We start from the raw sequence: 57,196 nt of genomic DNA, 5'->3' as shown, positions 1-57,196 counted from the left end.
TGGTGTAAGGTCGGCCGGTTCAGCCGCTGCAGCGGTCACGAGTAGTCCGAGCGCCCAGATCGCGCCGCGATGTGTGTTCACGCCACGCGTTGCGTCAAGCATGCGCGCTTCGCCGTCGCGTCCGATTGCGCCGATGTGCTCACGCAGCGCCGGCATCGACTGCATTTCGAGGCCTGCGCGCGCCAGTTCCGTGAAGGTCGGCTGCAACGCAAGCGCCGACGCGCACATCAGTTCCCAGTCGAGATCGTGATGTGCGCCGCGGCTGCGGATGTCGACGAGTCCGGGCTTCGGCGCGAGCGTGACTTCCTCGATCAGCGCCGCGACCACCTGCTCGCCCAAACGCTCGGCGAGATCGGGTGGCGCGCGTCGCGGTTGCGCCGCTTTCATTGCGAGGTTGTCGCGCATCACCAGCTCCGAAAACGCGCGGGCGGCTCATACAGGCCGTCCGACCAGTCGACCAGATCCGCCATGCTCTTGGCGGCCAGCAGCGATCGGGTGGCTTCGCTGCGATGAATGCCGAGGTCTTCGGGCAACGCGACGAAACCATCGCGGCGCAGCGTCGCGAGCTTGTCCGCACTGCTCGTGAGGCCGATGGGCGTCACGCCCGCGACCGCCGCGATCATCTCTTTCCGATGTTCGAGCGAGTGCGCTTTGTACAGATAGGCGATACCTTCCTCGGTCAGCACGTGCGTGACGTCGTCGCCGTAGATCATGACCGGCGCGAGCGGCATGCCGGACTCGCGGCCGACGTCGACCGCATCGAGCGGTTCGACGATGGTCGGCTGCCCGCCCGCCTGGAACGTTTCGACCATCTGCACGACGAGCTTGCGGCCAGGTTCGAGCGGGCTGTCCGTCTGCAGCAGATCGAGCCACGCGGGTGTGGCATGGCGGCGGCCGTGCGGATCGTGGCCCATGTTGGGCGCGCCGCCGAAGCCGGTGAGGCGCCCGTGCGTGACTGTCGACGAGTTGCCGGCGCCGTCCATCTGCAGGGTCGAGCCGATGAACATATCGACCGCGTATTGCCCCGCCAGCTGGCACATCGCGCGATTTGAGCGCATCGAACCGTCGCGGCCGGTGAAGAAGATGTCCGGCCGTTGCGCGACGTAGGCTTCCATGCCCAGTTCGCCGCCGAAGCAGTGCACGCTGTCGACCCAGCCGGTTTCGATCGCGGGGATCAGCGTCGGATGCGGGTTCAAGGTCCAGTGCCGGCAGATCTTTCCCTTGAGGCCGAGCTTCTCGCCGTAGGTCGGCAGGATCAGTTCGATCGCGGCCGTGTTGAAACCGATGCCGTGATTGAGCGACTGCACCTGATGCCGCTCGTAGATGCCGCGAATCGCCATCATCGCCATCAGCACCTGAACCGGTGTGATGAGGCGCGGATCGCGCGTGAAGAGCGGCTCGATGAAGAACGGTTTGTCTGACTTCACCACGAAGTCGATCCACGAGCCTGGGATATCGACGCGCGGCAGGTCCTTCGGGTCGTCGACGATCTCATTGACCTGCGCGATCACGATGCCGTCGCGAAACGCGGCGGCTTCGACGAGCGCAGGCGTATCTTCGGTGCTCGGGCCGGTGTAGAGATTGCCTTGTCGGTCGGCCTTGTAGCCTGCCACGAGTACGACGTTGGGTGTCAGATCAACGTAGAGCCGCGCGTACAGTTCGATGTAGGTATGGATCGCGCCGATCTCGAGGATGCCGTCCTGCAGAAACTGCGAGATGCGCAGGCTTTGGGCGCCGGCAAAGGCGAAATCGAGTTTTCTTGCGATGCCGCGCTCGAAGAGATCCAGATGCTCGGCGCGGCTCACGCTCGGGATGATGAGATGCAGGTCGTGGACGATTTCCGGATCGACACGGGCGAGCGAGCGTGACAGGAAATCAGCCTGCTTCTGGTTGTTGCCCTCGACGACCACACGGTCTCCGGGGGCGATCAGGGCTTGCAGGACTTCGACGATACGATCGGCGGGTAGAACCACGCCGTCCGCGATCGATGCGACGCGCGCGAGCCGGCGATGCTTTTCCGCGCGGCGCGTGGCCCAGCGGGATCGGGACTGACTTTGACCGGACATGTACGCTCTCGCTCAGGACATGAGGCGAGTCTAGGGAACGAGAGATTCCGGTTCAATCACGCTCGGAGTGCGTCTGTTATCTCAAGGGTAACGATCTTGAGAGCCGAAGGCTGAAAACGTGACAGGACGGGCAGGCGGGGTTGACGTCGTTGCCCTAGGGGTTTTCCCAAGCTTGTCGGACCATATATGTCGAATCAAGGGAGATCTGGCGGCAGAGCGCCGCTTGATCCGTCGCTCGACGGCTCAACGCCGCCGCATTTGCCGACCGATGGCCGAGGTCATCTCGCCCACGCCCGCGCGGTTCGCGATTTCTTCGACTACTTTCTGACGACGCAAAACGAAGTCCCGGCAGCCAGGCTCGACGCGTTAGTGCGCCGCCAGATTGCCGCGCAACTCGACGGCACGCCGGCCGCCGACGAAGCGCTGGCCGTCTGGCAGCGCTACAACGCTTACAACGCCGCACTCGCGCAGTTGCCGCAAGCGCCAACGCAAAGCGGCGCAAAGATGGACCTGAACGCACTGCAACTCGCGCTCGATCAGCGCGATGCATTGGGCACCCGGTTGATGGGCGACTGGAACGAGCCGTTCTTCGGCGGGCAATCGCAGCAGCAACACACCGATCTGGCGCGCTTGCGCATCGCGTCCGATACATCGTTGAACGACACGCAGAAAGCCGCGCGTGTTGCCGCGCTAGACGCAGCATTGCCGCCGGAAACGCGCGCGGCGCGTGAGCGTGTGCGGCAACAGCAGGCGTCGATCGACGCAATCAGTCAGGCACAAACGCAGGCGCAAAAGCAGGGCGCGTCACTTGACACGCTGCGCGCGCAGATCACGCAGACGCTCGGCCCCGAAGCGGCGGAGCGCGTCGTGCAGATGCAGCGGGCCGACGACGCCTGGCAGGCCCGCTATGCAGACTATGCAAGCCAGCGCGCTCAAATCGACAAACAGGATTTGCCGCCGCAACAGCGTGACGCGCAGATCGCGCAATTGCGCCAGCAATTCTTCACGAACCCGAGCGACGCGATGCGCGCGGCGTCGCTCGATCGCGGCCACGGTTCCGGAAGCTGACGCGCAGCAGCGAATCAACCCGGCGCTGCACCGGTCAACTGCGAATACACGTCATGCGACAGTTGCAGCAGCACCTTGCGGTCGATGCCGCCCGACACCGCGTAACCGAAATCGCCGTCCACCCAGTAGAACACGTTCACCGGCCCGTCCTGATACAGCTTGAACGCGGTGGTGTTCGCATTCGCCTCACGGCGCGAGATGCACAGCGTCACGCGCTCGCCGTTCGGGCCGCGATACATGAACTGCGCGGTCGGTCCGTCAGCGCTTGGCAACAGGCGGCCACCCGACAGGTTGAAGCCGCTCTTCGACAGCATCGGCGGATGCACGTTCGTGCCCAGCCGGTCGGACAGCCACTGCACGAAATCCTGTTCGCGATCGGCGCCGAGCTCGGCTGGCCGGTCGACGGCGGGCATGTAGACCACATGCGCCAGCGCGGCTTGCCGCGCGAGTCCTTCGGCGCCGTCCGCACTGACGGTGCGCGTGTCCGAGTGACTTGCGAGCGGCGTCATGACGTCCTGCCCCCTATGCGTGCCCACGCCAATGCCGATTCCCAGCACCAAAGCCGCGGCCATGCCGGCGAACTGCGGCCAGTTGGCAGCGATACGCCGGCGGCGCCCACCGGCCGAAGGCGCTTGCAGGCGCTTGGGCACGGGCTCGCTCAGCACGCGGTCATAGCGTTCATGGAACATGTTATTCAGCGAGAAATAATCGCTGACGCGCGTGGCCAACTCGGGACTCTGTTCGAGCGCGCGCTCCACCTCGACGCGGCGTTCGTCGGACAACGTGCCATCCACGTACGCGTGCAGGTCTTCTTCGCCGATCGGCATGTGTCGGTCGCTCATCGCACCACCTGTAATTTCGCACCGGGCTGCGTGCCCGCCATCAACGCCCGAAGCCGCTCACGCCCACGCGAAAGCCGCGACATCACCGTGCCGATCGGAATGTTCAGCGCGAGTGCCACGTCGGCGTAGCTCATTTCTTCGAGTCCGACCAGCAGCACGACTTCGCGCTGCTCCATGGGCAGGCGCTGCAACGCATAGTCGAGATCGCGCATTTCCAGCGAGCGGGTCTGATCGGATGGCACGGCGAATTCGCTTTCGTGGACGCTTTCATCGTCGACGGGGACATGCACTGCGCGCACTGAAGCCTTGCGCGCCTGATTGGCGAACACGTTATGCATGATCGTGAATAACCACGCGCGCAGATCGGTGCCTTGCTGGAACTGGCCGGTGCGGCCAAGCGCGCGTTCGAGGGTATCCTGCACCAGATCGTCGGCCAGATCCCGGTTATTGATCAGCGCTCGCGCATAGCGCCGCAAGCGCGGCACATGCTCCATCAACTCGTCACGGACATCCATTTTTCATCCCAATCGTGGGGCTTCCCGACGGGCGCCGGATTGGCGGCCATCGGCTGGGCTGCCACGCGCATCCCAAGTGTAAACACGTGTGAGCGCATTTTATTCCCTTGCTGGTTAGGCGGTCGTCGAGCGTCGGCGGGGTTCATCGCATGGTCATCAAGTCGGCGGCGCGCATCAGGCCGTGGGTGGGGGCGTTGCCGGCGACCACGAAACGCTGCCGCTGCGCCGTCCAGGTCAGCAGGCGGATATCGCCGATCCGGCGCGCGGCCCATTGCGGCTGCGACGGCCCCAGCAGCGCCAGCGAGGAAATCAGCACCACGGGCCGTCCGTCCGCATTCAGATAGACGAATTCGCTGGCCCGCTGGAACGGCCCGAGCGCCAAGGTTCTTTGTTCCACGAGCCGCAAGCCGGCCGCCGCGAGGTCGGGCGCCGACAGGCTGGTTCGCGTCGCCGACGCAGCGGAGAACTGCCCGGCAGCGGTTTCCGCGAGCGCCATGACGGCGGCGTTGCTGAGCGCCTGTGCGGGTGCCTGGGTCGCGGCGAGCCAACCGCTCGCGGATGCCAATACCAGAGCGAGCACCGCTATCGTCTTCACGGCTTTGCTGTCGCGCAGCGCAGTCGTCAACCGATGGAGTGAACCGCGCCGGTCTGCAGCGCAATCCGTCACCAGTTCGTCGGTTGTTTGAAAAGCCTGCTGAATCTGCACATTCAGTCTGCCGTAGAACGCCACGCGGCGCGCTTCCGCCGGATCCTTTCCCAGATAGTCCCTCAGGTATGCGGCGCGTTCCGGTGTCAGCGTGCCGTCGGCGTACGCCTGAATGTCTGCTTCGGAAAGCGGCGAATCGGGGCGGGAGTCGATTGGATTCATGGTGCCTGCATGTATCGAATTTCAGCTATCGAGTGGCAAACACGCGCACACATGGGTTTATTCCATGCTCTCGACAGACTATTTTCGACACCGCCGCGATACCGCCGAACAGCAGGCAAACCCGTTTTCGCGACGCTTTATTCCACGCTCGACATATGTTTTTTCATGCGTGCCAAAGCAGGAATAAAAACCGGAAACGTTGGGTTCTCCCTCATGCAAACCCGCACAAAACTCACTGGAGTTCATCATGAAGAAGATCACATTTGCCGCGTTGTCCATCGTCGTGCTCGCGGCTTCGTCGAGTGCATTTGCCGAAGGTAAGACACGTGCTCAGGTGTACCAGGAATTGATCGAAGCGCAACAGAACGGTCTTAACTACGTCACCGATGCCTCGTATCCGGACGTCAGCCCGGTTTTCGCGCAACAGGTCGAGCATCACAAGGAAGCGCTCGCCGCTCAAGCGGCCGCTGCCGGCCGCGTCGCGAGCGGCAGCGCGCCGGCCGGCAGTGCGAACTGAAGGTGTCGATAGCCGGCACGTCAGCTTTTCACCCGCTCCGAACGCGGATCATAAGGCGCTTTCAGGTGCACGGTCGCCGGCAGCAAGTCGCCGGCGACATCGATCGTGTATTGCCCGCTGTTCAGATACGCCGCATCGGCAACGCCGTCCGGATTGTTGATATAGCCCATCGCCACCGGACAACCGAGCGTGTGCCCGAACGCCGCCGAGCTGACGAAGCCGACCGGTTTGCCGTCGCGCAATGGCAATCGCGTGTTCATCGCCGGCGGCGAGTTGCGAGCGGACGATGCCGCCGCCTTCGGCGACAGCGTGCTCGCCTTTCTCCGCCAGTTCCATGTGCGCTATGCGATCGTCTCGGTCACCGCCATCGATATGCAAGGGCGTTTTATGGATGCGCTGCCCGCCGACGTCGCGTTTTCGCTCGCAGCCTTCGCGCAGGCGGATCGGCGCGTGGTCGCCGCGGATCACGCGAAGTTCGGCCACAGCGCACTGGTGCACGCCTTTGGTCCTGACGCGGTCGATCTGCTGGTCACCGACGAAGCGCCGGCGCCCGCGTTAGTCCAGGTGTTCGCCGCGGCAGGGCTGGAGGTCAGTGTCGGCGCGCCGGAGCGCGGCGGCTCCGAACCTGCCCATCTCGAAGCAGGCCCGGCAACCGGGTCCGCCCTTTAAGCTGTCCGTTCTGCGGCTCGCTCGGCCTTCACAGCCAATTCCGTCCAACGCGTAAAATGGCCGGTTACCACAGGCAATCGAGGCTGGGCAGCAACACGCCGGCAGGCGGGATTCAACGCTTTCCGCGCTGGATCCCGGTCCGCACACGATTGCCATTGCCGGCCCGAATACGGATGGAACACGCTGATGTCGTCGTTTTTTTTTGATCGAGACCAGATTGCGGACTGGATGGGTGCGCACACGTTGGCCAAAGCCCGTTCGGTCGGCGCCGTCACGAATCTGCAATGGGATGGCGACACGCTCCGCGGCGACGTACAGGGCACGCAAAGCCGCCCGTATCACACGCGGGTGCGCTTCCATCACGGGAAGCGTTCGATTTGGGCCGATGGGGAGTGCACCTGTCCGGTCGGAATCAACTGCAAGCATGCGGCCGCCTTACTGCTGGCCGAACTTGAGTATCACGAAGAGATGGACCATGTGACCCACGTCGACATGGACGAGCACTGGCCGCCCGAGCATCCGCCGGCTGCGCGAACCGGGAAACAACCGGAACCGCGCCCCGGCGTGCGCCCCGAACTGGTCAGCTGGCTCGAACGTTTTCGCGCGCGCGCCGAGGCCGATGCTGCCGTCGCCCAGAAGGCGGGCTCCGCGCGTACCCAGACGCTGGCGTATCTGCTCAACTGGTCCGACTTCCACATGCGCCATGAGGTCGTGCTGTACAAGGCACGCTGCAAGCCGGACGGCGCGATCTTCGCGGTCGACGAGCCGTGGGGCAACGTGGAAGCGGCGCTGCTGAAACAACCGAAGTTTGTCTCCGACGAGGATCTGTCGATCCTGCGCGGCCTGTGGCTGGGCCGCTCGCGTGAAGATTTCGGTCAGTTCATTCTGCGCGGCGCGAGCGGCGCCGAAATGCTGCAAAAACTGATCGCGACGGGGCGTCTGTTCTTCGAATTCAAACCCGAACCCGGCCGTCAAGGGCCGACACCGTTGTCGCGCGGCGCCGACCGGCCCGGGCGGATCGAATGGGAGCCGCTTGCGGACGAGCGGCTGCGGCCCGCGCTGTGCACCGAGCCGCGCGCCAGCATGGTGCTGCCCACCGAACCGGTCTGGTACGTGGATGGCGTCTCGAATGAGGCCGGCATCGTCGAGTTGTCGTTGCCGTTCCAGCAGTTGCCCGACTACCTCGCGATGCCGCCGATCTCGCTCGCCGAAGCGCCGCTGGTCGCCGCGGTGCTGCGCGAGATCGCGCCCGATTTGCCGCTGCCCCCCGCGCACGACGCGTCGGCGATCCGCGTGATCGACGTCGATCCGGTGCCGGTGCTGACGCTCAATAGCCACGCGCTGCCGTCCGGCGGCAAAACCGGCCAGCGCAAGCCCGAGGCGATGGAACTCGCCGGCGTCAGCTTCGACTATGAGGGCATCAGTATCAACGTGGACAGCAGCGTCACGCTGGTGCCGGTGCCGGGCGGCGACGTGATTCATATCCGGCGTCGCTACGAGGTCGAAAAGAAACGCCTGCTCGAATTGCGCAAGACCGGTTTGCAAAGAGTCCCGACCAGCCGCGGCTACGCGTCGCGGTTATTGCCAGACACGATGCTCGGCCTGCCGGACGCCGACGCGTGGTCCGCCTTCGTCAACGACGCCGTGCCGGACCTCGTGAGCAAAGGCTGGCGCGTCACCATGGCGCCGGCGTTCCGCTACAACGTCATCGAGATCGACGCGATCGACGGCACCGCGCATCAGGCCGGCGACGGCTGGTTCGATCTGGAGATGGGCATTCGGATCGGCGAGCGCAACGTGCGGCTAGAGCCGCTTCTGGCCGATCTGTTCCGGCGCGACCGGCGCTGGCTGGGCGGCGCGCTGGAAGCGATCGCCGACGACGAGCCGATCGAGCTGAAGACCGAAGAGAACAAGCGTCTGCGGCTGCGCGCCGACCGGCTGAAACCGGTGGTGCGCGTGCTGGTCGACCTGTTCGACGCGTTGGGCGGCTCGCTTGCCGACGGCGCCGCGCTGCGCGTGCCCGCCGTCGATGCAGGCCGGCTGGAAGCGCTGAACAGCACCGGCCGTTGGCAATTTCAGGGCGAAGATTCGATACGCCAGCTGGCGCAGCGCCTGCAGGCCGGGCCGGGTTTGCACGAGGTGCCGGTGCCGCGTGGCCTGCGGGCTGAATTGCGCGCGTATCAGCAGCAGGGGCTGAACTGGATGCAGTTTCTGCGCGAACACGACCTGGCCGGCGTGCTGGCCGACGACATGGGGCTTGGCAAGACCGTGCAGACGCTGGCGCACATCCTCGCCGAGAAGGAAGCCGGGCGGCTCGGGCGTCCCGCACTGATCGTGGTGCCGACCACGCTCGTGCACAACTGGCGCGAGGAAGCGCGCCGCTTTGCACCCGCACTGAAAGTGCTGGTGCTGAACGGTCCGCAGCGCAAGGAGCGCTTCGAGCAGATCGGCGAACACGAACTGATTCTGACGACGTACGCGCTGCTATGGCGCGATCAGAAAGTGCTTGCCGAGCACGACTATCACTTGCTGATTCTCGACGAGGCGCAATACGTCAAGAACGCGGCCACCAAAGCCGCGCAGGCAATCCGCGGGTTGCGCGCGCGGCATCGGCTGTGTCTGACCGGCACGCCGCTGGAAAATCACCTCGGCGAATTGTGGTCGCAGTTCGACTTCCTGCTGCCGGGCTTTCTCGGCAGCCAGAAAGACTTCACCAAACGCTGGCGCAACCCGATCGAGAAAAACGGCGACGGCGTGCGCCGCGCATTGCTGGCGCGCCGTATCCGGCCGTTCATGCTGCGCCGTCGCAAGGACGAGGTCGCGAAGGAATTGCCCGCCAAGACCACCATCGTGTGCTCGGTCGATCTGGAAGGCGCGCAGCGCGATCTCTATGAAACCGTGCGCACGGCAATGCAGGAAAGAGTGCGCGCGGCGGTCAGCGCGCAAGGCCTTGCGCGCAGTCACATCATCGTGCTCGATGCGTTGCTGAAACTGCGCCAGGTATGCTGCGATCCGCGCCTCGTCAAGGCGATCAAGGCTGATAAGGAGGCGGGCGAGAGCAGTGAGAAGGTAAAACAGGTCGGGAAGGGCGTGCGCGTCACGCGTTCGGCCAAGCTCGATCTGCTGTTGTCGATGCTCCCGGAGCTGATCGAGGAAGGGCGGCGCGTGCTGCTGTTCTCGCAGTTCACCGGCATGTTGTCGCTGATTGCCGAGGCGCTCGAGGAAGCCGCGATTCCCTATGTGATGCTGACCGGCGACACCGCCGACCGCATCACGCCGGTCGAGCGGTTCCAGCAGGGCGAGGTGCCGTTGTTCCTGATCAGCCTGAAGGCGGGTGGGGTGGGCCTGAACCTGACCGCCGCCGACACGGTGATTCACTACGACCCGTGGTGGAACCCTGCCGCCGAGAATCAGGCGACCGACCGCGCGCATCGGCTGGGGCAGGACAAGCCAGTGTTCGTCTACAAGCTGATTGCGGCGGGCAGCATCGAAGAGAAGATCGTCGAGTTGCAGGAGCAGAAGGCGGGACTGGCCGACAGCATTCTGTCCGAAGATGCCGCCGGCGCCACCAAGTTCTCGGACGACGATCTCGATGCACTGTTCGCGCCGATGCCGGAGATTGAAGAGGGGAGATAGACGCGCCGTTGCGCGCAGGTGCTGGCTTCTCAGGCGTGCGCTGCGCGCGCGAGCACCTCGTCGACCCACTGATTGATGCTCTTGCCGGCGGCCGCTGCTGCGATGCCTACCGCAGCATGCACTTCGGGTCGAATCCGCAGCATCAGTTTTCCGGATGCCGGCTTTTGCGGATCGCGTCCGGTTTTTGCGCAGTCTTCCAGATAGTGATCGACCGCTTGATGAAAATCTTCAGTCAGTTCAGAAACGGTTTCACCATGGAAGCTGATCCGATCTGAAACGCCGAGTACACGCCCGACAAAAATGTTCTCACGCGGATCGAATTCGACCCGCGCGAAATAGCCTTTGTATGTCATCGAGTTCATCACGGCTTGACTCCCAGTTCGATAAACCACTTGCGCAACTCTTCCACCTGATACTTTCTGGCCTCTTTGCCGGGATGCGGACGATGCAAATATCGGCGGCTGCCGCGCAATTCGAAGGCGACGCGAGACCCAGCGCCGTCTCGTACTTCCCCGCCGAGTGTAGTGATCAACGCCTCAATTTCTGTGAACACGATACCGCCGTGTGTTGGCCTTCTGAACAGTGCATGTAGCGTGTTGAGATGTTTAGATCGCATGTGTATGCTAGCAAAAAGTGATATCAATCGCAAACATACTGAAGTACTGGACGAGACGCGATTGCGACCATCCCGTTTTCATGCTGCGCGCCGTTGCCGCGTGTCTATTCGGACCATGCGGAACCACTTTGACGCTCGACTAAAAGCGCTGAGTTCCCAGCCGATCGGCTAACGGTTTTTGTTTTTCTTCAGCACCCATCTAACAATCTTTAAACCATTTATTTTGAGACTGTTCTTATACTGTCTCGCAAATTGTCAAATTGTGGTTTCCGGAATGCGGGAGACAGCGTGATACGACAAGGCAGACGGGGCCATTCACCGTGCGGGCGAGACCAGCTAACCCGAAGTACGACCTCCAGAGGTCGATATTTGAATATAAAGGCGTGCCCGAGCGAGAGCCTGAGAGAGCTTGGGGACAATCAGGGAGCGGCTCGCGATGCACCGAGCCGGGCCGGATAGCCGCTTAATGGCATCCGGGAAAAAGCACGGCCATTTTCGATTATGATGATTCGCCTCCTCGGCTATTGACGCGACAAAGCAAAAATACGCGCCAATTTCGAGACAAAGCGGCGACGGATGTAAACCAGGCGCGGGGGCGAGGCGTCCGATAATCGGAATAGAGCGAAGTCGGGGATGAAACGAGAAACCGGTTCGGCGGTGTTGCAGCCGCCATCCCGGCCATCGACCGGCCTACCAGCCACCAGATACGAAGGACGATGTCGCGTTGCGGGGTTCTATGAGAATTGCAGTCCTTGATGACGATCCGGCTCAGGCCGATCTTGTATGCCAAACGCTGTCGACGGCCGGCCATATCTGTCACGCCTTCGGCGCGGGCCGTGAACTGGTGCGGCAGTTGCGGCGCCAGACGTTCGATCTGCTGGTGCTCGACTGGAACGTGCCCGACATGTCCGGCGAGGAGGTGTTGCGTTGGGTGCGCGAAAGCCTGTCCGAGCGTTTGCCGGTGCTGTTCATGACGAGCCGCGGCCGCGAAACCGACATTACATCGATCCTCAACACCGGCGCGGACGATTACGTCGTCAAACCGGTTTCGGGGGCGGTGCTGCTGGCGCGCGTCGGTTCGCTGCTGCGCCGCGCGTATCATCTGAAGCCGGCCGCGGCGAAGGAAGTCTTCGGCGAATTCGAGTTCGATCTGGGCGCGAAGCACGTGGTGGTGCGCGGCACGACGGTGACCGTGACGCAGAAGGAATTCGAACTCGCACTGCTGCTGTTCCAGCATCTGAGCCGGCCGCTGTCGCGTGCACACATTCTCGATGTGATCTGGAAGCAGGCGACCGACATCCCCTCGCGCACCATGGACACCCACGTATCGATGCTGCGCAGCAAGCTGGGATTGCGTCCGGAGCACGGCTATCGTCTGACACCGATCTATGGCTATGGCTACCGGCTCGAACGGATCGAGTCCGGCGCGTCCGTCGCGGGCGACGAAGAACGCTCCGAAGTGGGGGGCGCGTGACGGTTTCCTTCGACGCGGCAGCGCGCGGCCTCGCGCGCTCGCCGGGCCGCCGGGTCTGCGCGGTGCTGGGCTCGGGTCTGATCGCCATCACGTGCTTCGCGCCGGCGTTGGCCGAGGCCCAATCGTCCCGCCCGCCGAAGCCACGTGCAAAGGCCGCCGCGCCAGTCTATGTTTCGTACGTCACCCACGATGGCGACACGCTGTACGACATTGCGGGCCACTACATGCGCGATCCGCATGATTGGGCGCTCCTGAGCCGTCTGAATCAGGTGCCCGCGCCACGCCGCATGCCAGCAGGAATCGCGTTGCGGCTGCCGGTCAGCCAGCTCAGGCAGGATCCGGAAGCGGCGCGCGTGATCGCGACGAGCGGTCCAGCCGAGCACGCGTTCGGCAAGAATCCGTACACACCGCTGATAATCGGCGCAACGCTCGGCGAAGGCGATCACGTCCGCACCGGCCATAACGGCTTCGTCACGCTGGAGTTGCCGGACGGCTCGCACGTGTCGGTGTCGCAGAATGCCATGCTCGAGATCGACACGCTCCGGAGCACTGCACTCACCGGCGCGGCCAACCGGGTCCTCGATCTGCATCGTGGCGAAGTCGACAGCCAGGTCACGCATGCGACCAGGAAGGACGACCGCTTCCAGATTCGTTCGCCCTCGGTAGTCGCGGGCGTGCGCGGCACGCATTTCAAGGTTGCCTACGACGGCGACGCGCGCACCACCGCGGTGGAAGTGCAGGAAGGCGCGGTCGGTGTCGATCCCGCCGGCGCCGACGGCTACGCGAAGGCACCGCCGCCGGGCGTGCCGTTGCAGGCGTCCACGCAACTCGTCAAGGCGCGCTTTGGCAGCATCACGCGCACCGGCGGCGAAATCGGCGCGCCGATCGAGTTGCTGCCCGCGCCGGCGCTTACCGATCCGGCCAAAGTGCAGGACGGCAAGACGGTCGGCTTCGACCTCGTGCCGGCCGCGCGCGCGGTGGCCTACCGCGTGCAGATCGCGCGCGATGCCGATCAGCTCGACCTGATCCGCGATCTGCGCGTGAGCGTGCCGCATGCGGACTTCGGCGATCTGGCCGATGGCACCTATTTCGTGCGCATCGCCGCAATCGACGACCATGGGCTCGAAGGGTTGCCGCAGGTGTACGGCTTCGACCGGCGCCAGCTTGGGCTGGATGCGTCGGCGGGGCCGCGCGCCGGCAGTCGCGACTATGTATTCCGCTGGTTCGTCAGCCGCTCCGATGTCGAGACGCGCTTCCGTTTCGTGCTGGCGACGTCCGACGATCTGCGTCATCCGATCATCGATCGCACCGATCTGACGAGCGGACAACTGGTCGTGAGCGATCTGCCGCGCGGCGTTTACTATTGGACCGTCATCGCCGAACAGTTCGAAAATGGCCGCTTCTATGAGAAGAGCAGTTCGATCCGCTCGTTCACACTTGCGCGCTGATGCCGATAGAATCGCAGACTGAGTCCCCAACAAAACCTGTTGCACGCCTCGGGAACGAACCACAGTCTTGCCGACCCCATCCCCGCGCCTGAGCCTCGACCCGCGCGCGCGCCTCGGAAGGCGCGCCGGCCGCCGCTTCCTGTTCGAATGGGTGGGCATCGGTTGCCTCGGCATCGTGGTGATTCTGCTCGGCTCACTTGGCCGGCTGACCGCGAGCGTCGATCATCTGGTCTACGACCACTTCCTGCGCCTGCGCGCACAGCCGGTGTCGCCCGATATCGTGGTGGTCGAAATCGACAACGCCAGCGTCGCGCAGCTCGGCCGCTGGCCATGGCCGCGCAGCGTGCACGCGCGGCTGCTCGAACAGATCGCCAGGGCGAAACCCGCTGCGGTGATCTACGACGTGCTGTTCACCGAAGCCAATCCGGACGACGCCCAACTGGCACGGGCCATCGCGCTGAGCCCGACTTATCTGCCGCTGCTGCTCAGTCCGCTCGACGACGCCGACCGGCGCGTCGCGGTCGACCCGGTGCCGCCGCTCGCGCATGCCGCCGCCGGTCTCGGCCATATCAATCTTGAAGTCGACAGCGACGGTATCGTGCGCAGCGTCGCGCAATTCGAAGACGACGCGGCGTCGCGCTGGCCGCAATTGATGGTGCCGGTTGCGCGGGCCGTCGAGCGCGGCGCGCTGCAGCTGAGGGCGCGCCCGCAAAAGCTTTCCGCCAACCACGCGGCGGCTACGGCGTCTCAGGGCGAAGCCCGCTTTCTGATCCCGTTCGGTCCGAACGCGCAGAACTACTCGAAACTGAGCTTCGCGAGCGTCCTCGCGGGCGACGTGCCGCCGGACAAGCTGCGCGGACGCATCGTGCTGATCGGGGTGACCGCATCCGGTTTGTACGACCGCTTTGCCACGCCGGTGTCCGGCGAATTGGGCCCGCTGCCCGGCATCTATATTCATGCGAACGTGCTCGACACGCTGCTGACCGGCCGTGCGATCGAGCCCGCCGAGCCGTGGCTGCTGTTCGCCGCGTCGCTGGTGCCGCTCGCCGCGCTGTTGGCGGGTTTCCTCGTGTTGTCGCCGCGCCGTTCGTTGCTATTGACCGGCGCGCTGTGCCTGCTTGCCGCGGCCGGCAGCGCGGCCCTGCTGTACGGCGTGCGGCTGTGGATGTCGCCGGTGCCGGCGATTGTCGGCGTGATCGTCGTGTATCCGATCTGGAACTGGCGGCGCCTCGAAATGACGATGGCCTATCTGCGCGAAGAGCTGCAGCGCCTCGCCGACGAACCGCATCTGTTGCCCGAAACGCCGCAGCGCCGCCGTGAATTCAGCGGCGATGTGCTGGAGCAGCATATGGCGCTGATGGCGCGGGCCGCGCAGCGCGTGCAGGACATGAAGCGTTTCGTGTGGGACAGCCTCGATAGCGTGCCGGAGCCGATCCTCGTCAGCGACGTGCACGGCATCGTGCTGATCGCGAACCACGCGGCTAAGGCGCATTTCGCGCGTCTGGGCCAGGCAACGCCGGAAGGCCAGCCGATGCAGACGGTGCTGGGTGGCCTGACACTGGTGAAAACCATCCACAACGGCGCTTCATCCGATGCCGAAACCAATCTGTTCGCGCACGCTCATTGGCCCGCGCTGCTCGATCCGGCGCGCGGCGAATTTGCCGCGCTGATGGCGCAGGGCGTCGAGGTGCGCGATGCCGACGAACGCGATCATTTGCTGCGTTATGCGAACTGCACCAATGAACAAGGCGAGACGACCAGCTGGATTGCGGGCCTGGTCGACGTGTCGGCCCTGCATGCGGCCGAGCGTCAGCGCGAAGACGCGCTGCGGCTGTTGTCGCACGATATGCGCTCGCCGCAGGCGTCGATTCTGGCACTGGTCGAGATCGAGCGCGCCCGCAGCGAATCGGCGCTTGCGCGCGGTTTGCTGGAGCGCATCGAACGCTACGCGCAACGCGCGCTGACGCTGGCCGACGATTTCGTGCAACTGGCGCGCGCCGAGTCGCAAACCTATGTGCTCGAACCGGTGAGCCTGACGGAACTGGTGATCGACGCCAGCGACGAAGTCTGGCCACAGGCCCATGCCAAGCGGATCACGCTGGAAACGGATAACGATGGCGACGACGGCCACTGGATCTGCGCCGACCGTTCGCTGATGACGCGCGCGCTCGTCAACATCCTGAACAATGCGGTCAAATACAGTCCGCCGGATACGCGGATCACGTGCAGCTTAAGCAACTTGAGCAGTCCCGGCAGTCGTGCGGCGAAGGCCGCGCCAGGCGCGGCAAAGCGCGTCTCATGTACGATCCGCGACGAAGGCTACGGCATTCCCGAGGAACAGCAGGCGGGTCTGTTCGAGCGATTCCGGCGCTTTCACGAGGCGGAGCGGCCCGAAGTCGGCGGCGCGGGATTGGGGATGGCGTTTGTCAAAACCGTCGTGACGCGTCATGGCGGCGACGTGGAGGTGGTTAGCGCGCCGGGCAAGGGAACGGCTTTTACGATTTGCCTGCCGGCGTCGGAGGACACGCAGCCTGAACTTCAACCTGATGCCGGCGCGCCGTAATGTCACGCTCGGCCACGCTCATTCAGCATGAACACGCACCTTATCGAAGCGAGAAGATGGTGAAAGCGATACTGATCTGTGCCGCGCTGGCCGCGGCGAGTCTCACCGGCTGCGCGGGCCTGAACGCCGACGTGCACACCCCGAATCCGGCGGCCGCCTTGCAAGGCGAGCGCACCTATGCGATTGCGCGCATGCCGTCACAGGATGCCAGTGCGGATCATCCGCCATTCGAAGCCCTGCTGCGCGATGAACTGGCGAAAAATGGCTTCGTCGATGCGACGGCGCAGCTGGCGCACTATCTACTGTCGATCGCCTCTGAGACGCGGCCGGCCACGGTTGGCGTCAAGGCAGGGGATTGTGCGGCAGGCGCGTGCGGCCGACCGGCCGAGCCGTCGTTTTCGCTGTTCGGCGGGCGAGCATACGAGCATGCGTTGACGCTGCGGTTTTTCGAGCGGGCGAGCGGGAAGGAAGTCTACAAGGTCAGCGCGGAGAGCCGCGATCGCGACGCCGATCCGCTGCACGCGATGCCAACCCTCGTGAAAAGCGCACTGGCCAAATTTCCGTTCGACGCGCCGCCGGACTGGCGTGTGAAGCTGCGCGCCGATCAGGCGGGCGGCGTGCCGGAGGTGGTATCGGTCAAGCCGGTCGTCGAGTAAAACGCGCTAAGACTCAGTAAGACCCAAGCGTTATTCCGGCGCTTTATCGTCCGGCCAGCGGTTTTCGAACACACAGTCGGCGAGCGGCATGCGGCTCGCCCAGCGTTCGGTTTCCAGCATCGGCTCGCTGTAAAACCGATCGACGTGGCCGAGACACAGGATCGCCACCGGCCGTGCGCCCGCGGGCATATGCAGCAGCGAGCGCACCGTTTCGACATCGAATAGCGACACCCAGCCCATTCCCAGGCCTTCCGCGCGTGCCGCCAGCCACATGTTCTGGATCGCGCACGCCACCGACGCGAGATCCATCTCCGGCAAGGTGCGGCGTCCGAAAATGTACCGCTCGCGGCCGTCCATCAGCGCCATCACCAGCAGTTCGCCGCATTCCAGCATGCCTTCGACTTTCAGCTTCATGAATTCTTCGCGCCGCTTGCCGAGCGCATCCGCGGTGACGAGCCGTTCGCTTTCGACGGTCTCGTGCAAGGCGGCGCGCAACGCCGGATCGGTGATGCGCGCGATGCGCCAGGGCTGCATGAAGCCGACGCTAGGCGCATGATGCGCCGCGTCGAGCAGACGTTGCAACACGGCGGGATCGACCGGGTCGCGCACGAAGTGGCGCATGTCGCGCCGTTCGTAAATCGCGCGGTAGACGGCCTCGCGCTCGGAATCGTTAAAAGGCTTCGCCATGGAACAGGGCGGCCGTGAAGGCCGGGTTGGAGGGCCAATAAGCGTGCATATAAGTCGCGACGATCGAACCGGCGCGGAACACGGCCTCGCCAGGCGCGTCGCTTTGCGGCCGGGTGGCGCAACGAAGCGGCGTGAGCGGCGTCGTCAGCTTCGAGTAGTGAAAGGTGTGGCCGGTCAGCGGGCCGTGCAGGCTGTCGATCTGTTGCATGCCGAGCGCGGTGAAGCGCGTTTGCATCGTCGCGTGGCCCGGCAGCAGGCCGAGCATCGGCGTGGTGGCGCCGCTCGTGTCGGTGAGTCGGTCGAGCAGGTAGAGCATGCCGCCGCATTCGGCGACGATCGGCTTGCCCGCTGCCGCATGTGCGCGGATCGCCGTCGCGCTGCGCGTGTTGCTTGCCAGCGCTGCGGCGTGCAGTTCCGGATAGCCGCCCGGAAGGTACAGGGCATCGGTCTGTTCAGGTAATGCTTCGTCGGCGAGCGGCGAGAAATAGTCGATCTGCGCGCCGAGTGTTTGTAAAAGCGTGACGTTGGCCGGATAGATGAACGAGAACGCGGCATCGCGTGCGATCGCGATGCGCCTGCCTTCCAGAAGACGCGGCAGCGTTTCGTTCGCAGGCGCGCCGAATTCGACCGGCGGCGGCAATTCAGCCAGCGCGGTTTGCGCGAGCGCATCGGCGGCGCGATCCAGGCGCGTGTCCAGATCGTCGATCTCCGCGGCTTGATGCAGGCCGAGATGGCGGTCGGGAAACTCGATTTCATCATTGCCGGCGATGTGGCCGCACCAGCGCAGACCTTGCGGCAACGCCTCTTCGAGCATTTGCGCGTGCCTTGCAGAGCCGACGCGATTGGCCAGCACGCCGTAAAACGGCACCTGCGGTCTGAATTGCGCGAGACCGAAGGCGACTGCGCCGAAGGTCTGTGCCATCGCTTTCGCTGAAATCACCGCGAGCACCGGCACGCCGAATACCGTTGCCAGATCGGCGCTGCTCGGCGTGCCATCGAACAATCCCATCACGCCTTCGATCAGGATCAGATCGGATTCGGCAGCCGCTTGCGCGAGCAGAGTGCGGCATGCCGTTTCGCCCACCATCCAGAGATCGAGCGACAACACCGGCGCGCCGCTGGCACGCGCAAGAATCATCGGGTCGAGAAAATCCGGACCGGTCTTGAACACGCGCACACGCCGCCCCAGCCGCCGGTGGTAGCGCGCCAAACCCGCGGTGATCGTGGTCTTGCCTTGACCCGAAGCCGGCGCGCTAATGAACAGGGCGGGACATGCCCCGAAGGAAGTCCCCCGCCCCGAAGGAAGTCCCCTTGGGGGATTGAGCGGCGCGGACATCGCTCAGAACTCCACGCCGCGCTGCGCTTTCACGCCTTGCTCGCGATACGGATGCTTGACGATGCGCATTTCGGTGACGAGGTCGGCGGCTTCGATCAACGCGTCCGGCGCATGACGGCCGGTCACGACCACGTGCAGCATTTGCGGTCGCGCGTTCAGTACGGACAGCACTTCGTCGAGCGGCAGGTATTCGTACTTCAGCACCGTGTTCAGCTCGTCGAGGATCACCATCTGATAGTCGCCACTTTCGATCATCCGGCGCGCTTCGTCCCAGCCCTTGCGCGCGGTGGCGATGTCGGCGTCGCGGTTTTGCGTGTTCCACGTATAGCCGTCGCCCATCGTGACGAAATCGCAATTGGCGATCGCGCCGAGGAAGTCGCGCTCCGAGGTATGCAGCGCGCCCTTGATGAATTGCACGACGCCCAGGCGCATGCCGTGTCCGAGCACCCGCACGGCCATGCCGAACGCGGCCGTGGTCTTGCCTTTGCCGGTGCCGGTGTTGACGATCAGCAGACCCTTCTCGACGGTGGCGGCGGCCTGCTTCTTTTCATGGCCTTCACGCCGGCGTTCGGTCATGCGGTGATGCGATTCGGGATCTGTTTTCATGGAAGGTCCTGTTCGTCGGAGTCGTCGTGTGTTGGGTCGATGCCGGCATGAGCGGTCGAAGCGATTGCTACGGTGACGCTGTCGAGTACGGTTTTACGTACGATCAGGCGTGCATCGGGCGCATTGGGTTGAGCGGCGGCCGCAGCGAGCAAGGCGCAGGGTTCGCAGACGCCGTCCACGCCCAGGTGTTCGCGTGCCGCCGTCGAGGGCTCGGCATCGGCAATGGTCAATGCCGCAATTTGCTCACGGCTGAAACGTTGCAACGGCAATGCGTGACGTGCGCAGAATTCGAGCAAGCCTGCTTCTTGAGCTTTGACGTCGATGGTGGCGATCGCGCTGATTTCATCGAGCGTATGGTGGCCGAGCGCCGCGCGTACGGCGGTGTCGATCTGCTCGGCCGAGCAGTGCAAGCGGCAACCGATGCCGACGCTCAGCGTTTTCATTGCGCGTCCACCGCATTAGCATGGGCGACGGCCCGCTCCAACGCCAGCGACGCCACGCCGCCGATCACCACGATCGCCGGCGAGCCGAGCCCGGCGTGAGTGACTGCGTCGGCAAAGCCGCCAAGTTGCGCGAGCACATGCCTTTGTTCAGGACGCGTAGCGGATTCGATCGCGGCGCAAGGCGTGTCGGCGCTCATGCCGGCCGCAAGCAATGTGCCGACGATATCGTTCAGCCGCCGCATACCCATATAGATCACCAGCGTCATCCGCGTGGCAACGAGCGCCGCCCAGTCCGGCTCCGCGTTTCCGGCGCCATGTCCGGTGACGAACACCACGCCCTGCGCGTGATCGCGATGTGTGACCGGAATGCCGATTGCCGCAGGCGCCGCGATTCCCGCCGTGATGCCGTTGACGATTTCCACCTCGATGCCCGCTGCATGCAGGGCCTGCTGCTCTTCGCCGCCACGGCCGAACACGAACGGATCGCCGCCTTTCAAACGCGCGACACTGCGCCCGGCCTGCACATGTTCGAGCATTTGCGCGACGATGCCGGCTTGCGGCGTCGACGGATGGCCGCCGCGTTTGCCGACATGGACGACCCGCGCGTCGGTGCGGGCGAACTGCAGCACTTCGGGATTCACCAGATCGTCGACCAGCACCACATCGGCCTGCGCCAAGGCGCGCGTCGCCTTGAGCGTCATCAGTTCGACGTCGCCGGGACCGGCGCCGATCAGCCACGCGCGGCTCATCGCGGCGTGCATGGCGCGTGCCATGTCGTGACAAGGGGGGGCAGGCGGACCGTGACGACGGTCCAGGCGGAATTAGCGCTCATGCGGTGCGACAGATTACGCACGACGAAACGCCGCTCGCCGCGATTTCTCTGCAATCGCAAACGGGCGCGCCACGTCGTGCTTCAGCGCCTTCCTATCCGTCCCTCGCGGATTCAGGCAGCCGGCAGCGTGACGTTCGCCGCCTCCGCGTCTGGCCGGTATCCGGGCTGGCGGCCTCATGCGCTTTGCCTTCCCGTCCGATTCGTCAGACAGTGGCATCGAAAACGCATGCGCGGCGCCAAGGCGCCGCAGGTCGCTTACCGTTGCGGGGACAGCACAGGTTGAGCGCAATCGAGCGCTGCCTGTTTCCCGTTTAACTGCACATGCGAACGCATGTGCGGGCACCAAACGCGTGCATACGATAGCACACGGCGGCACTCGCCAGCACGCTCGACAAAGCGCCCGCGCGGCCCGCGCTTCCTTGACGGCGCGGGGCTGCGGGCCTACACTCGCACGCACTTTGGTGCTCGTGTGCGCGCTCGTGCGCATGCAGTTAAACGGGAAACAGGGCGCCCGCCTGCTATGGATCGGGTCAACCTGTGCTGCCCCCGCAACGGTAAGCGAAAAGCGGCGTCTGGATGAATTTTTCAGCGCCGCGGAGCCGGCTTCGATGTCCACGCGCAAGGCCGCGTCGGCATATAACCACTGGGCGAGAAATCACTCGCGCGGGAAGGTGAAGCGGCGCTTTCGCCAGCCCGGATACCGGCCAGAAAATGACGGATGAACGCCGCGGGGATGCGGTGGCTCGTTCATGACCTCGTTCACGCTTGCTGTTTTCTGTTGCCGCGGCAATGTCGTTTTTCGTCCCCGCTGTCGTCCCCGTGTGTTTTGTTTTCGTGTTTGCTTGCCTGGCGCCGGTTTATCCTGGGCTCGAGCGTGAAGCGCATCGGGACGCGGGCCGCCGGCGTGTGAACGTGCAACTTCTTCGGATGAACCCAACGATGCAAACTCAAATGCGCAAGATCCCCGTCACCATCGTCACGGGCTTTCTCGGCAGCGGCAAGACCACGCTGCTGCGGCATATTCTTCGGCATGCGGGTGGCAAGCGCATTGCGGTGATCGTCAATGAGTTCGGCGAACTCGGCATCGACGGTGAAATTCTCAAGGGTTGCGGCATCGGCTGCGATGAAAACGGCGTCGAAACCGAAGGGCAACTGTATGAACTCGCGAACGGCTGCCTGTGCTGCACGGTGCAGGAAGAGTTTTTCCCTGTGATGGAAAAACTCGTCGAGCGCCGCGAGCAGATCGATCACGTGCTGATCGAAACCTCCGGTCTCGCACTGCCGAAGCCACTGGTGCAGGCGTTCAACTGGCCGCAGATCAAGAGCAGCTTCACCGTGGACGCAGTGGTGACGGTGGTGGACGGCCCCGCCGCGGCGAGCGGCCAGTTCGCCGACAATCCGGTCGCCGTCGATGCACAGCGCAGGGCCGATCCGAATCTCGATCACGAATCGCCGCTGCACGAACTGTTCGAAGATCAGCTGTCGGCAGCCGATCTGGTGATTCTGAACAAAACGGATTTGCTCGACGACGCGCAGCAAGCCGCTGTCGAAACCGTCATCCGCGACGAGATTCCGCCGCAAGTGAAGATCGTGCGCGCGCAGATGGGCCAACTCGATCTGCACACTTTGCTCGGCCTCGAAGCCGCCTCCGAAGAAACGATCCACTTGCGTCACGACCACCACGGTTCGGCTGACGATGCCGACCATCACCACGACGAGTTCGATTCCGTGGTGGTGCACGCGAGTGCGCCATCGCGTGAAGCGGTGATCGCCGCGCTGCAAGGGCTGGTCGAAACACACACGATTTACCGCGTCAAAGGCTTTGCGGCGTTGCCGGGCGCGGCGATGCGGCTCGTAATTCAAGGCGTGGGCCGTCGTTTCGACAGTTACTTCGATCGCCGCTGGCAAGCCGGCGAAATCGATGAAATTGACGAAGCGGGCGGGGGTCGGCAAAGCCGCTTCGTGCTGATCGGCGAGGACCTCGATCAGGCCATGCTGCAACGCGCGTTCGACGCTGCATTGGGTGCTGTGTCGAGCGCTGAACCGCAACAGGCGTAATCGATCATGCATCTGCTGCGCACGACGCCGGGCGGTTTTGTCGACGATACGCAAGGCGTCATCCGTATCGATCAGCAGCCCGCCGATATCGTGGTGCTCAGTTCCGCCGATACGACGCTGTCGCTGCTCGCCAGCGTGTTTCCTCGCTTGGGCGAGGGCTTCCCGAGCGTGCGGCTCGCGAATGTCACTTATTTGCGGCAACCTGCGTCGGTCGATTTCTATGTCGAAGACGTATTGCAGCATGCACGCGTCGTCGTAGTCGATCACCTCGGTGGCGAAGCGTATTGGCCTTACGGGATCGAGCAGGTGGTCGCGCTCGCCGGGCGCAAGAAGCAGACGCTCGCGATGTTCTCCGGCGATTTGCAGGAAGATCCAAACCTGCTCGCACGCAGCACCGCCGACGCCGGGCTATGCCACCAGCTATGGCGCTATCTGCGCGAAGGCGGCGCGCAGAATGCCGAGGCGTTCCTGCGCTGCATGGCGTATCGCTCGTTCGGCTGGGGGCGAGAGCCCGCACCGCCGCGAGCGTTGCCGGCCGCGACGCTCTACCATCCCGGCCACGATACGCCGACGATGGTCGACTGGCAGGCGCGCTGGCGCCAGCATGCGCCGGTTGCGGCGGTTCTGTTCTATAAGGCGCACTTGCAGGCGGCCAATACAGCGGTGTTTGACGCGCTGATCGATGCGCTCGAAGCACAGGGTGTGAATCCGTTACCGATTGCGATTACCTCGCTGAAAGATGCGATGAGCCGCGAAGTCGTGCAGCAGTTGTGCGCGCAACATGATGTCGCGCTGGTTCTGAACACGACCGCGTTCGCCGCATCGGCGATCGACGATCCCGAACCGCTCGCGTTGGCCGGCGACGCACCGGTCATGCAGGTGATCCTGAGCGGCGGCAATCGCGAAGACTGGCTCAAGGACAATCAAGGCCTCAACTCGCGCGATATCGCCATGCATATCGCGCTGCCGGAAGTGGACGGCCGCATCATCACGCGGGCGATCAGTTTCAAGGGGCTCGCCTATCGTTGCCCGCATACGGAAGTCGATGTGGTCCGCTATCAACCGGACCTCGAGCGTGTCGGCTTTCTCGCCGAGCTGAGCCGCCGCTGGTGCCGTCTGCGTATGCTCGATAACGGCGACAAGAAACTCGCGCTGATTCTCGCCAACTATCCAATGAGCGAAGGGCGCATCGGCAACGGCGTGGGGCTCGATACGCCGGCGTCGGTGGTCGGCATTCTGTCGATGCTGCGCGATGAAGGTTATCGTTTGAGCGATTTGCCCGCGAACGGCGACGCGCTGTTGAAGAAGCTTACCGAAGGCGTGACCAACGATCCGGTCGTGCGCGACTTGCGGCCCGCGTTGCAAAGTCTCGCGCTCAACGACTATCTGTTGTATTTCAACCGGCTGCCTGCTGAGGCGCGCAATGCATTGAACGCGCGTTGGGGCTCGCCCGAGCAGGACCCGACATTGCGGCGCGGCCGTTTCATGATCGCGGGCTGGCGCTGCGGGCATGTGTTCGTCGGCATTCAACCGTCGCGTTCGCGCGAACAGGGCGATTACGTGAGCTATCACGACGCTGAACTCGTGCCGCCGCATGCCTATCTCGCGTTCTATTTCTGGCTGCGCCATCAGTTCGGCATCGACGCGATCGTGCACGTCGGCAAGCATGGCAACCTCGAATGGCTGCCGGGCAAGAGCGTCGCGTTGAGCGATGCATGCTGGCCCGATCTGATTCTTGGACCGCTGCCGCATCTCTATCCGTTCATCGTCAACGATCCCGGCGAGGGCAGCCAGGCGAAGCGCCGCGCGCAGGCCGTCATCATCGATCACCTGATGCCGCCGCTCACGCGCGCCGAAAGCTATGGGCCGTTGCAGGATCTCGAGCGCCAGGTCGACGAATACTATGAAGCGCTGATGGTCGATCCGCGCCGCGCCAGGCTATTGAGGCGCACGATTCTCGCGACCATCGTGGAGCATCGGCTGCATGAAGAGCTGAGCCTCGCGGAGCCGGATGGGCAAGATGATGAGGACGCGCTGCTGACGCGCGTCGATGCGTGGCTGTGCGAGTTGAAGGAAGCACAGATTCGCGATGGTTTGCATACGTTCGGGCGTTCGCCGGAAGGTGTGCAGCGACGTGATACGTTGCTGGCGCTGGGGCGTTTTCCGGTCGGCGATGGGCAGGCTGAAAAAGCCGGCTTGATCGATGCTTTGGCGCGCGATCTGCGGATGGATCATCTGTTCGATCCGTTGTCGGTGGATTGGTCGGCGATGTGGAATGGGCCGCGCCCCGACATTTTGCAGCGCGTGAGCGATGCGCCGTGGCGGCATTGCGGCGATACGCGCGAGCGCCTGGAGTTGCTGGCGGCCGAGATGTTGCGAGGCGTGTGTGGCGATGAAACTCACGCTTTAACGCCTGCGGCTGGAACCCTGCCGCAAGCCGAACGCGTGATCGAGCGCCTGCGCAACGACGTCCTGCCGCGGCTCGACGCGTGCGGGCCGCAAGAAATGCGGCATCTGAAGCGCGGTCTCGAAGGGCGCTTCGTGCCACCGGGGCCGAGCGGCTCACCGTCGCGTGGACGCCCCGACGTTTTGCCCACCGGCCGCAACTTCTATTCGGTCGATACGCGCGCGATTCCGACGCAAGCGGCGTGGTCGCTCGGATTGAAATCCGCGCAGCAACTGATCGAGCGGCATCTGCAGGAACACGGCGATTACCCGCGCGCGATTGGCCTGTCGGTATGGGGCACGGCGACGATGCGCACCGGCGGCGACGACATCGCCCAGGCGCTCGCATTACTCGGTGTGCGGCCGAAGTGGGCGCCGGGCAGTCATCGCGTGACCGACTTCGAGATCATGCCGATCGAGGTGTTCGACCGGCCGCGCATCGACGTGACGTTGCGCGTATCCGGCTTTTTCCGCGATGCATTCGCGAACGTGATGCACCTGTTCGATGCGGCGGTGCAGGCGGTGGCCGGGCTCGACGAACCCGAGGATCTGAACCCGATCCGCGCACGCGTGCTGCGCGAACGCGATGCGCTCATCGCGCGCGGCATGGACGCGGTCGAAGCGCGCAGGCGCGCCGGCTGGCGCGTGTTTAGCGCGCGGCCCGGCGCGTATGGCGCGGGCTTGCAGGACATGATCGATTCGCAGCAGTGGCAAACCGATGCCGACCTCGCGAACGCATATCAGGCGTGGGGCGGCTACGCGTACACGCAGAAAAGCGCCGGCGAAGAAGCGCGCCAGGCGTTCGGCACGCGCCTCGCCGCGATGGACGTGGTGCTGCAGAATCAGGACAACCGCGAGCACGATGTGCTCGATTCGAACGACTACTACCAGTTCCAGGGCGGCATGGTGGCCGCGGTGCGGCATCTCGCGGGCAGTCAGCCGCATGTCTATCATGCGGACCACAGCAATCCGGCCGCGCCGCGCGTGCGCACGCTGCACGAGGAGATTGCACGCGTGATCCGCTCGCGCGTGGTCAATCCGAAATGGCTGGACGGCGTGAAACGCCACGGTTACAAAGGCGCCGCTGAAATCGCCGCGACCGTCGACTATTTGTATGGTTACGATGCGACCGCGCGCGTGATCGCCGATCACCAATATGCGCTCGTCACCGATGCCTATCTGAACGACGCCGATACGCGCGAGTTCATGCAGCGGCACAATCCGCATGCGCTGCATTCGGTCTGCGAGCGTTTGCTCGAAGCGATGCAGCGTGGCTTGTGGCAAGCGCCCGGCGACTATCGCGCGCAAGTCGAACAACATCTGCTCGCGAGTGAGCAGCAGATCGAAGGAAAGCAAACATGAACGCAGCCACGCAACGGCCTGCTTTTCCATTTGCCGCGCTGATCGGCCAGGCGCCGTTGCAGCAGGCGCTCCTGCTTGCCGCGATCGATCCGGGCCTGGGCGGTGTGCTGGTCAGCGGGCCGCGCGGCACGGCGAAATCGACCGCGGCGCGCGCGCTCGCCGAACTGTTGCCCGAAGGGCAACTGGTGAATTTGCCGCTCGGCGCCAGCGAAGATCGACTGATCGGCACGCTCGATATCGAAACCGTGTTGCGCGATGGTTCGGTGCGCTTTTCGCCGGGTTTGCTCGCGAAAGCGCATCGCGGCGTGCTGTATGTCGATGAAGTGAATCTGCTGCCCGATGCGCTCGTCGACGCGCTGCTCGATGCGGCGGCGAGCGGTGTGAATACCGTCGAACGCGACGGGGTGTCGCACAGTCACGACGCGCGTTTCGTGCTGATCGGCACGATGAATCCGGAAGAAGGCGAGTTGCGGCCGCAACTGATCGACCGTTTTGGGTTGATGGTCGAGTTGCAGAACTGTTTTGAACCGCTGGTGCGTCAGCAGATCGTGAAAGCGCGGCTGGCGTTCGATCTCGATCCACTGGGGTTTCGTGTGGAGTACGCGCAGCAGCAGGCGGCGTACGTTCAGCGGATTCGCGCGGCGCGCGAAGCACTGCCTCAACTCGCGTTCGACGCTGCGGTTCACGCTCGTGTCAGCGCATTGTGCATTGCGGCGGCGGTGGATGGGCTGCGCGCCGATCTCGTGATGCTGCGCGCGGCGCGGGCATTGGCGGCGTTTGAACAGGTGGCTGCTGTTACAACCGAGCATGTCGAGCGTGTTGCCGAAGCGGTGCTGATGCATCGGCGGCACGATCGCGAGGCGCAGGCAGGCGCTGAGGCGCGTGATAACGCAGAGCCGCGCCGGGCCGCTCCCGATGCGGTTGAGACAGCTTCACAAGATTCCGCGCTATCCGCCGCCGCTGCCGGCGATTGCGATTGGGGTTACCTGCCGCCCGAGCCGTCCGGCATCACGCAGGTCAAAGGCGTCATCCCGCTCAGCGCAAAAAAACGCTGAGCCATCGGAAGGGCGCCGCCGCTGGCTCGCGCAGCGGTTTTCGATGGCGACAAGGTGCAGGCGCGGGTTCGCGCAGCCGCTTGCAAGGCGCGCCAGGCAAGCGCATCGCTTGGCCGCAGACCTTCGCCGCGATGCGGCGGGAGAAACTGCGCACCGAGCATCTGCGCTTCGCGCCCGAGGCGCCGCAGGGCGGTGTCCTGCATTGTTTCGTTCTCGATTGTTCCGGGTCGATGCTGGCGGGACAGCGCCTCGCGCTCGCCAAAGGCCTGCTGATCGCGTTGTTCGACCGTGCCAGCGCCGCGCGCGCCGAGGCGGCGCTGGTGTGTTTTGCCGGAGCGCGAGCGGATCTGCGTTTCGGGCCCGCGGTGCCGCGCTGGTGGAACGAGCGGTGGTTGCGGCCGGTGGGCGGTGGAGGCGGTACGCCGCTCGCGTCCGGCGTACGTAAGGCGGCGCAGTTGCTGGAGCGCACCGCGCGCCGCAAGCCCGCGCAGCAGCGCTGGCTGTGGATTTTGACCGACGGCCGCAGCAGCGATCAACCGATGCGCCCACTTAGCGCGGACGAAGTCGTGTTCGTCGACTTCGAGCGCGAGGCGATCCGGCTTGGCCGTTGCGAAGCGCTCGCCGATGCGTGGGGCGCGACGCGTGTCACGCCGGAAGCGTTGATGGGCTAACAGCGCGCGTCTAGTCACACGTGATCGCGATGGTTAAATTCATATCCGCGATCTCTGGCTGCGCGCGGAGGCTCGCAGTCCAGTTCGGCTGTTCACGTTTTGCTCCAACGGCGCCGTGCGCCGGTCCGTCGCGCGGTAGACTTCCGGGAACAATCTCGCTACCGGCTATTTGACGCGATATGGACCGAATCGACGCAATGAAAGTGTTCGTTGCAACGCTGGACGAAGGCAGTCTGGCCGGCGCGGGGCGCCGGCTTGGCCGCTCACCCGCGGCGGTGAGCCGGGCGATCGCCTTCCTCGAAGAGCATACCGGCACGGCCTTGCTCCATCGCACGACAAGGACCATCAAGCTGAGCGAAGCGGGCGAACGCTACGCGTCTGCTTGCCGACGTATCCTGACCGATCTCGAAGAAGCCGATATGCTGGTCGCGCATGAACGCTCGGCGCCGCGCGGTCTGCTGACGATAACGGCACCGGTTGCCGCCGGCGAAGCCCTGCTGCGACCGATACTCGACGAGTTTATCGAGCGCTTTCCAGCTGTCTCGGTACGCCTGCAACTGCTCGACCGGCCAGTCAGCCTGATCGATGAGGGAATCGACGTGGCGCTGCGCATTGCCCATCTGGCGGATTCGACGCTGATCGCGATACCTGTGGGCGAAGTTCGACGTGTGGTTGCCGCTTCCCCCCGATACCTGGCCAAACATCCCCGCATCAACGAGCCGGCCGATCTCGCTCACCATCCCATCATTTCGATGACGCATTTCGGGCTGGACTCATGGACCTTCCCGACATCGAGCGGCTCACCGATTCCTCAGGTCGTGCAGTTCACGCCGCGTTTCATCGTCAACACGATCCGGGCGGCCGTCGCCTCGACGGTTGCCGGCCACGGCGTCACGCGAATGTTCTCCTATCACATCGCCGCCGAGGTTAAGCAAGGATCGCTGAAGATCGTCCTGCGCGATAGCGAGCAGGCGCCGCTGCCGGTCCATCTGCTGACGCCGCATGGACGCCTTTCGGTCCCGAAGGTGCGCGCCTTTGTGGATTTCGCCGCACCGCGCCTGCGCCGGCACTTCAAGCAACTAGCGCTTGTTATCGATACCGATTGAATCGCGTAGCGGAAGAATGTCTTCCGGGCGGCGGCGATTCTCCCTCAAATCGATTCAATCTAGACTGGCTCCATCAAAGACGAGGTACCTGACGGGTACACAGTCCAGTGGAGGCAGTATGCGATCCGTGGTCTTGAGTGAATCAGAACGGTCGACGCGCCAGCCGGCACTGCCCAGTTATGCCGAACGCAACGAGAACTACTGGCGACGCAATCTGGCTGTCTGCGTGTTCGGTTCGTTCACCACGCTGGTCAGCCTGAGCATGCTGTTGCCGTTCCTGCCGCTCTATGTCCGCCAACTCGGTGTCGAATCCCAGTCGGCGGTCATCGAATGGTCGGGGGTCGCGTTCGGCGCGACGTTTCTCGGGACGGCCGTCACCGCGCCGCTCTGGGGACGTCTTGCCGATCGCTACGGTCGCAAGCCCATGCTCGTTCGGGCAGCGGTGGGCATGGCCGTGGTGATGTCGTTGATCGGCGTCGCCCATACGGTCCATCAACTGGTTGCGCTGCGTTTGATCGCGGGGCTGGTGGGCGGCTACGCGTCTGCCTCCACCGTCATGGTCGGCACTCAGGTGCCCCGCGACCGGGCTGGCTGGGCGTTGGGGATACTCTCGACCGGCGCACTCGCGGGCAACCTGATTGGACCGTTGGTTGGCGGCCTGTTGCCGGGGTGGCTCGGGATTCGCGGCACCTTCTTCGCCGGCGGAGCGATGATCGCAGTGGCGGGCCTGCTCACGATCTTCGTCGTGAAAGAGGATTTCCATCCGGCCGACGCCAGCGATCGTGCAGCCAACGGGGCCGCATTGCCCGCTCGTCGCGCGAATTACGCAGTCGTTGCTGCGCTGCTCGCGACGGCGATGATGGTGCTGCTCGCGAATATGTCGATCGAGCCGGTCATCACGGTCTATGTCGGGAGCCTGGGCGTTCGAGCCGATCACGTGACTCGCATAGCGGGCGTGGTGATGGCGTGTTCCGCGTTAGGCAGCATGTTGACGGCGGCCCGGCTCGGCGCGCTGGCCGACCGCATCGGTGGCTGGAACGTCATCATCGGCTGCCTGGTGCTGACGGGTCTTGCGATGATTCCGCAGGCCTTCGTCGCTCAATGGTGGCAACTGGGTGGATTGCGGATGCTGATGGGCATGACCCTCGCGGGGCTCCTGCGCGCTACGCTCTCAGTCGTTCCACCAGGAAATCGACGAAGCTGCGTACGCGCGACGACAGATGACGGCCATGCGGATAGAGCAGCACGAAGGGTCGTGAACAACCGCCATACGGCGTGAGCAGCTCCTTGAGCGTGCCTTGTGCAAGGTCTTTCTCGACGACGAACCGATAGGTCTGGAAAATGCCGGCGCCATGGCGCGCCAGCGTCACCCCGGCCAGCACGTCGCCCGATGAACCGTAAGCGCCACGCGTCGTGATTTCGACCGGCTCGCCATCACGCGTGAACAGCCATGGAAGGTTGCGGCCGCTACTCGGCAACTCGTACTGGATGCAGTCGTGATGGACCAGATCCTCCGGCGTTTTGAGTTTTGCGGCTTTGCGCAGATACGAGGGCGACGCCACCACCACCAGCTCCGCATCTTCGAGCTTGCGCGCGATCAGACCGGAGTCTTGCGGCGCACGACCCCGAATCGCGAGGTCGAAGCCTTCGTCCGCAAAGTCGATGTTGCGGTTGCTCATATGCGTGTCGATGGTGACGGCGGGGTAGCGCTTACGGAAATCTGCAAGCAGCGGCAGAACACGATAGTGACCATACGGCGTGGGCATGCTGATCCGCAGCACGCCAGCCGGCGTCGTCTGCTGGCCGGTGGCTTCGCGCTCTGCATCGGCAAGCTGAGTCAGCGCCAGCCGGCATTGTTCGAAGTATCGCCTGCCTTCGTCCGTCATCCTGATCTGTCGGGTTGTCCGAACAAACAAGCGGATACCGAGGCGTTTCTCGAGACGCGCGACCGCACGGCTGACGGCGGCAGGCGTGACGCTTGCGGCAGTTGCGGCGACAGTGAAGCTTTCCGACTCGGCCGCGAGACAGAACAGCTCGATACTGCCTAGAACGAGATCTTCAAATTGACGCTGCATAGCGGTCAAATCCTTTCCATGGGGTAATGACTGTTTTGCCTGCCCGTCGGTTGACCGGTCACGCTCTCGAGACGAACATTGCCACAAACCTTATTTGGAGGGGAATAGACATGACAAACCAGACAGACAATCGAGCGTTGCTGCGTTTGCTGGGCATCGAAAAGCCGATCATTCAGGCGCCCATGGCCGGCGTCAGTACGCCCGCACTCGCTGCCGCCGTATCCAATGCAGGTGGTCTGGGTTCATTGGGCGTTGGAGCGATGAATGCAGAAGGCGCGCGTAAGGTCATCAAGGAAACACGCGCACTGACCGGGAAGCCCTTCAACATCAACGTTTTCTGTCATCGACCGGCGGCGGCAGACGAAGCGCTCGAACGGCAATGGCTGAACTGGCTTGGGCCGCAGTTCGAAAAATACGGGGCTACGCCGCCTGCGTCGTTGTCGGAGATCTACACCAGTTTTGTGGCAGACCCGGCGATGCTCGAGGTTTTCCTCGACGAGAAGCCGGCGATCGTCAGCTTTCATTTCGGCTTGCCGCCTGCCGAAGTTATTGCTGATCTGAAAAAGGCTGGAATCAGGCTGCTGGCCTCTGCAACCAATCTGAACGAAGCTGCGCAGGTCGCGGCGGCGGGTATCGACACGATCGTTGCGCAAGGTATCGAGGCGGGCGGACATCGCGGTGTGTTCGACCCGGACGCTCTCGACGATCGCCTGGGCACGTTCGCATTGACGCGCCTGCTCGTGAGGGAATTCGATCTGCCGGTGATCGCTTCCGGCGGCATCATGGACGGCGCTGGGGTCGCTGCAGCACTGGCGCTCGGCGCCCAGGCCGCTCAGCTCGGCACGGCCTTTGTCGCCTGCCCGGAAACATCGATCGACGAAGGTTACCGTCGTGCGATTCTTGGGGAGTCTGCACGGCACACCACGTTTACTGCGGCAATCTCGGGACGGATTGCGAGAAGCATGGTGAACAGGTTCACGGAACTCGGCGGCGACGTGACGGCACCGAAGCCGCCCGCTTATCCGATTGCATACGATGCCGGAAAAGCGCTCCACACCGCGGCCAAAGCCAAGGGAGAATTCGGCTACGGCGCGCAGTGGGCAGGGCAGGCTGCTGCTCTCGCGAGGTCGTTGCCTGCGGCTGAACTGTTAGTCGAGCTGGAGAACGAGATGAAGGAGAGCATCGGGCAACTGCAGCAGTTTGGCGGCTGAGGACTTGCTTGCGCGCGTGTGTCTGGGGCGGCGGCGTAGCGCCCGGGCAAGGAATGCCGGCTTCAGCCCGACAAATCCGACGAAGGGAACGGACTGTGCGAATCCATCCAGTCATACGAGTCGGTGCTGTGCGCCCACGCCCAGTTCGGGGCCGGCGCTCGCTTGCTGTCGTGCGCCTGCGAGGTCCGGTTCGACGGCCAACGCGCGTCGCCTTCAATACTCACACGGCCTTTGTCGCCGTTTCCATGGAAGCTCAAGGATTCGTACTTCATTGCGTATTCCTTTGTGTGATGAGTTGCAACGGACTGGCTACCGGGTAGGGCATTAGTCCTGGTGCAGTGACTCGCATTCCAACGACGCCGCAACCAGCTCTGCAAAAGACTCCAACGCTTTAACCGAGCCGTACACCGTCTGGTATTCCTGACGTCCGATTTTTGCGTCGAGAACAATTGTCATACCTGCTTTTCGAGCCATATCGAGGATGTCCATCTGATGCTCCACGCCGAAGAACTGTGTGACTGACCGGGCACGCTGAAGTCAGCGGCCCTTGTATTGCAGTCTAAGCAATCCTCGTTGGACATCAATGAGGTGCGCCGGAATTCACAGTTCGCGGTTCGGCAACAATCAATCCCGCGCTTCGTGCTGGCACCGCCTCAGTGATCAGCCCGGTTTGAGTCCGCGCTGCTTGCGATACTCGAGTGCCGGTAGACCACCCCAGCCCCAGTTTTCCGTTTCGACTTCCTGGATGACCACAAAGGTGGCTTCGAGGGGCTTGTTCAGCACGTCGAGCAGCAGGTGACTCACGCCCTTGATCAGTTGGGCCTTTTCTTCTGCTGTGACCGACGTTGCGCCGGGCGTGGCGCCCTCGCGGGTCACCTGAATCGTGACGATAGGCATGTCGCTCTCCTTGACCGTGATGGACGAAAAGGAGCGCCGGCCAGCGGCGCCCGACGCTGCTTAGTGGCCAGCGCTCTGACCGCCGTCGACGTGCAGGATCTCGCCTGTCACGAAGGGCGCCGAATCCAGATACAGCACGGCGTTCACGATATCGCTCATCTCGCCCATGTGACCGACCGGATGGAGCGCGCCGAGCGCCTCGTGCGTTTCCGGTGCGTGCATCGGCGACTTGATGATGCCGGGCGCAACTGCGTTCGCGCGGATGCCGCGCCTGGCGTATTCGATCGCGAGGGACTTCGTGGCTGCGTTCAGACCGCCCTTGGTCAGCGAGGCCAGGACCGAAGGCACGCCGTCGATCGCGTGGTCGGCCAGGCTGGTCGTGATGCTGACGACGTGGCCGCTCGAATGCTTCTCCATTTCAGCGATTGCGAGCTGCGTGATATGGAAGAAACCGGTGAGGTTCACGGCCGTCATCGCTGCGTAGTCTTCAGCGGTGTAGCTCGTAAAAGGCTTGGCGACGAAGATGCCGGCGTTGTTGATCAGCGTGTCGATACGGCCGAAGCGTGCCATGCCTTCGGAGATCACGCGGTGGGCGGTGGAAGGGTCGGCGATATCGCCAGCCACCGCGAGAATGTTGGGATCTTCCGACGGCTTGATGGTTCGTGCCGTGGCGACAACGCGGTGACCGCGTTCGCGGAAGGCCTTGACCAGCTCTGCACCGATGCCTTGCGATGCGCCAGTAACGACAACGATTTTTTGCGACGTGCTCATGGTGAACCTCCAGATGAATTGATTCGGCTTCTTTGCCGGTCGGGCCGGTGGCGCCGATGGAGGTCAATCTAAACGCGTTGATGCTGGGTTCGAATACCCGGCATGGACAAACAGTAATGCGTGGTGAGAACAAATCAGGCGCGCGCTCGCTGCGATAGTGGGTGTGATCTTCAGTGATAAGTGGCGGGAAAATTCCGGCGCTATGTGACGCCGATTACGAGGGTGCTGCGCGCGATTGCTGCAATCGCCTAGCTGTCAGTGAAATCCGCCTGATCTAGGGCGAGGCAGAGTCGCCGCCAATGCCGAGTCAGGACGAAAGACGGTTCGTCGTTTAAGAGCGGGCGATAGTGATGAGCGAATCCCACACGACTGAACAACTGAGGATAGCGCGCCATTCGTTTTTCAATCCCCGGCATGCCAACGAGAATCAGGCCAATATTCGTCCGGTCGAACAGATCGCGAGCATATTCAAGGGCCGAGGTTGATAGGCGCTCGGCCTCATCAACGATTAACAACTCGATGCCTGCGGCATCTCGATCGCAGAGACCTTTCTTTGCAGCTCGATTGGCTTCTTCAATGCAAATGCCCGCGCGTTCGCTGAGCAACTTAACCTCTTTGCGAAACTCGTTCATTGGACCGCTCACAGTGGGCGTGTAAAAAATGGTGCGCGCGCGGGCCACTGCTGAATAGACTTTGGCATCGGACGGGTCACGCGGCCCCCACGAAAGGAGCAACGGCTCGGCCAGGTCCCAATGTGCGTAACGACGAGCCGATAGCGTTTTGCCGATGCCGGCGGGCCCATAACACAGGCCAATGTAGCGTTGACGACGCACCGTGTCTGCAAATTCCGTGAATCGCCGATGCTCTTTCGTAACGATGAAGGTTTGGGCAGCGCTCTGCCGTTAGAGGACTGCGCGACTTACGGCACGAAAAAGCCAGCATGCCCCTTGAAACAGCACATGAACACAGCGGTTCAGTTCCTGCCCAGGCGAAGCGCATGCGCATAACCCGTCAGTTCCAGATAAGCGCGTCCGAGAGCAATGCCGTCGCGGCTCACACGTACCGCACCCTCCCAATACACCGCACCGGTGGATTGCCGCGAGTCGAGTTCCTGGTCGTCCATCAGCGGATCTAACTGCCACATCAGTGCTCCGGTTTTGACCGTCATCGAAACGGGGTATGGCGTGTTCGTGCGCGGCGAGCGCCATGTACGGATCGGCGTGAAGTCGACCTGGTCAGGGTCGAACGTTATGACGTGGCCGTCGCGGTTCCTTAACGCCGCATGTGCCCACACTGCGCGTCCGTCGCGGCCGCGCACCTTGAACGCCATCAAGCCTGAGCCGTCCGTCAGATTGGCGCCGAGCCAATCCCATCCGACCGCATCGGCGTCAAGCAGGGCGCTCGACCATTCATGATCGAGCCACGCCGAGCCGGTGACGGCTGTCTCGTTCTTCGATGTGGCGCCCGCCGCGGCCGGCCGAACGACGCTGCCGGTCACGTGCAATTGAGGCTCGCTGTAGTAATAACTCGCCTGTTCGGGCCGCGGACCTTTGCGCGAATACCCGCGCTCGCCTTGCAATAACGGAGCCTGCGTAGGCGTCAGCGAAAGATGCAGTGAAAAACCGTTGGCATCGACCGTTACGTCGTAATGCCCGTCGACGGCACGGATGATTTTCCACGCGTCGAGTTTGACGTCGGTATTGCCTGATTTGGCGTAGGCGAGTCCGAAGCCTTGGCGGGCGATGCGTTGATCGTGCGTGAGGTGGCCGATCGCAGGATCGCTCAGCGCGGCGTGAGCAATGATTAATTGCGAGGGTGCAAATGCGCTCGGATCGGCGGAGTCGTGACCGGTCGCCGAGCGGAAAAAGGTGATCTGAAAACCGAGCGGCTGGTTATCCGGTGTACTGAGCCAACCCGTTGCGTACCACCACTCGGTGCGAAACGGCGCGTGTGCGCCGCTGTCCTGGGGAAGCGTGATCGGATGATCCGGTGTGACTGCCGCGAATTCTGGCGTCGCGGCAAACGCAGGCGCGACTGACAGAAAGCCGGCGCATACAAATGCATTAATCTTCGTTCGCATCACCAATCCTCCTTCACCGCGCGCACCGCATCCACCGACACCGCGCCACGCCCCGCGATCACCGCCGTCGAGCACGACGACGCCAGCATCACAAGCGCAACCGTGCCCAACACCGTCCATGGAACGTGTAGCGACATACTCCAATGAAACGACTGTGGGTTGATGACAAACACAAGGATCAGGCTGATTGCGAATCCCAGAACGAAACCCATCGCGATGCCGCAAGCGGTGAGCATTCCGCCTTCCAGCGCAAGAATCGCGAGGATCTGCGAGCGGGTCACGCCCACGTGCCGCAACATGCCGAACTCACGAGCCCGCGCGAGTGTTTGCGCAGAAAACGTGGCCGCCACGCCGAACAATCCGATCACGATAGCGACGGCCTCGAGCAGGTAAGTCACCGCGAAACTCCGATCGAAGATCACCAGCGTGCGCGCGCGAATCTCGCCCGGTTGCGACAGGTCCATCGACGCGCCGAAGGGCAGCGCACGCAGCCCCGCGATAACGCTTTCGACGCGCGTTCCCGGCTGAACGGTGACGGCCACATCGGTTGCACGGTTATCCGCGGTCAGGCGTCGATAATCGGCAAGCCGTATCTGGATCGCGCCGGTCTGACGCACATAATCGCGCCATACGCCGGCCACCACAAACTCATGACCGCGCTCGCCGAGCGGCAACTGCACGCGTTGGCCGAGCTTATAGCCGTACAGATCGACCATTGCTTCGGATACCCAAACAGGTGTGTCGCCGTCATGCAATGCGGAAGGAGGCAGCACCGCTCCCGTCATCTGCAGATTCGCGCCGGGATCGGCAGCATCGATTTCACGCGCGAGCACGGCAACGTCCGGCCGAGCAGGGTCGAGGGTGAGATGCGAGGTACGGGAAAATGCGGCCGATTTGATGCCAGGCACTGCTGCCAGCAGAGCCTGTTCGTCGGGACGCAGGCCGCCTGTATCGCCGTTTGGCGCCGCGCGAACGTACAGGTCGGCGGAGAGCAGGTGGCCCAACCAGTCTTCGACGGAAACGCGGAAGCTGGCCACCATGATCGCCATCGCGACAATCAGTGCGAAGCTAGACAACACTCCGCCCATTGCAATCGATGCGTGGCCCGGTGCGTTCGCGAGGCGCGCCAACGCCAGCGTGGTGGCGGCGCCGGCGCGACCTCGGGCGCCGAGCGCGCGGCTCGCCGCACCGAAGATCGACGCGGTGACGCGCGGCATCAACGCGATACCGCCTATCAGCAGGAGCGCCACGGCGAGATAACCGCCGACGGGCGCGTCGAACCAGGGCGGCAACTGCGTGAGGACGGCGGCAACCAAAAGGCATGTCAAAGCGGGCCATGGCGTAGCGAGCCGCGCCAATGCGCCTTCTTCGGCGCCCGCCTTGAGCGCCGCCGCCGGCCGCGCGCGGGCGGCTTCCAATGCGGGCGCAAGACTGCCGAGTAGCGACACGGCAATGCCGAGGGTCAGAAACAGCACGCTGGCAAGCGGTTCGAAACCGACTTGCGGTTGCACGCCGGGAAAGTAGCCGCCGCCCAGATCACTGCCGAAAAACCGCAGCGCGACGCTTGCCATTGCATAGCCGAGCGCGAGTCCAAGCAGCGAACCAAGCAGGCCGAGCAGCGCGCCTTCCATCAGAATCTGGCGCAACAATTGGCCGCGTGTCAGTCCGAGTACTCGCAGCATCGCGAACTGCGCGCGGCGCCGCACGACCCCCAGCGCCTGCGTCGAAAACACCAGGAACGCACCGGTGAAGAGCGCGACCAGCGCGAGCACGTTCATATTGATTCGATAGGCACGCGACAAACGGTCCGTGCGGCTTTCGGCGTCGCGCGTTTCGGAGATGACCCACTGGCTGCCAAGCTGCGTCTGCAGGTCACGCTTGAAGCGTTCCCGATCGACGCCGCGCTCGAGTTGCAAGTCGATGCGCGAGAGCTTACCCACGTTGCCGAACTTCCATTGAGCAGCGGCGATATCCATCACCGCGAGCCGCTGGCCCGGTCGCGTTCTCACAAGGCCGCCGGCCACGCGTAAGTGCACGATCGCCGTACCGCTGCGCAGCGACACGTCGTCGCCGATTTTCACCTTCAACCATTGTTGTGCCGCCGACGAGAGAAACACCGTGTCGGCCGCGAGCGTATCGTACGGATGATCCGGCGATGGCACGCCGATCAGGTCGGGCGCAATGCGGCTTGCCTTGAAGATGTCGATGCCGAGTGCGGGCAGCGGGGCGCTCTGATTCGGAACGGTGATGTCGAGCGCGAGGACGGGACTGGCCACCGCCACCCCCGGCTCGTTTGCCAAACGCGGATAGATCGACTCGTCGAAGCCAGGTTGCGCGCCGCGCACTTGCAGATCGGCTTGGCCTGACAGACTGCGAGCCGCCGCGGAGAACTCGTTGAAGGCCGCGCTATTGATCAGTTGAACTGCATAACCGAGAGCCACGCCGAGCGCGATCGTCGCGATGGCGACCAACGCGCGCCCGCGATGGCTGCGCCATTCGGCGCCAAGCAGCCATCGCGCGAGGATGCGATGGCCTTTCATGCGCAGCAGTGGCCGCGGCTCAGCGTGCATCATCGGCCGAACGCGCCGTGGATGGCGAATCGGAAAGCGTCGCATGTCCGGATGCATGCAAGGCGCCGTCGCTCAGAATCAGGATGCGGTCGGCAATGGCCGCCGCCGCTTCCGAATGCGTGACCATGATGGTGGCCGCGCCGTTTGCCTTGCTTTCCGCACGGAACAGACCGAGCACTTCGTGTGCGGTAGCGGGGTCGAGGTTGCCGGTGGGTTCGTCGGCGAGGATCAGTGTGGGACGATGCACCAGCGCCCGCGCGATGGCGACACGCTGAAGTTCACCGCCCGACAACTGCCGCGGAAAGTCGTCGCCCCGGCCGCCCAGGCCAACGGCTGCGAGCATGTCGAGCGCACCGGCCGTGGGCAATTCGTTCAATAGCAGAGGCAAGGCCACATTCTGCGCGAGCGTCAGATGCGGCAGCACGTGAAACGCCTGGAACACGAAGCCGAGTTTTTGCCGGCGCAGCCGCGTCGCCGCGTTGTCATCGAGACGGGAGACCACGCTGCCGTCGATAACTACATCGCCGCTATCCGCGCTGTCGAGGCCCGCGATCAGATTCAATAGCGTCGATTTGCCGACACCCGAGTCGCCCATGATCGCGACGAATTCACCCGGCTCCAGCGTGAAATCGAGGTGCGCAAGCACGATGCGGCCGGCGCCATACGTTTTACTCAGCCCACGGCACTCGAGCGCGGGAACGACACCTTCATCACGAAGCACCATGCGGTATCCGATAAGTCTGGCCGGCGAGGGCGGCGTCGAGCGATGCGAAGAAACACGCGCACCGTGTACAAGCATCAACCCTGAACCGCCGCAGTATATTCGGGTTGAGAATAGCGCGAGAACCAGAGCTAAAAAGCGGAACGGCGATCACATAATCACAGCACGCCCGTCTAAACCTTTCAATTAGCCATCAATTGAAGTGCTTTGACCGGCTCCTTCAGCGGGTGATGATCGAATCATGCTCCGTTCTGGGGCATAGCGGACGTCCACGTACCTCATATTCCGCGACTTCCGCACAATCCGTTTGTGCGCTTGCACATTCCAGCTTTTGCCGCAAGACCCAGACTCCGCAAGGGCTCATTGCGGAAAACAACTTTTTTCCTTGGTGCGATGCAAAATCTTTTAGATAAGGGTAATCTCTTACTCCTTGCCGATTTGCCTCAAAGAAACGTCGACTGGTACCTCTCCGATCTCCTCGGCGATCCAATGCTTTCAAATACATTTCAATGCCTTCTATTTTGAAGGCGTTGATGTGGTGTTTTGTACTCCAAGTATCGAAAAGAACACATGCCATTGCCTCCGCTTCTTAGCCTTCTAATCTGGATCCCTATTTTTGCCGGCCTCGTGGTGTTGCGTGCCGGATCAGACCAGGCGCGCGGCCGTACTCGATTGCTCGCGCTTGCAGGCGCGGTAGCGGGCTTCCTGCCGGTCATTCCGCTCGTCGCTAGCTTTCGCAATGACGTGACGACCATGCAGTTCGTCGAGAACGTCAAATGGTCGCCGACGTTCGACATCGCATGGCACGTGGGGGTGGATGGCATTTCGCTGTGGCTGGTCGCGCTGACCGCGCTCACCACGATCATCATCGTGGTCGCCTCGTGGGAGTCGATTACCGAGCGCACAGCGCAGTACTTCGGCGCGTTTCTGATGCTGTCGGGTTTCATGCAAGGCGTCTTCACATCGCTTGACGGCATGCTGTTCTTCATTTCGTTCGAAGCGACGCTGATTCCGCTTTATCTACTGATCGGCACGTGGGGTCACTCGAACCGCTCGTATGCGGCGGTCAAGTTCTTCTTCGTGTCGTTCCTCGGCTCGCTGATGATGCTGATGTCGATGCTGTATCTGTACAGCCAGACGCACAGCTTCGATCTCGCGCAATGGCGTGAAACGCATCTCGGCACGATGCCGCAGTTGTTGATTTTCCTCGGCTTCCTCGCGGCCTTTGGTGTGAAGGTGCCGATGTGGCCGCTGCATACGTGGCTGCCGGATGTCCACCTCGACGGACCGACCGGCGCCGCCGTGATGATCGGTATGCTCAAGCTCGGCGGCTATGGTCTGCTGCGCTTTGCGCTGCCGATCGCGCCGCAGGCGAGTCACTTCTTCGCGCCGATGATGATCACGCTGTCGCTGGTCGCGGTGATCTACTCTAGTCTGCTGGCACTCGTGCAGACCGATATGCGCCGCTTGCTCGCGTATTCGACGGTCGCGCACATGGGGCTCGTCACGCTCGGCCTGTTCGTCTTCAATCGTATCGGCCAGGCTGGCGCGATCGTGCAGATGCTGTCGTACGGTGTGGTGTCGGGCGCGATGCTGCTGTGCACGGGCATGCTCTACGATCGCGCGCAAACTGTCTCGATCGCCGAGTACGGCGGCGTTGCCAACACCATGCCGAAGTTCGCAGCCTTCGTGATGCTGTTCTCGATGGCGAATATTGGCTTGCCGGGTACGTCGGGTTTCGTCGGCGAGTTCATGGTGTTGATGGGCGCGATCCGCTTCAATTTCTGGATCGGCGCAATCGCGGCCTCGACACTGATTTTGAGCGCGGCGTACACGCTTTGGATGTACAAGCGCGTGATCTTCGGCGCGATTGCCAATGCTCGCGTCGCGAAGCTGATGGATCTCGGCAAACGCGAGTTCGTTTTGCTCGGCGCCATGGCATTGCTGGTGCTGGCGATCGGCCTCGATCCGAAGCCGTTCACCGATGCGATCGATCCGTCGGTCGGCACGCTGCTCGCGCAATCGGAGCGCAGCACCGCGCATCCTTCGGAGTCCGCACCGGCAGACGGTGGCGATCATTTGCAGGCGGCCGCACCGGCTACCGTTGCAGCCCGCTCACCGGGCTGATCGCGCCGCAACACTGCAACGCTGAAAGCACCGCGTTCCTGTCAGGGACGTGGCGCTTTTGCTCCACATCTTCGCGCGAATCGACGCAGCCAAAACATCGCTAACGTTGCGTTTTATCCCTTGTTTCAAGGTGTTTTTCGACGCACTGGCTCTGCAATAGAGCATCGCAAATCGTCACGTGCGCGCGACCATGCGGCAACGTGTCGCACAGTGTTGCGACGCAATAGATCGTTGCAAAATCGAGTGTTTATATCCATTTAACGACCCCCTATTATGCGATCGCTTACTAATGGAGAGCGGTCGAATGACGTTCGTTAAGGTCGTAAAGAAAAGGCAATGGATATGAAAGGAAAGACTCTACGAGGGTCGATCAGTTTCTTTTCCGCCGGCCTCGTGTTGTTGCTCTCGGGTTGCAGCAACCTCGATATATTGAATCCGAAGGGGAGTGTGGGTCTGGCGGAACGTGAGCTGATTGCTACGTCTACCTGGGCCATGCTGATCGTTGTCATTCCGGTTATCGCGCTCACGCTGCTGTTCGCGTGGCGTTATCGCGCGTCGAACAGCAGCGCCGAATACCGTCCGGGCTGGACGCATTCGACCGTTATCGAAATCGCCGTCTGGCTGATTCCGAGTCTGATCATTCTGTTTCTTGCCGTGCTGACGTGGAAGAGCACGCATGAGCTCGACCCTTACCGTCCGCTCGAATCGCAAGTGAAGCCGATCAATGTCGAGGTTGTTGCACTCGACTGGAAGTGGTTGTTTATCTATCCCGATCTCGGCATTGCGTCGGTCAATCAGCTGGCGTTCCCGGTCGGCACGCCGGTGAACTTCATCATCACGTCCGACACGGTGATGAACTCGTTCTTCATTCCGCAGCTCGGCGGCCAGATCTACGCGATGGCCGGTATGCAGACCCGTTTGCATCTGATCGCCGACGAGGCCGGCAACTATGCGGGCACCTCGGCGAATTTCAGCGGCAAGGGCTTCTCGGACATGAAGTTCCGCGCGCTCGCCACGTCGCCGGAAGCGTTCAACGCGTGGGTCGCCAAAGTGCGCGCCTCGTCCGATCGTCTCGACATGGATCGTTATCACACGGTATCCGCGCCGACGGAAAAGGAACCGGTCCGGTACTTCTCGTCGGTCGATCCGAAGCTGTTTAACAACATCATTGCCCGATACAACAACGGTAACGTCCTCGACAACATGAAGGACGCTAACTGTGGGCCTAAGGGGTAACGTATGTTCGGAAAACTGACTCTCGACGCGATTCCGTATCACGAGCCGATCATCGTGGGGGCGGGCTGCTTCATGGCGCTCATCGCGCTGGCCGTGCTCGGCACGATTACGTATCTCGGAAAATGGCGCTATCTGTGGACGGAGTGGCTGACCACCGTCGACCACAAGAAGCTCGGCGTCATGTACATCATCGTTGCGATGATCATGTTGCTGCGTGGTTTCTCGGACGCGATCATGATGCGTCTGCAACTCGCGCTGGCCTACAGCAACCCGGGCTATTTGCCGCCGCATCACTACGATCAGGTGTTCACGGCGCACGGCGTCATCATGATCTTCTTCATGGCGATGGCGTTCATGATCGGCCTGATGAACCTGATCGTACCGTTGCAGATCGGTGCTCGCGACGTCGCGTTCCCGTTCATCAACTCGCTCAGCTTCTGGATGACCGCGGTCAGCGCGATCCTGATCAATGTGTCGCTGGTGATCGGTGAGTTTGCGCAAACGGGTTGGCTGGCTTATCCGCCGTTGTCCGAATTGCAATTCAGTCCGGGTGTCGGGGTCGACTATTACCTGTGGAGTTTGCAGTTATCCGGGGTCGGCACGCTGCTCACAGGCGTCAACTTCTTCGCGACGATCGTGAAGATGCGCGCGCCGGGCATGACGTTCATGAAGATGCCGGTGTTCACATGGACGGCTTTGTGCGCCAACGTGCTGATCATGGCGTCGTTCCCGATTCTGACCGTGACGCTCGCGCTGCTCGGTCTGGACCGTTACCTCGGCATGCACTTCTTCACGAACGACGGCGGCGGTAACGCCATGCTGTATCTGAACCTGATCTGGGCGTGGGGCCACCCCGAGGTGTACATCCTGATCCTGCCGGCGTTCGGTATTTTCTCGGAAGTCGTGGCGACCTTCGCGAAGAAGCCGCTGTTCGGCTACAAGACGATGGTGTGGGCGACGTGCGCGATCATGGTGTTGTCGTTCCTTGTCTGGTTGCACCACTTCTTCACGATGGGCTCGGGCGCTGACGTCAACGCGTTCTTCGGCATCGCGACGATGGTGATTGCGATTCCGACCGGCGTGAAGGTGTTCAACTGGTTGTTCACGATCTACAAGGGCCGCCTGGAATTCACAACGCCGATTCTGTGGACGATCGGCTTCATGATCACGTTCACGATCGGCGGCATGACCGGTGTGATGATGGCGATCCCGGGTGCGGACTTCGTGCTGCACAACAGCCTGTTCCTGATTGCTCACTTTCACAACGTGATCATCGGTGGCGTGCTGTTCGGTTATCTCGCCGGTTTCAACTACTGGTTCCCGAAAGCGTTCGGTTTCAAGCTCAACGAAAAGCTCGGCAAGACCGCGTTCTGGTTCTGGCAAGTCGGCTTCTACGTTGCGTTCCTGCCGCTCTACGTGCTGGGCTTCATGGGCATGACGCGCCGGTTGAATCACTACGACAACCCGGCATGGCATCCGTGGCTGGTGATCGCGGCGTTCGGCGCGGCACTGATCGCAATCGGTATCGGCTGCCAACTGGTGCAGTTGTACGTCAGTATTCGCGACCGCAATCTGCCGCAGAATCGCGACGTCACGGGCGATCCGTGGAACGGCCACACGCTGGAATGGTCGATCAGCTCGCCGCCGCCGGTTTATAACTTCGCGATCGTTCCGACGGTGCGCAAGCTCGATGCATTCACGGATATGAAGTCCCGCAGGGAGACGCAAGCCGAACCGGTGTATCGCGACATCCATATGCCTTCGAATACATCCGCCGGTTTGGTGGTGAGTCTGTTCTCTCTGGCGCTCGGTTTCGCCGGTGTATGGCACATCTGGTGGCTTGCGATCGTCGGTCTGGTCGGCGCGATCGGCACGGTGATTGTCTACAGCTTCATGGACAACGACGGCTATTACATCCCGGCCGACACTGTCGCGCTGATTGAGGAAAAACGCGCCGGTGCACACGTCGCGATGGAGGTTGACTGATGTTGCAGAAGACTATTGCGGTTCAACCGCAACTCGCGCCGGATCATGTGCCGTCGCAATCGGTATTCGGTTTCTGGCTGTATCTGATGACCGATTGCATCGTCTTCGCCGCGCTGTTCGCCGTGTTTGCGGTGATGAGCCACCAGTACGCCGGTGGTCCGAGCGGTAAAGATCTGTTCGAGATCCCCGGCGTCGCACTCGAAACGTCGATGCTGCTGTTGAGCAGTATCACGTACGGCTTCGCGATGCTGGGCGCGCATAAAGGCAGGAAGGGCCTGCTGCTGAGCTGGCTCGGCGTGACGTTCGTGCTCGGCCTCGCGTTTCTCGTACTGGAAATGCGCGAGTTTTCGCATCTGATCTCGCTGGGTGCAGGTCCGAGCCGCAGTGCGTTCCTGTCGTCGTTCTTTACGCTCGTCGGCACGCATGGCTTGCACGTGACGTTCGGTTTGATCTGGATGGCAGTGCTCGCGATCCAGGTCCTGAGTCATCGCGATCTGACCGAACGCGACATGATTCGCCTGACCTGCCTGAGCCTTTTCTGGCACTTTCTGGACGTCGTCTGGATCGGCGTCTTCACCTTTGTCTATCTTGCGAGCGTGATCTAATGGACCATAGCCATAACGCGCACTCGGGTGAAAGTCACGGCAGTATCGGCAGCTATACGACGGGCTTCATTCTGTCTGTCGTATTGACCGCCGCGGCGTTCGGCCTTGTCCTAACCGGGACCTTGACTGGCGAGAACGCATTGCTCGCGATCGCGGGTCTCGCGTTCGCGCAGATCGTCGTGCACCTGATTTTCTTTTTGCATATGAACACGTCGTCGGCGCAGAGGTGGAACGTCATGGCGTTCGGCTTCACGGTGTTGACCGCGGTGATTCTGATTGTCGGCTCATTGTGGATCATGCATAACGTCAGCATGCACATGATGTCCCGCTAGGCGGCAGCAGTTGTGGAAGGGCCTTGTAAGGCGGAAGTCTTGCGCGGCTTTTTTACGTTCGAAGGGACATGCGCTTTCAAAATCTGCCGCGCTCCGCATTGACCAGCCCGGAAACACGCGTTAGGATCGTTTTCATGAACGCTTCTATCCATTCCCGTTTGCATTCTATGCACGCATGCTGTTGCAGCCTGCCAAGGGGAGCTTGCGTCTAGCGAGTCGATCTGTACACGTTCATGTCCCTGAGGCCACCCGTCATTAGACCGGTGGCTTTTTGTTTCGCCGTTTTGTTTTTAGCGCGCTCAACGCCAAGGGAATTCAAATGCCGCTTGCCTTGTACGACACCTGGTCGCGCACCATGCGCGCTTTCACGCCGATCAATCCGGACTACGTGGGCATGTATTGCTGCGGCCCGACGGTGTACGACCACGCGCATATCGGCAATCTTCGAACCTACGTGTTCGAGGACGTGCTGCGGCGCGTGCTGGCGCTGAGCGGCTACACCGTGCGGCACGTCGTCAATATCACCGACGTCGGTCACCTCGTCTCAGATGCCGACGAAGGTGAAGACAAAATGGAGAAGGGCAGCCGGCGCACCGGCGAATCGGCATGGGCGATCGCCGAACGATATACCGCGGCCTTCATGAGCGACTGGCAAGCGCTGAACCTGCTGGAGCCTGCCGTCTGGTGCCGCGCGACCGATCACATCGCCGAGCAGATCGCTTTCATCGCAGAGATCGAGCGCAACGGCTACACGTATCAGACTTCCGACGGTGTCTATTTCGACACCAGCAAACAGGACGACTACGGTTTTCTGGCGCGTCTCGACGTTGCGGGCTTGCAAGCAGGCAAGCGTGTTGCGGTAGGAGAGAAGCAGCGCGCTACGGACTTCGCGCTTTGGAAGTTCAGCCCATCCGATGCGACGCGCCAGATGGAGTGGGACAGTCCGTGGGGTCGCGGCTTTCCGGGTTGGCATATCGAGTGCTCGGCGATGTCGGCGAAATATCTTGGCCCATGGTTCGATATTCATTGCGGCGGTGAAGATCATGTCGCCGTGCATCACAGCAATGAAATCGCGCAGACGCAGGCGCGCCACGGCACACGTCTCGCGAACTTCTGGATGCACGGCCATTTCCTCATGCTCGACGCCGGCAAGATGTCGAAGGCAGGTGGCGATTTTGTGCGCTTGCAGACGTTGATCGATCGTGGCATCGATCCGCTGGCGTATCGCTATTTGTGCCTGACGGCACATTACCGGAGTACTTTGCGTTTTAATGAGGACGCGCTCGATGCCGCGCAATCCGCGTTGGACCGCTTGCGTAGAACCTACGTGCAATGGCCGGAAGGCGGCTCGCCCGATGCGCAGTTCGTGGCCCGTTTCAAGGCCGAGGTCGATCAGGATCTGAACTTGCCGCGCGCGCTCGCGGTGCTGTGGGAACTCGTCAAGAGCGATATGCCGGCGGCGACGCAACGGGCGACTGTCGATTACTTCGATACCGTGCTCGGATTGCGGCTCGCGGACTGGAAGGCGGACACGTTTGCCATTCCCGCAGATATCGCGCTTCTGACCGAGCAGCGTGAGAAGGTTCGGGCCGGCAAGGATTGGGGCGAGGCCGATCGGCTGCGCGAAGCGTTGAAAGAGGCCGGGTGGTATGTGGAAGACAGTGCAAGCGGGCAGTTGTTGCGGCCGCTCGATAAAACCGGGTTGTGAGCGTGACGAACAACTGCGGCTACTGCGTGGCCAGTCATACAGCCGCGGCCCGCCGCGCCGGTATGACCGACGAGATGTTCGGCGAGCTGCTGGCGGTGGTCGGAATGGCGAACGAAACTGACCGGCTCGCGGTGGGATATCGCGCACCGATCGATCCTGCGTTCGAGTAGCGGCGAGCGGCAGCGTCAACGCTGTACGCCGCGCCATTCTGTCAATAAGACGGGCAACTCTGCCATGTCCCGGAAGACGTGAACCGCACCGGCGCCATGCAGCGCCGTCGCGCTGCTGTGGCTCAGTTCTCCCGGACAATATCCGAACACCGTCGCGCCGGCCGCCACGCCTGCGGTTGCGCCCGTCACGGTATCTTCCACGACAGCGCAGCGTTTCGGATCCACGCCTAATGCTTTGGCCGCGGCCAGATACACATCGGGAAACGGCTTGCTGCGAGGCGCTTCGTGGCCGCTGAAGATGCGCCCCTCGAAGCAATCGAGAATGCCGGCCTTCGTCAGTTGCAATTCCACTTTGATCCGGTCGGCACCCGAGGCGACCGCGATGCGTCCATCGAGTGCCGCGTGCAGCGCGCGGACTGCGTATGCTGCACCCGGAATTGCCACCAGGTCCCGGTCGAGCGCCGCGTTACGGCGCGTGCGAAATTGCATGAGCCACTCCGTGGTGATCGCGAAGCCGGTGCGCGCTTCGATCAACAACGCTTCATCCTTGACGGCCTTGCCGACGAAAATGCGCATCGTCTCTTCTACGCTCAGGTGCCAGCCTAGCTCGCCGAGCATTTCGGTCAGCACGCGGTTGGTGATGGGTTCGGAGTCGACGAGCACGCCGTCGCAGTCGAAGAGTACGGCGTCGAAAGGGAAATCGGCCATCTGGCAGAGGGTATGGATAAAGGTTCGTGGAACCGTGAAGGATACCGTACCGGCTTACAAGGCACTGCGCAGCGGCTAAGGACGGCGCGTGAGATTTTGCCGATGGCGCCAATTTTTTGTCTTTTGGATGTGGCTTTTTTATTACAGCGCGCCGTTCTACCCGAGTGCGTGAGACAATTCGATCCAGTTATTTTGTAACCTATTGGTAGGGCATTTGTTTGCTAGTTGCGCATAGGGTTATTTCCGAAGTGCCGAAACTATTCGGCATTCTGGATCTTCCATGCGGTATTCAACGTCGAGCGTGAGTAGTTTCTCACGAGATGCACCGGCATCTTCATATGGACGATACCTGCGGCGGACGCGTGCTAACCAGCTCGGTGACAAAGAGTCGGTCAACCGACGAATGGCGGCCCTAGTACGACGAACATACGTAGCGTTGCCTGCTCAAGCATTGGATTGCCAATGCACCGTCCGGCTTGGACGGTGCGCGAAGATTATGTCGCGTTGGTTTCGTGCTGGACGGATCATGTGGCGTTCAGGCGATATGCGCGTCGGATGTCGTTTACTACATGCAGATATATCTGAGACTGATGGAAACAAGTTATGCCGGCCCCGTGGTTCCGACCGAATCCATGATTGCAGAAGCCAGTCGGGTGTCGATGAAGCAGCAACGCCCGATGGTCGTCTGGTTTACCGGAATGTCCGGCGCTGGAAAGTCGACGCTGGCGCGCTTGCTCGAAAAAGAGTTGCACGCCAGTGGTTTTCACACGTTCCTTCTCGACGGCGACAATTTGCGTCTTGGGTTAAACAGCGATCTGGACTTTTCCGATGCCAGCCGGCATGAAAGTATCCGGCGAGCTGCTGAAGTTGCACGGTTGATGGTCGATGAGGGCCTGATTGTGATTGCTACATTCATTTCACCGTTTCGAGCGGATAGGGATGCGGCTAGGGCTTTGTTCGAGAACGGTCAATTCTTTGAGGTGCATGTTGATGCGCCGTTTGAGGTTGTCGAGGCGAGGGATGTCAAGGGGCTCTATAAAATGGCTCGAGACGGAACGCTGAAGAAGTTCACGGGCATCGATTCGCCGTACGAGCCTCCAGTTGCTCCGGAATTGCGTTTGAATACGGCTGAACTTACTCCTCAAGATGCGCTGCAGCAGGTACTCCTGATAATTGGAATGCTGGCATGAGTTCAGCTTCGAGCGGTGTCCAAGCCCGCGGACAGCCACCCGGCGTGGCTATCACGACGTGCTCGCATATCCGGGCGGTTGTGCGATGCGAACCAACATGATCCGGGATACATCGCCGTTCTTAAAAGACCGATTTAATCCGTGTTTCCCCAATAAACCAAAAACAAAAGAAAGGCCACCGCCCCGGCAAAAAAGAACCGTTTCTCCTTGCAAAAAAAAGAAAAAACTAGCGACGGATTTCCCCACACTCCCGCGTTTAAGAAGAAACGGAGCCCTTCCAGCCTCCGGCACTCAACGGGAGAAACAACAATGTCACCAGCCAAACCGATCCGCCTCGCAATGGCCACCCTTGCGACGATCGCGGCGCTATCAAGCGCCCCAACCCCGGCATCGGCACAAGCCATCATCGTGGCCCCCATAGCGCCACCCCCACCGCGCGTCGAGGTCGTGCCGGCACCGCGAGTCGGCTACGTCTGGGACCGAGGCCGCTGGCGCTGGGACCACGGCCGTTACGTATGGGTAGGCGGCCACTGGCAGCCAGTACGCGCCGGCTATCGCTGGATACCCGGCCATTGGATCCAGCGCGATCCGAACTGGCGCTGGGTCGAAGGTCACTGGGCCTGACAGCATCGCCCCCGCCGGCGGCGCCACGCACTACAACATAACCGGGCAGGGTTGCCATGAAAACGCTCTTGATTGTTCTTCTGGCTACGCATCGCCGGATGCGTGGTCGTCCCGGCACGGCCGGCCTACTATCGCCCGGCGGCCGTCGTATATTGATTGCGACGGATCTGCGAACCAGACACCGGACGTCACCCAGTCACGATCTGGCGAGTTAGAGGAAAAAACGTGGAATGCATCCCAAGGAGCAACGGCAAGTGAACAACACACCTCCGGGAAGGCGGTTCACAGAACAAGCGCCAAGGAGCCGCACGCCTTGAGCGACCGCGATCCCGACGCGGACCTCGTGGCGCGGGTCGGTCGACAAGACCCGGCCGCGGTCCGCTCGCTCGTCGCGCGCAAACTGCCGCGCTTGCTGGCGCTCGCCACGCGCATGCTGGGCGACCGCATGGAAGCGGAAGACGTTGCGCAGGAAGTTTTTGTACGGATCTGGAAACAGGCGTCGCGATGGAACGAAGGCGAGGCAAGGTTCGACACGTGGGTCCACCGTGTCGCGCTTAATCTCTGCTATGACCGGCTACGCGGCCGGCGCGAAGATCCGCATGCCGAGTTGCCGGACGAGATCGACCCCGCCGCGCCGCCCGAAGCGACACTCGACGCGCGTGCCAGGGATCGGCGGGTTCGCGAGGCGCTGGCCGCTTTGCCGGCACGCCAGCGTGAAGCGCTGGTGCTCAACTACTACCAGGAAATGTCGAACATCGACGCTGCCGCCCTGATGGGCATCACCGTCGATGCGTTGGAAAGTCTGCTGGCTCGCGCGCGCCGCAATCTGCGCGCTCAACTGGCCGGCAGCGGCCTTAACGAGGACAAGTCATGACGCCCGAAAGATTCCACCAGATCGTCGAAGCCTATGGCGCCGATCCGCGCCGCTGGCCGGAACAGGAGCGCGCGGCGGGGCAGGCATGGGCCGCGCTGCATCGTGCCGAGGCCGACGCGGTACTGGCCGAAGCGGCCGGAATCGATGCGTGGTTTGCCGCCGGTACGGTCGACCCGCCGGGCGCGGCTTTGCTCGAGCGCATCGTCGCGAGCGCGCCGGTGCGGCGGCCGGCTGGGCCGCGCCGCCGGCTGTGGTGGTCGGGCGCGGCGGTGGCGGGTGTCGGACTGTTGGGTGGCGTGGCGGGCGCGCTTGCGGTGTCGTTTTTCGTCTTGACGGGTATCGCGGCGCAAGTGCATGGCGCGTCTTATTTAACTTCGAGTTTCGGCGGTTCATCCGCCGATTGGAGCGACGAATGAACGGCCGGTCATGGAAATTCGTGCTGGTGGCCTCGCTGGTGCTCAATGTGTTTCTGCTGGGCGCGATTGTCGGTGGTGCTTATCAATGGTTCGCGGCGCATAGCGTAACGGGTACGGTGTTGGCGCAGCAGCACGCGTTGCGCTTCGCCGCCGAGACGCTGTCTGCCGAGCGTCAGAAGGCCTTCGTCGATGGCTTGAAGAACGCGCGCCGCGACGGACGTCAGTTTGCGCGAGACGGACGCGAAGGGCGTCGCGAAGTGCTGCGTCTGCTCGCCGCGCCGCAGCTGGATCGCCCGGCGCTCGACGCCGCGCTGGCGCGCACACGCGAAGCCGACAGCGCGTTGCGGGCGAAAGTGGAGGGCAGCGTGGCGGATTTCGCGGCGACGCTGTCGCCCGAGGAGCGCGCCAGATTCGCAGAGAGTTTGAAGTTGCGCGGGCAATGGCGGGTGTCGCAAGCAGCGGGGAATGCGAACAAGCCGGCGAATCAGTCGCCGAATCAGTCGGCAAGCGAACCGGCGGGCGATTAAAAAAATTCCACAGCGGCACGACGGAATTCATCGTGGTAGCCGTTTAAAGGTTATATCCAACGCCGGAGAGGACGGTATGGCCAACACACCGAACGTCAACGCTGCAGCGATTGCGCTCAACCGCTTCGGTCTTGGCGCGCGCGCCGACGATACGCCGCCTGCCGATCCGAAGGGCTGGCTGCTTGCGCAATTCGACCAGTATCAGCCGCGGCCCGCTGCGTGGGCGAGTCAACCCGACTCGGTGACGCTTGCCGCTGAGTTCGAGCGGCTGCGCGTGCAGAGGCAGCAGAACCGACAGGCGCAAAACCAGCAGGCGCAGCAGGAGCAGCGAGCCCAGCAAAACCAGCAGGCGCAGCAAAACCAGCAAAACGCGAGCGATGCCCCAGCCACGAACCCAACCAGCACGCAGACCGCTTCCCAGACCAACGCACAAGCCGAAAAAAAAGCGCTACGCAACGAAGTTCTGGACATCTACCGATCATCAGTGAACGCGCGCGTGGCCAGCGCGCTCACCACCCAGACGCCATTCATCGAACGGCTGGTCCACTTCTGGGCGAATCACTTCGCGGTGTCGTCCGAAAAGCCTGCCGTCGCCGTGCTGGCCGGCTCATTCGAAGAGGAAGCGATCCGCCCGCACGTGCTGGGCCGTTTCGAAGACATGCTGATCGCCGTCGAGCGTCATCCGGCGATGCAGCTGTTTCTCGATCAGACGCGCTCGGTCGGCCCGGACAGCGTCGCGGCGATGCGCGCCGCGCAGCGCAATCCGGATCGCAAGCGCGGCCTCAACGAAAATCTCGCGCGCGAAATCATGGAACTGCACACGCTGGGCGTGCGCAGCGGCTATAGCCAGGCGGACGTGACCGAGTTCGCCCGCGCGCTGACCGGCTGGAGCGTGGCCGGCTATCAAGGCGCTCAGCCGAACGGCGCGACGCCCGGCAGCTTCGTGTTTCGCACTGCGCTCCACGAGCCGGGTTCGCGAACCATCATGGGGCGCCGCTACGACCAGTCCGGCGACGAGCAGGCGCTCGCGATCCTGCATGACCTCGCAAGCGCACCGGCGACCGCGCGACACATCGGCGGCAAACTCGCCCGGCATTTCGTCGCCGACAATCCGCCCGCGGACGTGACGAACCGGCTGGCGAGCGCGTTCCAGCGCAGCGGCGGCGATCTGTCGACCGTCTATCGGGCGTTACTGGACATGCCGCAAGCGTGGTCGCCGGTGGCCGTGAAGTTCAAGACGCCGTGGGAATGGGCCATTTCTTCGATGCGCGGACTCGGTTGGCAAGACCTCGGCAACATGCAGACCGCGCCCATCCTGACGCAACTCGGGCAGCCGGTGTGGCGGCCGGGCTCGCCCGCCGGCTATGACGACATTGCCGCGAGCTGGGCCGCGCCCGATGCGCTGGTGCGCCGGGTCGAAGTCGCGCAGCGCTTCGCGGCCCACGTCGGCGACCGGCTCGATGCGCGTGCGCTCGGCCAGACCTTGCTGGCCGATTCGCTCAGTGCGCCGAGCGCCACTGCGGTGGCGCGCGCCGAAAGCGCATCGACCGCGATTGCGCTGCTTCTGGTCTCGCCGGATTTTCAACGGAGGTGAACGCCATGCTTTCCCGCCGCAAGTTTCTGAGCTTCGCCGCTGCCGGCGCCGGCGCGATGTTCGTGTCGCCGCAGATTGCGTTCGCGAATGTCGCCACCGACCGCCGCTTCGTCTTCGTGATCCAGCGCGGCGCCGCCGACGGCCTGAACATCGTCGTGCCGTACGCCGAGCCGGACTACGCCAAACTGCGCGGCGCGCTGGCCATCGATGCGTCCGCTGCCACGCGGCTCGACAGCACCTTCGCGTTGCATCCCGCACTCGCGCAGACCGCCGCGATGTATGCGGATCGCCAGGCGCTGTTTGTGCATGCGGTGGCGTCGCCGTATCGCGACCGCTCGCACTTCGACGGTCAGAACGTGCTCGAGACCGGCGGTGCGTCGCCGTATCAGATGAAGGGCGGCTGGTTGAACCGGCTCGTCGCGTTGCTGCCGGCCACGCGCGAGAGCGCGATCGCCTTCGCGCCGACTGTGCCGATGGCGCTGCGCGGCACGGCGGAGGTGACATCGTATGCGCCCTCGGCATTACCGCAGGCACCCGACGATCTGCTCGCGCGGGTCTCGCAGCTGTACGACCAGGATGCGCAACTGCGGCCGTTGTGGGAATCGGCGATGGCCGCGCGCGGACTGGCGGGCGACGCCGGCGCGCGCCAGGATGCGGCGAGCCTGGGCAAGCTCGCGGCCGGGTTTCTTTCGCGCGACGACGGCCCGCGGATCGCGATGATCGAAACGGGTGGCTGGGACACGCATAGCGCGCAGAATCCGCGCCTCACGAATCAGTTGAAAGCGCTCGATACGATGCTTGCCGCGTTTCGCGACGGCATGGGGCCGTTGTGGGGCAAGACCACCGTGCTGGTCGCCACCGAGTTCGGCCGGACCGCCGCGGCCAACGGCACCGGCGGTACCGATCACGGTACCGGCTCGGTGGCGATGGTGATCGGCGGCGCAGTGGCCGGAGGACGCGTGATTGCCGACTGGCCAGGCCTTAGGCCTGGCGATCTTTACGAAGCGCGGGATTTGAAGCCGACGAGGTCGCTGGATGCGATGATCGCGGGTGTCGCGAGTGAGACTTTCGGGTTGGATTCTCAGCGCACGGCGAGGGCGTTGTTCGGGGAGGTTCGGCCGATGAGTGGACTCGTGAGGGTCTAGTTTTTGTTGCCTTTGGCGGCGGCATGGGTGTTTGCCTGCCGCCGCCAAAGGCAAAAAACCTGCTTATCAACCTCCACCACCGCCGTTAGGCGCCCCAATAGTCAGCTTGTTATTCACCGACTTCACGCCCGCAACATTCTTGGCCACTTCTTCCGCCTTCGGAATCTGCGCCCCATCGGGCACCGTCCCGGTCAGCGTCACCGCGCCGCCTCGCGCTCGGACAAACACGTTCGACACATCAAAATCCTGCGCTTTCGCCAACGCCTTACGCACGTCCAGACCCAGCTTCCGGTCCATCTTCTTGGTTGTTTTCGTACTGGGAGTCGCCGCGGCCGTATCGTTCGTCGCCATCGCGTCGCTCGACTGGGCATAGGCGCTGGCCGCCGTCGCCATACACAAGGCGACACCGAGCGCCTTCAAAAGATTGACTGTTTTCACGTTTTCTCCATTCCTCGAAAAGTTGATTTCGCATCGTTGCATGAAAAAAACCATGCGCTTGCGAGCACTGCGCCGTCCGCCGGGAGCACCTTGTCTTATAGAAGAGTGACATCGTGAAGCCCCCAACGCGATTAAACAATACTCCAGCAAATGACTGGGCGTCGAAAAACTGTGCGAAACACCGATGCTCCGCAGTCCAAACCGATCTCGGCAACTTACGAAAAATCGACAGCGCATCCAAAGAACACTCATCGACTGATTGGCGGGGGCAAGGGCGCAGCACGCGGGTCGCAGCCGCGCTGCGCCCTGCAGGCCGCGAGACCGGCGGCTATTCCCGTTTCAAACTCAGGCGCTTACTCCGGCCCAGACCCGGCCCGTGAGCCCGGTTTCTTTCGTTGCAAGGACGGCGAGCGCTCTGTCAATTCCGGCGCCGGGTCCAGACTCGATGCCTGTCCGCCCGCGAACTGCCGCCGATAATGTGCGGGCGTCGTGCCCTTCATGGCCTTGAACTGCCGGTTGAAATTCGCGACGTTCGGAAATCCGGACCTCGCGGCGACGACCGAAACCGGCGCGGAAGTATCGACAAGCATGCGGCATGCGTGGCCGATCCTGACACGCGCGATGTAGCTGCCGACGCTTTCGCCGACGTGCTGGACAAAATACCGGCTAAGCGAACGCTCGGACAGATTGGCGGCGGTACACAGGTCCGATAGACGAAGTTGCCCGGCGAATTTTGCATCGATGATGGACAAGGCACGGTTGATGCGTTCAGGCTCGTGGCCCGATGGTCTGCCTGCCCGGTCGTTGCTGAAGGCGCTGGGCGAGGCGAGCGGCTGACCCGGCGCGTCGGCGAGAAAACACAGCAGATCCAGTGTCGCCGCGAGGCGCTCGCGAGGGGCATTCGAAAGCAGTTCATCGAGCCGGGCATGCATCGTGGCGCCGGCGTTCGCCTCAAATGCGAGCCCGCAGGCGGCTCGGCGAAGCAGCATGTCCGGAACGTATCACTTATCCCTGCTCGCCGGCGCTATGCTCGCCGATATATCAACCCCATGGAGACACTGATGACCGCCCTGCATATCGATGACTTGCCCGCCGCTATCAGGCAGGCCAAGAAGGACCTGCGCGAGCAACTTCCCAACTACCGCGAAGTGTTTCTGGAGCTCGAGCAGGCCATCGTCCGCGAAGCCGAGTCGATTGAAAAACTTGGAAGCCTGGGCGAACCCGTCATTCCTGAAATCAATTTCTCCGACATTGCCGCGAACCGTGTGAGCGCCGCGCAGATTGCCGTGGTCAAGCAGCGGGGCGCGTGCGTCATCCGCGAGGTTTTCGACCGCGGGCTCGTCGCCGGCTGGGACCGCGACATCGCCGACTACGTCGAGCGCAATGGACTCGACGCGCGGCTGGCGAATCGTGCCGAAGACAAGTACTTCGGACAACTGGCGTCCAGCAAGCCGCAGATTTACGGTATCTACTGGTCGAAGCCTCAGGTGTTGGCCCGTCAGGCGCCGTCACTCACGGCAGCTCGGGTTTTTCTGAACAAGCTCTGGCGTTCGGAAAGCGACGCGCAGGTGCACTTCGACCCGGAGCGCGTGCCGGTTTATGCCGATCGTCTGCGGCGCAGGCCGCCCGGATCGGCATCACTGGGTTTGTCG

At 62.9% G+C, this 57,196-nt stretch carries 51 protein-coding genes, 4 pseudogenes and 2 riboswitches (2 of these 57 only partly in view); of the genes and pseudogenes, 30 read left to right on the top strand and 25 right to left on the bottom strand.

Translation table 11 applies throughout. From position 1 onward, the window contains the following. Positions 1-405, bottom strand: the 5' portion of a protein-coding gene (locus SB772_RS04440) for a triphosphoribosyl-dephospho-CoA synthase (RefSeq protein ID WP_410832063.1). The gene continues 486 nt to the left of window position 1, outside the view; 405 of the gene's 891 nt are visible here — the first part of the coding sequence; it begins with the start codon at positions 403-405; the stop codon falls past the left edge of the window. Beyond that, a complete protein-coding gene (gene mdcA, locus SB772_RS04435; protein ID WP_410832062.1) occupies positions 405-2,066 on the bottom strand; it encodes a malonate decarboxylase subunit alpha in 1,662 nt (553 codons plus the stop codon). The genes SB772_RS04440 and mdcA overlap by 1 nt, the downstream gene beginning before the upstream one ends. Positions 2,067-2,252: 186 nt before the next feature. Between mdcA and SB772_RS04430 the strand changes: the two genes are divergently transcribed. Beyond that, positions 2,253-3,134 carry a lipase secretion chaperone gene (locus tag SB772_RS04430; protein WP_410832061.1) on the top strand — a complete coding sequence of 294 codons (882 nt, stop codon included), beginning with the start codon at positions 2,253-2,255 and terminating at the stop codon, positions 3,132-3,134. A gap of 14 nt (positions 3,135-3,148) precedes the next feature. Here SB772_RS04430 and SB772_RS04425 read toward each other — a convergent pair whose 3' ends face one another. The 3 genes from SB772_RS04425 to SB772_RS04415 form a co-directional block, all read right to left on the bottom strand. Then, complete coding sequence (locus tag SB772_RS04425) at positions 3,149-3,976, bottom strand: anti-sigma factor family protein (RefSeq protein ID WP_410832060.1); 828 nt, start codon at positions 3,974-3,976, stop codon at positions 3,149-3,151. Further along, positions 3,973-4,491, bottom strand: coding sequence for a sigma-70 family RNA polymerase sigma factor (locus SB772_RS04420; protein ID WP_410832059.1), 519 nt, complete (start codon positions 4,489-4,491; stop codon positions 3,973-3,975). The genes SB772_RS04425 and SB772_RS04420 overlap by 4 nt, the downstream gene beginning before the upstream one ends. A 142-nt stretch (positions 4,492-4,633) precedes the next feature. Continuing rightward, positions 4,634-5,359 (bottom strand): anti-sigma factor family protein, encoded by a 726-nt coding sequence (locus SB772_RS04415; RefSeq protein ID WP_410832058.1) that lies wholly within the window; start codon positions 5,357-5,359, stop codon positions 4,634-4,636. A 247-nt stretch (positions 5,360-5,606) separates the two neighbouring features. Between SB772_RS04415 and SB772_RS04410 the strand changes: the two genes are divergently transcribed. Further along, positions 5,607-5,876, top strand: coding sequence for a DUF4148 domain-containing protein (locus tag SB772_RS04410; RefSeq protein ID WP_410832057.1), 270 nt, complete (start codon positions 5,607-5,609; stop codon positions 5,874-5,876). Between the two features lie 20 nt (positions 5,877-5,896). Here SB772_RS04410 and SB772_RS04405 read toward each other — a convergent pair. Beyond that, positions 5,897-6,118 (bottom strand): annotated as a pseudogene (locus SB772_RS04405) (glycine cleavage T C-terminal barrel domain-containing protein); the annotation flags it as partial. Here SB772_RS04405 and SB772_RS04400 point away from each other — a divergent pair. After that, positions 6,105-6,545 (top strand): annotated as a pseudogene (locus SB772_RS04400) (hypothetical protein); the annotation flags it as partial. The pseudogenes SB772_RS04405 and SB772_RS04400 overlap by 14 nt on opposite strands. Before the next feature lie 186 nt (positions 6,546-6,731). Beyond that, positions 6,732-10,181, top strand: a complete 3,450-nt coding sequence (locus SB772_RS04395; protein ID WP_410832056.1) for an SNF2-related protein — start codon at positions 6,732-6,734, stop codon at positions 10,179-10,181. Between the two features lie 29 nt (positions 10,182-10,210). On the opposite strand, the gene SB772_RS04390 is transcribed toward SB772_RS04395, so the two are convergent. Further along, on the bottom strand, positions 10,211-10,546 hold the full coding sequence (locus tag SB772_RS04390; RefSeq protein ID WP_410832055.1) for a type II toxin-antitoxin system HicB family antitoxin: 336 nt from the start codon (positions 10,544-10,546) through the stop codon (positions 10,211-10,213). After that, positions 10,543-10,734, bottom strand: coding sequence for a type II toxin-antitoxin system HicA family toxin (locus tag SB772_RS04385; RefSeq protein ID WP_410832054.1), 192 nt, complete (start codon positions 10,732-10,734; stop codon positions 10,543-10,545). Before SB772_RS04385 ends, SB772_RS04390 begins: the two co-directional genes overlap by 4 nt. 799 nt (positions 10,735-11,533) lie before the next feature. On the opposite strand from SB772_RS04385, the gene SB772_RS04380 reads away from it, so the two are divergent. From SB772_RS04380 to SB772_RS04365, 4 genes are all read left to right on the top strand, one after another. After that, positions 11,534-12,271, top strand: coding sequence for a response regulator transcription factor (locus SB772_RS04380; RefSeq protein ID WP_410832053.1), 738 nt, complete (start codon positions 11,534-11,536; stop codon positions 12,269-12,271). Further along, positions 12,268-13,719, top strand: a complete 1,452-nt coding sequence (locus SB772_RS04375) for a FecR domain-containing protein (RefSeq protein WP_410832052.1) — start codon at positions 12,268-12,270, stop codon at positions 13,717-13,719. Before SB772_RS04380 ends, SB772_RS04375 begins: the two co-directional genes overlap by 4 nt. A gap of 67 nt (positions 13,720-13,786) precedes the next feature. Beyond that, complete coding sequence (locus SB772_RS04370) at positions 13,787-16,282, top strand: CHASE2 domain-containing protein (protein WP_410832051.1); 2,496 nt, start codon at positions 13,787-13,789, stop codon at positions 16,280-16,282. Beyond that, positions 16,282-16,938, top strand: a complete 657-nt coding sequence (locus SB772_RS04365) for a DUF4136 domain-containing protein (RefSeq protein ID WP_410832050.1) — start codon at positions 16,282-16,284, stop codon at positions 16,936-16,938. Before SB772_RS04370 ends, SB772_RS04365 begins: the two co-directional genes overlap by 1 nt. Positions 16,939-16,968: 30 nt before the next feature. Here SB772_RS04365 and bluB read toward each other — a convergent pair whose 3' ends face one another. Genes bluB through cobA form a run of 5 tightly spaced genes read right to left on the bottom strand, consistent with a single transcriptional unit; the run spans position 16,969 to position 20,759 of the window. Continuing rightward, positions 16,969-17,625: a 5,6-dimethylbenzimidazole synthase gene (gene bluB, locus SB772_RS04360; RefSeq protein ID WP_410832049.1), complete on the bottom strand. Its 657-nt coding sequence runs from the start codon at positions 17,623-17,625 to the stop codon at positions 16,969-16,971. Then, the gene (locus SB772_RS04355; protein WP_410832048.1) at positions 17,609-18,961 is read right to left on the bottom strand and encodes a cobyrinate a,c-diamide synthase; all 1,353 of its coding nucleotides are present in this window, start codon (positions 18,959-18,961) and stop codon (positions 17,609-17,611) included. Before SB772_RS04355 ends, bluB begins: the two co-directional genes overlap by 17 nt. 3 nt (positions 18,962-18,964) lie before the next feature. Next, positions 18,965-19,567 (bottom strand): cob(I)yrinic acid a,c-diamide adenosyltransferase, encoded by a 603-nt coding sequence (gene cobO, locus SB772_RS04350; protein ID WP_410832047.1) that lies wholly within the window; start codon positions 19,565-19,567, stop codon positions 18,965-18,967. Then, positions 19,564-20,010: a cobalamin biosynthesis protein gene (locus SB772_RS04345; protein WP_410832046.1), complete on the bottom strand. Its 447-nt coding sequence runs from the start codon at positions 20,008-20,010 to the stop codon at positions 19,564-19,566. Before SB772_RS04345 ends, cobO begins: the two co-directional genes overlap by 4 nt. After that, a complete protein-coding gene (gene cobA / locus SB772_RS04340) occupies positions 20,007-20,759 on the bottom strand; it encodes a uroporphyrinogen-III C-methyltransferase (protein WP_410832252.1) in 753 nt (250 codons plus the stop codon). Before cobA ends, SB772_RS04345 begins: the two co-directional genes overlap by 4 nt. Before the next feature lie 216 nt (positions 20,760-20,975). Beyond that, positions 20,976-21,204, bottom strand: a riboswitch (cobalamin riboswitch). 80 nt (positions 21,205-21,284) lie between these two features. After that, a riboswitch (cobalamin riboswitch) is annotated at positions 21,285-21,566 on the top strand. A gap of 215 nt (positions 21,567-21,781) precedes the next feature. On the opposite strand from cobA, the gene cobW reads away from it, so the two are divergent. The 6 genes from cobW to SB772_RS04310 all read left to right on the top strand — a co-directional run bounded on the left by cobW (position 21,782) and on the right by SB772_RS04310 (position 30,818). Further along, a complete protein-coding gene (gene cobW, locus SB772_RS04335) occupies positions 21,782-22,900 on the top strand; it encodes a cobalamin biosynthesis protein CobW (RefSeq protein ID WP_410832045.1) in 1,119 nt (372 codons plus the stop codon). A gap of 6 nt (positions 22,901-22,906) precedes the next feature. Further along, a complete protein-coding gene (gene cobN / locus SB772_RS04330) occupies positions 22,907-26,707 on the top strand; it encodes a cobaltochelatase subunit CobN (protein ID WP_410832044.1) in 3,801 nt (1,266 codons plus the stop codon). Further along, positions 26,704-27,762: an ATP-binding protein gene (locus tag SB772_RS04325; RefSeq protein WP_410832043.1), complete on the top strand. Its 1,059-nt coding sequence runs from the start codon at positions 26,704-26,706 to the stop codon at positions 27,760-27,762. The genes cobN and SB772_RS04325 overlap by 4 nt, the downstream gene beginning before the upstream one ends. Before the next feature lie 80 nt (positions 27,763-27,842). Beyond that, positions 27,843-28,433, top strand: a complete 591-nt coding sequence (locus SB772_RS04320) for a vWA domain-containing protein (RefSeq protein ID WP_410832042.1) — start codon at positions 27,843-27,845, stop codon at positions 28,431-28,433. Positions 28,434-28,612: 179 nt separating this feature from the next. Beyond that, entirely contained in the window at positions 28,613-29,539 is a 927-nt protein-coding gene (locus SB772_RS04315; RefSeq protein WP_410832041.1) for a LysR family transcriptional regulator, read from the top strand. A gap of 118 nt (positions 29,540-29,657) precedes the next feature. Beyond that, positions 29,658-30,818, top strand: coding sequence for an MFS transporter (locus SB772_RS04310; protein ID WP_410832040.1), 1,161 nt, complete (start codon positions 29,658-29,660; stop codon positions 30,816-30,818). Here the strand turns inward: SB772_RS04310 and SB772_RS04305 are convergent. Beyond that, a complete protein-coding gene (locus tag SB772_RS04305) occupies positions 30,703-31,614 on the bottom strand; it encodes a LysR family transcriptional regulator (protein ID WP_410832039.1) in 912 nt (303 codons plus the stop codon). The genes SB772_RS04310 and SB772_RS04305 overlap by 116 nt on opposite strands. Before the next feature lie 110 nt (positions 31,615-31,724). Here SB772_RS04305 and SB772_RS04300 point away from each other — a divergent pair, with 110 nt between their 5' ends. Continuing rightward, entirely contained in the window at positions 31,725-32,825 is a 1,101-nt protein-coding gene (locus SB772_RS04300; RefSeq protein ID WP_410832038.1) for an NAD(P)H-dependent flavin oxidoreductase, read from the top strand. A 62-nt stretch (positions 32,826-32,887) separates the two neighbouring features. On the opposite strand, the gene SB772_RS04295 is transcribed toward SB772_RS04300, so the two are convergent. From SB772_RS04295 to SB772_RS04260, 8 genes are all read right to left on the bottom strand, one after another. Then, the gene (locus SB772_RS04295; protein ID WP_410832037.1) at positions 32,888-33,097 is read right to left on the bottom strand and encodes a hypothetical protein; all 210 of its coding nucleotides are present in this window, start codon (positions 33,095-33,097) and stop codon (positions 32,888-32,890) included. A 52-nt stretch (positions 33,098-33,149) separates the two neighbouring features. Continuing rightward, the gene (locus tag SB772_RS04290) at positions 33,150-33,314 is read right to left on the bottom strand and encodes a hypothetical protein (RefSeq protein WP_410832036.1); all 165 of its coding nucleotides are present in this window, start codon (positions 33,312-33,314) and stop codon (positions 33,150-33,152) included. A 171-nt stretch (positions 33,315-33,485) separates the two neighbouring features. Next, a complete protein-coding gene (locus SB772_RS04285) occupies positions 33,486-33,722 on the bottom strand; it encodes a tautomerase family protein (protein WP_410832035.1) in 237 nt (78 codons plus the stop codon). Positions 33,723-33,782: 60 nt separating this feature from the next. Continuing rightward, on the bottom strand, positions 33,783-34,493 hold the full coding sequence (locus SB772_RS04280; RefSeq protein ID WP_410832034.1) for an SDR family NAD(P)-dependent oxidoreductase: 711 nt from the start codon (positions 34,491-34,493) through the stop codon (positions 33,783-33,785). A 248-nt stretch (positions 34,494-34,741) separates the two neighbouring features. Then, positions 34,742-35,326, bottom strand: coding sequence for an AAA family ATPase (locus tag SB772_RS04275; protein WP_410832033.1), 585 nt, complete (start codon positions 35,324-35,326; stop codon positions 34,742-34,744). 140 nt (positions 35,327-35,466) lie between these two features. After that, a complete protein-coding gene (locus SB772_RS04270; RefSeq protein ID WP_410832032.1) occupies positions 35,467-36,573 on the bottom strand; it encodes a lipocalin-like domain-containing protein in 1,107 nt (368 codons plus the stop codon). Beyond that, positions 36,573-39,143, bottom strand: a complete 2,571-nt coding sequence (locus tag SB772_RS04265; RefSeq protein ID WP_410832251.1) for an FtsX-like permease family protein — start codon at positions 39,141-39,143, stop codon at positions 36,573-36,575. The genes SB772_RS04270 and SB772_RS04265 overlap by 1 nt, the downstream gene beginning before the upstream one ends. After that, entirely contained in the window at positions 39,133-39,867 is a 735-nt protein-coding gene (locus tag SB772_RS04260) for an ABC transporter ATP-binding protein (protein ID WP_410832031.1), read from the bottom strand. The genes SB772_RS04265 and SB772_RS04260 overlap by 11 nt, the downstream gene beginning before the upstream one ends. A gap of 567 nt (positions 39,868-40,434) precedes the next feature. Here SB772_RS04260 and SB772_RS04255 point away from each other — a divergent pair. The 7 genes and pseudogenes from SB772_RS04255 to SB772_RS04225 form a co-directional block, all read left to right on the top strand. After that, positions 40,435-41,991 carry an NADH-quinone oxidoreductase subunit M gene (locus tag SB772_RS04255; protein ID WP_410832030.1) on the top strand — a complete coding sequence of 519 codons (1,557 nt, stop codon included), beginning with the start codon at positions 40,435-40,437 and terminating at the stop codon, positions 41,989-41,991. 342 nt (positions 41,992-42,333) lie between these two features. Next, positions 42,334-43,227, top strand: a complete 894-nt coding sequence (gene cyoA / locus SB772_RS04250; protein ID WP_410832029.1) for a ubiquinol oxidase subunit II — start codon at positions 42,334-42,336, stop codon at positions 43,225-43,227. 3 nt (positions 43,228-43,230) lie between these two features. Then, positions 43,231-45,213: a cytochrome o ubiquinol oxidase subunit I gene (gene cyoB / locus SB772_RS04245; RefSeq protein ID WP_410832028.1), complete on the top strand. Its 1,983-nt coding sequence runs from the start codon at positions 43,231-43,233 to the stop codon at positions 45,211-45,213. Continuing rightward, on the top strand, positions 45,213-45,818 hold the full coding sequence (gene cyoC / locus SB772_RS04240) for a cytochrome o ubiquinol oxidase subunit III (RefSeq protein WP_410832027.1): 606 nt from the start codon (positions 45,213-45,215) through the stop codon (positions 45,816-45,818). The genes cyoB and cyoC overlap by 1 nt, the downstream gene beginning before the upstream one ends. Beyond that, complete coding sequence (cyoD, locus tag SB772_RS04235) at positions 45,818-46,150, top strand: cytochrome o ubiquinol oxidase subunit IV (protein WP_410832026.1); 333 nt, start codon at positions 45,818-45,820, stop codon at positions 46,148-46,150. Before cyoC ends, cyoD begins: the two co-directional genes overlap by 1 nt. Positions 46,151-46,469: 319 nt before the next feature. Beyond that, complete coding sequence (gene cysS, locus SB772_RS04230) at positions 46,470-47,858, top strand: cysteine--tRNA ligase (RefSeq protein ID WP_410832025.1); 1,389 nt, start codon at positions 46,470-46,472, stop codon at positions 47,856-47,858. Then, positions 47,855-48,028 (top strand): annotated as a pseudogene (locus tag SB772_RS04225) (carboxymuconolactone decarboxylase family protein); the annotation flags it as partial. The gene cysS and the pseudogene SB772_RS04225, both read left to right, overlap by 4 nt. Before the next feature lie 15 nt (positions 48,029-48,043). Here SB772_RS04225 and SB772_RS04220 read toward each other — a convergent pair. Next, positions 48,044-48,736, bottom strand: coding sequence for an HAD family hydrolase (locus SB772_RS04220; protein WP_410832024.1), 693 nt, complete (start codon positions 48,734-48,736; stop codon positions 48,044-48,046). 590 nt (positions 48,737-49,326) lie between these two features. Between SB772_RS04220 and cysC the strand changes: the two genes are divergently transcribed. The 7 genes from cysC to SB772_RS04185 all read left to right on the top strand — a co-directional run bounded on the left by cysC (position 49,327) and on the right by SB772_RS04185 (position 55,106). Further along, entirely contained in the window at positions 49,327-49,926 is a 600-nt protein-coding gene (gene cysC, locus SB772_RS04215) for an adenylyl-sulfate kinase (RefSeq protein ID WP_410832023.1), read from the top strand. 309 nt (positions 49,927-50,235) lie between these two features. Then, a complete protein-coding gene (locus SB772_RS04210) occupies positions 50,236-50,550 on the top strand; it encodes a YXWGXW repeat-containing protein (protein WP_410832022.1) in 315 nt (104 codons plus the stop codon). Between the two features lie 130 nt (positions 50,551-50,680). Next, complete coding sequence (locus SB772_RS04205; RefSeq protein WP_410832250.1) at positions 50,681-51,424, top strand: RNA polymerase sigma factor; 744 nt, start codon at positions 50,681-50,683, stop codon at positions 51,422-51,424. Continuing rightward, positions 51,421-51,840, top strand: coding sequence for a hypothetical protein (locus SB772_RS04200; RefSeq protein ID WP_410832021.1), 420 nt, complete (start codon positions 51,421-51,423; stop codon positions 51,838-51,840). The genes SB772_RS04205 and SB772_RS04200 overlap by 4 nt, the downstream gene beginning before the upstream one ends. Next, complete coding sequence (locus SB772_RS04195) at positions 51,837-52,367, top strand: periplasmic heavy metal sensor (RefSeq protein ID WP_410832020.1); 531 nt, start codon at positions 51,837-51,839, stop codon at positions 52,365-52,367. The genes SB772_RS04200 and SB772_RS04195 overlap by 4 nt, the downstream gene beginning before the upstream one ends. Before the next feature lie 76 nt (positions 52,368-52,443). Next, a complete protein-coding gene (locus SB772_RS04190) occupies positions 52,444-53,961 on the top strand; it encodes a DUF1800 family protein (protein WP_410832019.1) in 1,518 nt (505 codons plus the stop codon). A 5-nt stretch (positions 53,962-53,966) separates the two neighbouring features. Further along, complete coding sequence (locus SB772_RS04185) at positions 53,967-55,106, top strand: DUF1501 domain-containing protein (RefSeq protein WP_410832018.1); 1,140 nt, start codon at positions 53,967-53,969, stop codon at positions 55,104-55,106. A gap of 66 nt (positions 55,107-55,172) precedes the next feature. Here the strand turns inward: SB772_RS04185 and SB772_RS04180 are convergent, their stop codons facing one another. Both SB772_RS04180 and SB772_RS04175 read right to left on the bottom strand, forming a co-directional pair. Next, positions 55,173-55,544, bottom strand: coding sequence for a BON domain-containing protein (locus tag SB772_RS04180; RefSeq protein ID WP_410832017.1), 372 nt, complete (start codon positions 55,542-55,544; stop codon positions 55,173-55,175). A 353-nt stretch (positions 55,545-55,897) separates the two neighbouring features. Beyond that, a pseudogene (locus tag SB772_RS04175) lies at positions 55,898-56,530 on the bottom strand (helix-turn-helix domain-containing protein); the annotation flags it as partial. A gap of 75 nt (positions 56,531-56,605) precedes the next feature. Here SB772_RS04175 and SB772_RS04170 point away from each other — a divergent pair. Then, positions 56,606-57,196, top strand: partial view of a DUF1479 domain-containing protein gene (locus SB772_RS04170; protein ID WP_410832016.1) — the 5' end (the start) only. Its footprint extends 657 nt past the window's final position; 591 of the gene's 1,248 nt are visible here — the first part of the coding sequence; it begins with the start codon at positions 56,606-56,608; the stop codon falls past the right edge of the window.

It is taken from the genome of Paraburkholderia sp. SIMBA_030 (assembly GCF_046535245.1).
Classification (GTDB): domain Bacteria; phylum Pseudomonadota; class Gammaproteobacteria; order Burkholderiales; family Burkholderiaceae; genus Paraburkholderia.
Note: the sequence above shows the minus strand (reverse complement) of the source record. Positions and strands in the feature narration are given on the sequence as shown.

Bases quoted from the DNA above. Each gene is read 5' to 3' on its own strand.
- SB772_RS04260 (WP_410832031.1), bottom strand. From the start codon at position 39,867: ATGGTGCTTCGTGATGAAGGTGTCGTTCCCGCGCTCGAGTGCCGTGGG.
- SB772_RS04285 (WP_410832035.1), bottom strand. From the start codon at position 33,722: ATGCCTATCGTCACGATTCAGGTGACCCGCGAGGGCGCCACGCCCGGC.
- SB772_RS04255 (WP_410832030.1), top strand. From the start codon at position 40,435: ATGCCATTGCCTCCGCTTCTTAGCCTTCTAATCTGGATCCCTATTTTT.
- cobO (WP_410832047.1), bottom strand. From the start codon at position 19,567: ATGAAAACAGATCCCGAATCGCATCACCGCATGACCGAACGCCGGCGT.
- SB772_RS04425 (WP_410832060.1), bottom strand. From the start codon at position 3,976: ATGAGCGACCGACACATGCCGATCGGCGAAGAAGACCTGCACGCGTAC.
- SB772_RS04345 (WP_410832046.1), bottom strand. From the start codon at position 20,010: ATGAAAACGCTGAGCGTCGGCATCGGTTGCCGCTTGCACTGCTCGGCC.
- cysS (WP_410832025.1), top strand. From the start codon at position 46,470: ATGCCGCTTGCCTTGTACGACACCTGGTCGCGCACCATGCGCGCTTTC.
- cobN (WP_410832044.1), top strand. From the start codon at position 22,907: ATGCATCTGCTGCGCACGACGCCGGGCGGTTTTGTCGACGATACGCAA.
- cobW (WP_410832045.1), top strand. From the start codon at position 21,782: ATGCAAACTCAAATGCGCAAGATCCCCGTCACCATCGTCACGGGCTTT.
- SB772_RS04290 (WP_410832036.1), bottom strand. From the start codon at position 33,314: ATGGACATCCTCGATATGGCTCGAAAAGCAGGTATGACAATTGTTCTC.
- SB772_RS04185 (WP_410832018.1), top strand. From the start codon at position 53,967: ATGCTTTCCCGCCGCAAGTTTCTGAGCTTCGCCGCTGCCGGCGCCGGC.
- cyoC (WP_410832027.1), top strand. From the start codon at position 45,213: ATGTTGCAGAAGACTATTGCGGTTCAACCGCAACTCGCGCCGGATCAT.
- SB772_RS04395 (WP_410832056.1), top strand. From the start codon at position 6,732: ATGTCGTCGTTTTTTTTTGATCGAGACCAGATTGCGGACTGGATGGGT.
- SB772_RS04430 (WP_410832061.1), top strand. From the start codon at position 2,253: ATGTCGAATCAAGGGAGATCTGGCGGCAGAGCGCCGCTTGATCCGTCG.
- SB772_RS04380 (WP_410832053.1), top strand. From the start codon at position 11,534: ATGAGAATTGCAGTCCTTGATGACGATCCGGCTCAGGCCGATCTTGTA.
- SB772_RS04190 (WP_410832019.1), top strand. From the start codon at position 52,444: ATGGCCAACACACCGAACGTCAACGCTGCAGCGATTGCGCTCAACCGC.
- SB772_RS04280 (WP_410832034.1), bottom strand. From the start codon at position 34,493: ATGAGCACGTCGCAAAAAATCGTTGTCGTTACTGGCGCATCGCAAGGC.
- SB772_RS04325 (WP_410832043.1), top strand. From the start codon at position 26,704: ATGAACGCAGCCACGCAACGGCCTGCTTTTCCATTTGCCGCGCTGATC.
- SB772_RS04315 (WP_410832041.1), top strand. From the start codon at position 28,613: ATGGACCGAATCGACGCAATGAAAGTGTTCGTTGCAACGCTGGACGAA.
- bluB (WP_410832049.1), bottom strand. From the start codon at position 17,625: ATGGCGAAGCCTTTTAACGATTCCGAGCGCGAGGCCGTCTACCGCGCG.
- SB772_RS04300 (WP_410832038.1), top strand. From the start codon at position 31,725: ATGACAAACCAGACAGACAATCGAGCGTTGCTGCGTTTGCTGGGCATC.
- cyoB (WP_410832028.1), top strand. From the start codon at position 43,231: ATGTTCGGAAAACTGACTCTCGACGCGATTCCGTATCACGAGCCGATC.
- cysC (WP_410832023.1), top strand. From the start codon at position 49,327: ATGGAAACAAGTTATGCCGGCCCCGTGGTTCCGACCGAATCCATGATT.
- SB772_RS04310 (WP_410832040.1), top strand. From the start codon at position 29,658: ATGCGATCCGTGGTCTTGAGTGAATCAGAACGGTCGACGCGCCAGCCG.
- cyoD (WP_410832026.1), top strand. From the start codon at position 45,818: ATGGACCATAGCCATAACGCGCACTCGGGTGAAAGTCACGGCAGTATC.
- SB772_RS04220 (WP_410832024.1), bottom strand. From the start codon at position 48,736: ATGGCCGATTTCCCTTTCGACGCCGTACTCTTCGACTGCGACGGCGTG.
- SB772_RS04195 (WP_410832020.1), top strand. From the start codon at position 51,837: ATGAACGGCCGGTCATGGAAATTCGTGCTGGTGGCCTCGCTGGTGCTC.
- SB772_RS04355 (WP_410832048.1), bottom strand. From the start codon at position 18,961: ATGTCCGCGCCGCTCAATCCCCCAAGGGGACTTCCTTCGGGGCGGGGG.
- SB772_RS04415 (WP_410832058.1), bottom strand. From the start codon at position 5,359: ATGAATCCAATCGACTCCCGCCCCGATTCGCCGCTTTCCGAAGCAGAC.
- SB772_RS04420 (WP_410832059.1), bottom strand. From the start codon at position 4,491: ATGGATGTCCGTGACGAGTTGATGGAGCATGTGCCGCGCTTGCGGCGC.
- SB772_RS04305 (WP_410832039.1), bottom strand. From the start codon at position 31,614: ATGCAGCGTCAATTTGAAGATCTCGTTCTAGGCAGTATCGAGCTGTTC.
- SB772_RS04200 (WP_410832021.1), top strand. From the start codon at position 51,421: ATGACGCCCGAAAGATTCCACCAGATCGTCGAAGCCTATGGCGCCGAT.
- SB772_RS04410 (WP_410832057.1), top strand. From the start codon at position 5,607: ATGAAGAAGATCACATTTGCCGCGTTGTCCATCGTCGTGCTCGCGGCT.
- cyoA (WP_410832029.1), top strand. From the start codon at position 42,334: ATGAAAGGAAAGACTCTACGAGGGTCGATCAGTTTCTTTTCCGCCGGC.
- SB772_RS04270 (WP_410832032.1), bottom strand. From the start codon at position 36,573: ATGCGAACGAAGATTAATGCATTTGTATGCGCCGGCTTTCTGTCAGTC.
- SB772_RS04365 (WP_410832050.1), top strand. From the start codon at position 16,282: ATGTCACGCTCGGCCACGCTCATTCAGCATGAACACGCACCTTATCGA.
- mdcA (WP_410832062.1), bottom strand. From the start codon at position 2,066: ATGTCCGGTCAAAGTCAGTCCCGATCCCGCTGGGCCACGCGCCGCGCG.
- SB772_RS04295 (WP_410832037.1), bottom strand. From the start codon at position 33,097: ATGAAGTACGAATCCTTGAGCTTCCATGGAAACGGCGACAAAGGCCGT.
- SB772_RS04265 (WP_410832251.1), bottom strand. From the start codon at position 39,143: ATGCACGCTGAGCCGCGGCCACTGCTGCGCATGAAAGGCCATCGCATC.
- cobA (WP_410832252.1), bottom strand. From the start codon at position 20,759: ATGAGCCGCGCGTGGCTGATCGGCGCCGGTCCCGGCGACGTCGAACTG.
- SB772_RS04210 (WP_410832022.1), top strand. From the start codon at position 50,236: ATGTCACCAGCCAAACCGATCCGCCTCGCAATGGCCACCCTTGCGACG.